Source organism: Streptodolium elevatio (assembly GCF_040649515.1).
In the GTDB taxonomy this organism is placed as follows: Bacteria; Actinomycetota; Actinomycetes; order Streptomycetales; family Streptomycetaceae; genus Yinghuangia; species Yinghuangia elevatio.
In genome coordinates, this window is record NZ_JBEZFP010000030.1 from 1 (window position 1) to 57,671 (window position 57,671).

The following is a 57,671-nucleotide window of genomic DNA, read 5'->3' on the forward strand; positions in this document are numbered from 1 at the left end:
CTCGGGGCGCCCCCCGCGGTATCCGGCGGGTGGCCCCCCGCGCCGCCGCGGGGGCCCGCGGGATCCGATCGGATCCCGCGGGCCCCGCCCGGGTGTCTCTGCCTGCCGTACGGTCCGCCGAACGCTCGCCGGACGGGCGCCCGGCGCCGGTCAGCTGCGCTCGGTCAGCTGCGCATCAGATCCGCAGCGGTCAGATGCGCTCGATGATCGTGCCGGACGCGTTGGCGCCGCCCGCGCACATGGTCACCAGCGCGGTGCTGCCGCCGGTGCGCTCCAGCTCGTGCAGCGCGGTGGTCAGCAGCCGGGCGCCGGTCGAGCCGACCGGGTGGCCGAGGGCGATGGCGCCGCCGTTGACGTTGAGCCGGTCCGGGTCCGCGCCCTGCACCTGCGCCCAGGACAGGACGACGGACGCGAACGCCTCGTTGACCTCGTAGAGGTCGATGTCGGACAGCTTCATGCCGGACCGCTTGAGCAGGCGCTCGGTGGCGTCGTTCGGGCCGTCCAGGTGGAAGTACGGGTCGGAGCCGACCAGGCACTGCGCGACGATCCGGGCGCGCGGGCGCAGGCCCAGCTCGCGGGCCTTGTCCTCGTCCATGAGCATGACCGCGGCGGCGCCGTCGGAGATCTGCGACGAGTTGCCCGCGGTGTGGATGCCGTCCGGGACCACCGGCTTGAGGTTCGCCAGCTTCTCGACGGTGGTCTCGCGCAGGCCCTGGTCGGTGGTGACGGTGCGGGTCTCGCCGGTCGGCTTGCCCTCCTCGTCCAGCACCGGCGCCTCGACCGCGACGACCTGCGAGTCGAAGCGGCCCTCGTCCCACGCGCGCTTGGCGTTGGCCTGCGAGCGGGCGCCCAGCGCGTCGACGTCGGCGCGCGTGATGCCGCGGTTCTTGGCGATGCGCTCGGCGGCGGTGAACTGGTCGGGCAGGTCGATCGACCAGTCGTCGGGCTTCGACTTCTGGCCCGGCTTCTGGGTGTGGCCGAGCGGGTTGCGGCTCATCGACTCGATGCCGCACGCGACGCCGACCTCGATGGCACCGGCCGCGATCAGGCCCGCGACCAGGTGGACCGACTGCTGCGCCGAACCGCACTGGCAGTCGATGGTGGTGCCGCCGGTGCGCTGGGGGAGGCCCGCGTACAGCCACGCGTGGCGCACGATGTCGCCGGACTGCTCGCCGGCCTGCGTGACACAGCCGCCGATCGCCTGGTCGACGAGCTGGGGGTCGATGCCGGACCGCTCGACGACCGCGAGCTGCGCCTTGCTCAGCAGCTGGAGCGGGTGCAGCCCGGCGAGATGGCCGTTGCGCTTGCCGATGGGGGTGCGTACGGCCTCGACGATGACGGGGTTGCCCACGCTGCGCTCCTTCGCGTTGTCGCCAGGTCTTCGGTGCCATGACCGGGGTTCTATGACTTGGTCAAGGATATGCCAGCTCACGGTACGGCGAGCGGGCCGCCTGGACAAGCCCCATGGATGTAACTCTTGGTGTTCGTGTGATACGCGGTGACCAGTGTTGATGGAACTGACCGTGGGTCACGAGTGGCGTATGTCCGCTCTGCGATTACGCTTCGTAGCGTGAACGACGACGGGGCTCGCGGGGGGTCGCAGGCGCATTCCAGGCCCGCGGACCGCCGTTCGCAAATCCTGCGGCACGCGTGCGCGCTGTTCGCCCGCCAGGGGTACGGCGCCACGACGGTCCGTCAGATCGCGGACGCCGCACAGCTGTTGTCGGGAAGCCTGTACCACCACTTTCCGTCCAAAGAGGCGATGCTGCTCGACATCCTCGAGGACTTCTTCGCCGGCGCGCTGCAGCGGCATCGCGCGACACTGGCCGCGACCGATGATCCGATCGTCGCTCTGCGTGGCCTGATCCGCGGCAGCCTGACGGTCGTCGCGGAGCACCCCGAGGCGTCGATCGTGGTGGTGGCCGAGTGCCGTCGGCTGGCCCAGACGGAACGCTTCCGCTGGCTGTCCGAGCGCACCGCGCAGACCAGCGCGATGTGGCGGTCGGTGATGGCGGACGGGGTACGCGCGGGTGTGCTGCGCCCGGACCTGCGCCCGGAGGTCACCGCACACCTCGTGCAGACCGGCGTGTGGGCGATGGCGCAGTGGTACCGCGGCGGCGGGCGGTACGACCCGGACGAGGCGTCCGGCCTGCTGGTCGACCTCTTCGTCCGCGGCATCGCCAAGCCCGGCACCTATCGGTCGCGCCCGCTCGGCCCGATCCTCGGCAACGCCCGCCCGGCGACCCCGGCGGTCGGCATCGGCCCGGACGACAACGAGGCACCGCGCGCCCGGCTGGCGCGGCTGCTCCCGGAGGGCGCCGGCGCACGCATGCGCATCGGCTATGCGGCCGGGCTGCTCTTCGCGCAGCAGGGCTACACGGTCACCACCACGCGGCAGATCGCGGATCTCGCCGGAGTGCCGGTGGGCAGCCTCGCGCACCACATCGGCAGCAAGGAACGCCTGCTCGCGCACATGCTGACCGGCTTCTTCCAGGAACTGCTGGCGGCCTTCGACAAGGACGCCGTCGCCCGGCCGGCGCCGACCCGGCGGCTCGAGGGGCTGGTCGCCCGGACCGTGGAGGCCCTGGCCGGGCACGGGGTCGCCTCGGTGATCCTGCTCAACGAGCGCGGGACCGAGGAGGTGCCGCAGTCGGAGCTGTACCGGCTGCTGGGCGCGGTCGAGGGCGTGTGGACGCGGGCGCTGGTGGACGGAATGCGCTCGGCGGAGTTCCGGACAGACCTCGACCCGGGGTTCGTGCAGCGGGTGGTGCGTACCGCGATCTCGACGAGCAGCGGGGCGTACCGCGGACTCGGCGTGCACGACGTGGCGGGGCTGTACCAGGAGATCGTGCTCGGCGGCATGGGTGCCCGGCGCGCCTGACCGGCGTCCTCGCCGACCGGCCGACCGGCCGACCGGCCGACGGGCTGACGGGCTGACCGGTTGACGGGCCGCGCGTGCGCGGGAATGCGAACGGGCGGTACGCACGGCCGGGTTCGGCCGTGCGTACCGCCCGTCGGCGGTCATCCGATGCTGCGTGCGACGTCGCGTGCGACGCGGCGCGTGTCAGCCGAGCTGTGCCTCGGACTCCAGGGTGACGCCCACCGCGTTGAGCACCGCGGCGATCTTGATCGCCTCCTGGACCGTCTCGCGCGGCACGCCCTCCTTGCGGAGCACCTGCTCGTGCGACTCCAGGCACCGGCCGCAGCCGTTGATCGCGGAGACCGCGAGCGACCACAGCTCGAAGTCGGTCTTCGGCGCGCCCGGGTTGGCCATGACGTTCATGCGGAGGCCGGCACGGAGGTTGCCGTACTCGGGGTCCCCGATGAGGTGCATGGACCGGTAGTACACGTTGTTCATCGCCATGATGGCCGCGGCGGCCTTGGCGGCGTTGAACGCCTCCTCGGAGAGGTGGCTCTTCGCCTCCGGCTCCAGCTCACGCAGCACCTTCGGGCTGCGCGAGGCGATCGCGCAGGCCAGCACGGTGCCCCAGAGCGTCTGCTCGGGAAGCTTGGAGTTGCCGACGACCGAGCCCAGGTTGAGCTTCAGGTCCTTGGCGAACTCCGGCAGTTCGGCCTTCAGGACGTCCAGACCCATGGGTCAGCCCGCCATCAGCGCGGCGGCGTCGAGCGTCTCGCCGCCCTTCTGCCAGTTGCAGGGGCACAGCTCGTCGGTCTGCAGCGCGTCGAGGACCCGCAGGACCTCGTCGGGGTTGCGGCCCACGGAACCCGCGGTGACCATCACGAACTGGATCTCGTTGTTCGGGTCCACGATGAAGACCGCGCGGTCCGCGACACCGTCGGCGTTCAGCACGCCGCAGGCCTCGGCCAGCTCGCGCTTGAGGTCGCTCAGCATCGGGAACGGCAGGTCGGTCAGGTCCGGGTGGTCCTTACGCCAGGCCAGGTGGACGAACTCCGAGTCGGTGGAGACGCCGAGGACCTGCGCGTCGCGGTCCGCGAACTCCTCGTTGAGACGGCCGAACGCGGCGATCTCGGTCGGACAGACGAAGGTGAAGTCCTTCGGCCAGAAGAACACGACCCGCCACTTGCCGTCGTACGACTTGTGCGTGATCTGCTCGAACGCCTTGTCCGCATCGATCGACACGACGCCGGTCAGGTCGTACTCGGGGAACTGGTTACCGACAGTAAGCACTGGGTCTCCTCCGCGATGGTGCCCGGGGCAGCCGTGCGGGCCCCGGTCGGACGTACTCGATCAAGGTGCCACACGCGGCATTGATCAGGGAAATAGCCAAGTCAACAACCGTTGATAGCCAACCCTTATCAGTGAGCGGCTCGTCGGGCCGACGCCGACCGCGCGGCCTCGTGCCCCGAGGGCACGCCGCACCGGCCGTCGAGAGTACGCCTGGGCGCGGCGGTTGCATACTCGTCGTGGTGAAGCCGGTCGGGGGAGAGGGCGTCAATGCGCCCCGAATTCAACCGGCGTCCTGATCTGAAGTCCGCAATCACAAAATTCCCCGAAGGTGTTGGAAGGTCGGCGGTGGACGAGGCAGATCCGGAATTACCGCGCGCCGCGTTGAGCGCCCTCGGTCCGGCACGTCGGGGAGGCTGTGTGCGAGCTGTTCCGGGCGCCCAGCGGGGCCGCAACACCGAGGTCAGCCGGGGGATGGCACGAAGTCCGCCCGGTCGGTCGGTGAATCCGGCAGGCCGTTGCGGCCGTAAGGTTGACGAAGAAGTCATATCGGCAGCGACTAATCGTCCGCAAAATCCCGACAAATAACCGGGCTGCCGCTCGGCCCGGCTCCCCGTGTCGGGTGTCATAAACTGTTGCCGATCATTTGCCAAGGAGTAGTCATCAGTACGCGCACCCCCACAGTGGCCCAGCTCAGGGCCTTCGCGGCGGTCGCCGACACGCTGCACTTCCGCGACGCGGCGGTGGTGGTCGGGACCAGCCAGCCGGCTCTGTCCAGCGCGGTGGCGGCGCTCGAGGAGACGCTCGGGGCGCAGCTCGTGGAACGCACCACGCGGCGCGTCCTGCTGACCTCGGCCGGCGAGAGGGTCGCCCGGCATGCACGGAGAGTGCTCGACGCGCTGGACGACCTGGTCGACGAGGCGGAGTCCGCACGGCGACCGTTCACCGGGCCGCTGCACCTCGGGGTGATCCCGACGGTGGCCCCGTACACGCTGCCGACACTGCTGCGCCTGGTGCGCGACGACTACCCCGAACTCGATCTGTACGTGCACGAGGAGCAGACCCACTCGCTCCTCGACGGCCTTGCCTCCGGACGCCTGGACCTGCTTCTGCTCGCGCTCCCCGCGGGGGCCTCCGGCGTCGACGAGATTCCGCTGTACGACGAGGACTTCACCCTCGTCGTCCCCGAGGGCAACGCGCTGGCCGGACGCTCCGACGTGCCGCGCTCGGCCCTGCGCGACCTCGACATGCTGCTCCTCGACGAAGGCCACTGCCTGCGCGACCAGGCGCTCGACGTGTGCCGCGAGGTCGGCGCAGCGGAGGCGGGTGCGACGCGTGCCACGAGCCTGCCCACGCTCGTGCAGCTCGTCGCGGGCGGGCTGGGCGTCACGCTCCTGCCGGAGACGGCGATCACCGTGGAGACGCGCCCCGGCTCGCAGTTGGCCGTCGCGCACTTTGCGGCGCCCGCCCCCTCCCGCCGCGTCGGACTGGTGATGCGCGCGAGCACCGGACGGGCGGCGGAGTTCGGGCAGTTGGCGGAGTCGCTGCGCGGGGCGCTGGCCCGACTGCCGGTCCGCATCGTCGGGTGAGCCTCCCGGCACGGGACGCCGAACGGGCCGTTCCGCGGTGGGAACGGCCCGTTCGTACGGATGGCGCTACCGCTTGCCGGCGCCAGAGGTGACGACGAACCAGACGGGCGAATCGGAGACGTGCACCGTGGCGTCGGCGGCGTTCGGGCTCGGGGACACGGCGGCCGGGGTGAGCGTGACGTTCACGGCGGTGTCGGGGTAGCCGTCGTCCATGAGACGCGGGTACCTCGCCCAGAAGTCGGCGAGCCGGACCACGTCGGCGTTCTTCGCGATGTCCAGCACCTGCGTGGCCGTGGGCACGGTCGGGGCGGGTCGGACGCGGTCGGGTTCGACGTCGAGCGAGAACACGAAGTCGCCGCGCACGAATTGCGCCGAGAAGTTCGACGGCCCGGTCGGCGCGCCGGCCTCGTCGTACCCGCCCGACCTGCGTACGAGGACACCCGTGCCGTCGGCAAGCGTCGTGGAAAGGCAGTCGCCCGCACGGACCTTGACGCCGTCGGGCGGCGGGCACGTCGTCGGGTACGACGCCTCCCGGTCGACCCCCGGCGGGATCGGCGTGCCCATGAACGTGAGCCGGAGCACTCCCTGCGGCGTCGTGAGCGCGTAGCCGTTGAGGGACCGGTAGGTCAGTGCGATGTCGCCCCAACCGGCGGGCAACACGGACGTGAAGATCTCCGCGGCCTTCTGCTTGAACGCGTACTGGACCTGGCGCTGGTCGTCGTCGAGCTCCGGCTCGCCTTCGACGGGGTCGCCCGCCACGACGGGGAACGCCGCCGTCGGCGCCTCCAGCGGCGAGTCCGCGGGCCAGGCCCGCGGGTGCAGGGGCATCGACGCCTGGTACGTCGCGGCCGCCCCCGTCGCGTCGTTCCACCACGGCGCCACCACGACGGCGGGTGTGAGCACGGCCGCGGCGGCGACGACCGAGATCGCGCCGGTACGCACACGTGCCAGTGCCAGCGAGCGCCTGCCCGCCTTGAGCGCGTGCGGGGTGAGGTCGGGCGTGGGGCCGAGGTCGTCGACGGCCTCGATGAGGAGAAGTCGGATTTGTTCGTCCTGCTGCATGGTGGTCCTCCGCATCCGGGCGCGGCGGGGCCCGGGAACCGGTTGACGGAACGTCAGAAGTCGTGCGGGGACGGCTCGGTGGCCGCCAGCATGTGTTCGGGCAGGAGTTCGCGCAGCCGCGCGAGCGCGCGCGACGACTGGCTCTTGACGTTGCCTTCGCTGCAACCGAGCAGCTCGGCCGTCGTCTCGATGCTCAGGTCCTCCCAGTAGCGCAGCACCACGACGGCACGGGCCTTCGGGGCGAGTTGCGCCAGTGCGTCGAGGATGGTGAGCCGCACCTCCGGGCGGTCCGGCGGGGTCGGCGGGTCGATGCGTTCGTGCAGTTCGCGCTCGTGGCGCGAACGGCGTTGCTCGTTCAGATGGATGCGCACCATCACGGCCCGGGCGTAGGCGTCGACGCTGTCCGCGCGCTGCGCGTGCCGCCAGTGCCGGAACAGCCGGGCCAGTGTCGACTGCGCGAGGTCCTGGGCCCGGTCGCGGTCGCCGCACAGCAGGTACGCGGTGCGGAAGAGGCGGTCCTGTCTTGCGTGGACGTACTCGGTGAAGTCCCGCTGTCGGTCCATGCGTCCCCCTGTCTGCTCTCACCCGGGTAGGAGCCGACAAGTCGGGGGAAGGTTGCAGTCCGCGCCGAGGCCGTCCGGTCCGTGCGGCCTGGCCGATGCGGCCGGCCGAGGCGGCGCGGCAGGCGGCCTCAGCCCGGGATCAGCGCCGCGTCGCGGCGTCCAGCGCGCCCGCCATCCGGCCGGTGATCTCGTCGAGGATGCCGCGCGACGTCGCGATGTTGAGCCGCACGAACCCCTCGCCCACGTCGCCGAACCGCCGCCCGTCGTACAGCGCGACGCGGCCCTTCTCCAGGAAGAACGAGGCGGGGTCGGCCAGTCCGAGGGCACGGCAGTCCAGCCACGCGAGGTACGTGCCCTCCGGCATGCGGTGCGTGAGCTGCGGCATGCGCGTGGCGACCGCGTCGGCCAGCGCCCGGCGGTTGGCGTCCAGGTAGGAGATGGTGTCCGCGAGCCACGGGCCACCGTGGTCGTACGCCGCGATCTGCGCCGCGATCCCGAGCGTCGTCACCCCGCTGCGCGCGATGAACGGCAGCGCCCACCATGTGGCGGCCGTCCCCGCGTCGCCGAGCACCACCTGCGCGCACTTGAGCCCGGCGAGGTTCCACGCCTTCGACGCCGAGGTCACGGTGACGCTGTGCGCGGCGGCGGACGGGTGGATGGAGGCGTACGGGATGTGCGTCTCGCCCGGCATCACCAGCGGGGCGTGGATCTCGTCGGAGATCACCCGCGCGCCGTGGAAGTCCACGATCCCGGCCAGCTCCAGCAGCTCCGGACGGGTGAACACGCGGCCCACCGGGTTGTACGGGTTGCACAGCAGCACCGTGCGCGCTCCGCCCGCGAGCGCCCGCCCGATGGCGTCGATGTCCAGGATCGGCCGGTCGCCCGGCACCTCGGCGGTGGTCAGCGGCACCGGCACGAGCGGCCGTCCGGAGCGCTCGACGATCTCGAAGAACGGCGGGTACGCCGGGACCGGGACCACCACGCCCGTGCCGCTCGGCGAGAACGCCTCCAGGGCCAGTTCGATGCCGCGCACGACGTCGGGCACCAGGCCGACGCGGGAGGGGTCGACGTGCCAGCCCCACATGCGGGCCGCGAAGGCCGCGAACGCCTCCGGCAGCCCGGTCCCCGCGTCGTCGTCCGGGTAGCCGAAGTCCTCGCGGCCGACCGCGTCGAGCAGGGCCTCGCGGATCGGGGCGGCCACCGCGAAGTCCATCTCGGCCACCCAGGCGGCCAGCACGTCGTCCTCGACGGCCCGCCACTTGACCGTCCGGCGGCGCCTCAGCGCGGATATGTCCACATCGTCGTGCATAGGCATAGTCTGCATGCCGCGGGTCGCCCGGGTCGCGGCCGGTGGGCCGGAAAGCGCCCTTTCGGTCAGGCCGTCCTCGGCAGCAGGTCCCAGCCGTCCGGCAGGTCGGGCAGCGGCCACGCGGGGTCCGGGCGGAAGTCCTCCCAGCCGTCGCAGAACGGCGGGCCCCAGGCCTTGACCACGTCGACGGCTCGGCGGCCGCTCGCGTAGATGGCGTCCACATCGGCGTCGGTGAAGCGCCCGGCCTCGCGGGACGCGGCCAACTCGTCCTCGTCCTTGTAGTGCCAGCGGCGGTCCGGTGTCACCCACACGTCGAGGACCAGGTCCTCGGTGTCCACCCCGCCGGACCAGCGCTCGCGGGGGCGTTCGAGGTTGACGTACCAGCCGTTCAGACGCCGGTCCTGGCCCCAGAACAGCCACACCGACCACGGTTCGTCGGGCCGGGCGAGCATGAGCACGCCGCCGCCGAACCACTCCTGGACGGCCGGCACGAGGCCGAGCCGGAAGCGGTTGCCGAGCGGGGCGGTGCGCACGTCCGAGCCGTCCGGGAGCACCGGCTTGACGCGCCGGGTGCCGCCGGCGAGCCAGACCGCGAGCTGGTCGGGGTCGTCTCGTACGACTGTCACCGGGCGGCAGTCGAGGACCCGCCCGTTCCTGAGATAGCGCCAGAGGATCTGGTCGCCGGGGGCCCACGCCGCCGACGCCGGACCGCGCTGCGCGTCGTCGGCCTCCGTCATGCCCGGATGTTACGGCGTGCGCGGGCGGGTCGGAGCCGTTCCGCCAACCGTTCACTTTGGGTTTTGCCTGCCTTTGAGCCTTTGCCGGGCGGAAAATTCACCCGGGTGTGCGCGTGGGCGACGCGGCCGGGTCGGACGCGGGGGCGGGAAGGAGGACGCGGAAGGCCGCCCCGGGGCCGGAATCGGCGGTGACGGTGCCGTCGTGCGCCTGGACGAGCGCGGCGACGATGGCGAGGCCGAGCCCCGAGCCGCCGCCGTTGCCCCGGCTGCGCGAGGAGTCCACCCGGTAGAAGCGCTCGAAGACGCGCTTGGCGTCCGTTTCCGACAGGCCGTCGCCGTGGTCGCGGACCTCGAACAGCGCGGTCCCGTCGGGCAGCAGCCCCACGGTGAGGTCGACGGCCGTGCCGTCGGGGGTGTGGCGCAGGGCGTTGGCCACGAGGTTCGCGACGACCTGCCGCAGGCGCGGCTCGTCGCCGAGGACCTCGGTCGGCCGGGCGGGCCGGCCGTCCGGCCCGGTGAGCGACACCGGCCGGTCCGGGGCCAGGCTGCGGATGTCGTCGAGTGCGTCGGCGGCGAGCATGCGCAGGTCGACCGGATCGCGGCGGAGCGGGCGCTGCTCGTCCAGGCGGGCCAACTGGAGGAGGTCCTCGACGAGGCCGCCCATGCGGGCCGCCTCGTCCTCGATCCGGCGCATCATGCGGGCGACTTCGTGCGGTTCGCGGAGGCCGCCGAGCCGGTGGAGTTCGGCGAACCCGCGCACGCTGGACAGCGGGGTGCGCAGTTCGTGGCCCGCATCGGCGACGAACCGCAGCATGCGGGCCTCCGACCGGGCCCGCGCCTCGAACGCGGTCTCGATCTGCGCCAGCATGCCGTTCAGGGCGGCGGACAAGCGTCCGATCTCCGTGCCGGGCGCGGCCGCCGGCACGCGGTGCGACAGGTCGCCCGCGGCAATGGCCGCCGCGGTCAGCTCGATCCGACGCAGCGGACGCAGCCCGGCGCGCACCGCGAACCACCCGGCGGACGCGAGCACGACGAGGCAGCCGGCTCCCAGCCCCAGGCAGACGTTGCGCATACGCCGCACCGCGGCGTCCACGTCGCGCAGCGTCTGCGCCGCGACCACCGTTCCGGTGCCGTCGTCCAGCGGTACGGCGACCACCCGGTACCGGCCGTCGCCGCCCGGTGCGGCCCCGGTGGTGAACGCCTTGCGGTCCCGGCCGGCCACCTCCGACCGGCCCAGCACCGGCAGGCGGGGCCCTGCCTCGTCCTCGGCGCCGGGCGCCCGGACGTGGCGGACGACCGCGCCGTCCAGGGTGAGGTACGTCGCCACAATCCGGCTCGGCAGCCCGTTCGGCGTGCGCAGCCGCCTCTCCGGTATCTCCGGTATCTCCGACGGCGACGCGGAGGGCGACAGGGAGGGAGCCGCCGCGCCCGGCTCCATCGGCCGGAGCGCCAACACATGGGCCGCCTGCCGCAGTTGGCGGTCCACCTGGTCGGTCAGACAGCGGTCGAGCACGCCGAGCAGTACCGTCTGCGTGACCACGAGCGCGACCGTGACCAGCGTCATCGCGATCGCGACGACGCGGGCACGAAGCGACAGCCGTCCCGGCCGCCCGGCCCGGCCACGCGTGTCGGCCCGGATCGGGTCCGGAACACCGGTGCCACCGGCCGCCGTTGCCACTCCTCAGCCCGGACCGGGGTCGGCGGGCGGCTTGCGCAGGACGTACCCCACCCCGCGGACAGTGTGGATCAGCCGCGGCCGGCCGCCGTCCATCTTGCGGCGCAGGTAGCTGATGTACGACTCGACGATGCTCATGTCGCCGCCGAAGTCGTAGCGCCACACGTGGTCGAGGATCTGCGCCTTGGACACGACCCGCCCGGCGTTGACCATCAGGTAGCGCAGCAGCTTGAACTCGGTCGGCGACAGCGACACCGGCCGTCCGCCGCGCAGCACCTCATGACCTTCGGGGTCGAGTTCGAGGTCGCCGACGACAAGGCGGCCGTCCGCGGTGCCGGCGTCGGCGCCACTGCGCCGGAGGACGGCCTGAATGCGGGCGATGAGCTCGGTGAGGCTGAACGGCTTGGTGACGTAGTCGTCGCCGCCGAGACTGAGACCGGTCACCTTGTCGCCCACCCCGTCGCGGGCGCTCAGGAACAGGACGGGCGGGCGGGCGCTGCCGGCCCGGAGCCGGCGTACCACCTCGAAGCCGTCGATGTCCGGCAGCATCACGTCGAGCACCACCAGGTCGGGGCGGCGCGCGGCGACCGCGGCCACCGCCTCCGTGCCGCACGCCGCCGAGTCCACACTGAACCCGGCGAACCGCAGGCTCTCGGCGAGTAGTTCGCGGATGTTGGGCTCGTCGTCGACGACCAGCAGATGGGTGCGGGGGGACTCCTGGTGCGCGCCCGCCGGTCCGGCCGCGCCGAGCGGCCCCGCCGGGGCACCTGCGGGTGTGCCCGCGGACGGACCCGCGCGCGTTGCGGGCACCACCGTCAGCCCCGTCCGATCGCCCCGGCGCCCGGAGCGCCCGCGGTCCCGGACCCCTCGACGACCGTGGTGGCGGACAGGAGCCCGTCGTCGCCGGTCGTGCCGCGGACCACGACGGCGTCACCCGGGTGCAGGTCGGCGGGGGCACCCTGCTCGCTGACCGTGATGGCGGTCGTCTGATCGGTCTTCACCTTGACGACCTTGCCGGACGAATCTGAGAGGTAGATGAATTCGCCGTCGACCAGCTTGACGGTGCCAACGGCTGTGCCGGCCCCGGCGGCGCCCTGCTGTCCGGCCTGCCCCTGTTGCGCCCCGGGGGCCTGCTGTCCGCCCGGTGCCTGCTGGCCCTGCTGAGCCTGCTGCCCGGTCTGGCCTTGCTGCCCTTGCCCTTGGCGTCCGCCTGCCGCGCCCCCGGCGGCCGCGCCCGCACCCGCGGCGCCGGTACGTCCGCCCGGTGCCGCGGCACTGCCCCCGTCGTCGTCCCGCTCTTGCTGGACCTTGACCCCGGCCGCGAACCCGGCCGTCAGCAGCAGCGCACCGGCCAACGCCAGCGACAGCACCGGCAGCCTGGCCCGCGGCGGCGCGGTGAGTTCGTCGTCGACCGAACGCGCCCCGAGCGGTTCCGCGAGCACGGCCTCGGCGTCGGTACGGACCGCGGGGATCTCGCGGGTGTCGTCCGCGGACACGCCGTTATGGCCGCCCCCGACACCGTCCTGGATGCCGTTCTGGATGTCGTTCTCGATGCCGCTCTGGATGCCGCTCTGGATGGCGTCGTCGCCACCACCGTCGGCGACCCCGTGCCTGCCCCGCGCGACGCGGGCCGATGCTTCGTGTGTGCTGTCCATGCCGGTTCGAACCTCCTCAGTTGCCGGCCGCCCGCGCCCGGACCGGACGCAGGCGACTCACTCGTGCCGGAGCGCCTCGATCGGGCGCAGGGACGCGGCCCGCGCCGCGGGGTAACCGCCGAAGAAGAGCCCCAGAGCCACCGACACCCCGAACGCCGCGAAGACCGACGACGGCACGACGGCCGGCTCGATGCCGACGACCGTGAACCGTGCCGAGAACAGCCCCGCGGCCACGCCGAGCGCGCCGCCGAGGACGGACAGGAGGGTCGACTCGGCGAGGAACTGCCCGAGGATCGCGCCGCGCGGGGCGCCGATGGCCTTGCGGATGCCGATCTCGCGCGTCCGCTCGGCGACGGTCACGAGCATGATGTTCGTGATGCCGATGCCGCCGACCAGCAGCGAGATCGCCGCGACGGCCCCCAGCAGCACCGTGAAGGTGCGGTTCGTCTCGTCGTTGGCGCTCAGCAGCGACGCCTGGTTCACGATGCGGTAGTCGGTCTGTGCCGAACTGGTGATCTTGTGGCGGGCGTCCAGGATCGCGGTGATCTCCGCCTCGGCCTCGTCGGTGGCCCCGGACGAGGTGGCCTGCACGGTGATCTGGCTGAGCGATCCGTAGCCGGCCAGGCTCGCCCGCAACGTGCTGACCGGCAGCACGATCGTGTCGTCGGTGTCCTGGCCGGCCCCGCCCTTGGTGGCGAGCACGCCGACCACCCGGAACGGGATGCCGGAGAGCAGCACGTCCTTGCCGACCGGGTCCTCCGGGCCGAACACGTTCTCGACGGTGGTGCCGCCGAGGACCACGACCTTGCGGGAGTTGTCGACGTCCGCGGCGGTGAGCGCGGTCCCGCGGGCCACCTCGTGGTTCGTCGTGGCGAACCAGTCGGGCGTGGTGCCCACGACGGAGTTGACCGTGGTCGTCTGCCCGGCGTACACCACCGACCCCGTCGTGTTCTGCACCGGCGCCGCGGACTTCACATGCGGAGCCCGTACGGGGTCCACCAGCGCCCTGGCGTCGTCCAGCGTGAGGTCCTTGAGCTCGCTGCCGCGCCCGGCCGCGCCGAAGCGGCCGCCTCCGGCGGTGTGGCTCACGGTGATCAGGTTCGTGCCCAGGCTCTCGATCGACGCCTGCACCGATTTGGACGAGCCGTTGCCGACCGCGACGAGCAGGATCACCGCGCCGACGCCGATGAGCACGCCGAGCATGGTCAGCCCGGTGCGCACCTTGTTGGCGAGCAGTCCCAGGAACGCGAACCGCCCGATCTCCCACGGGTTCACGCGCCCACCGCCCGGAACGCCGCCCGCCGCGTGCCACGGCGGGCGCCGTCCTGGCGGCGGTCCTCCGCGACCAGCCCGTCGACCAGCCGGACGACCCGCTTGGCGCGTTCCGCGACCTCGTCCTCGTGTGTGATGAGCACGATCGTCCGGCCGGTCGCGTTGAGCCGGGCGATGATGTCGAGGACTTCCTCGGTGCTGCGGCTGTCGAGGTTCCCGGTCGGCTCGTCCGCCAGCAGCAGCGCGGGAGCGGTGACGAGCGCACGCGCGACGGCCACCCGCTGCTGCTGACCGCCGGACAGTTCGTTCGGCCGGTGGTGGGTACGCTCGCCCAGACCGACCAGGGCCAGCGCGGCGAGCGCACGGCGGCGGCGCTCGCGCGCCCGGACGCCCGCGTAGGCGAGCGGGAGTTCGACGTTCGCGAGTGCGGTGGTGCGCGGGATCAGGTTGAACGACTGGAAGACGAAGCCGATCCGGCGGTTGCGCACCAGGGACAGCTGGTGTTCGTCCAGGCCGCCCACGTCCGTCCCGTCGAGCAGGTAGCGGCCGCCGCTCGGCGTGTCCAGGCAGCCGAGGATGTTCATCAGGGTGGACTTGCCCGAACCCGAACTCCCCATCACCGCCACGAAGTCGCCCTGGTCCACGGCGAGGTCGACGCCGCGCAGGGCGTGTACGGCGGCGTCGCCCCGCCCGTACACCTTGGCGACCTGCCGGATGTCGATGACCGGTGCCGGGGCGCTCATCGGCCCGCTCCGCCGGGCACCGCGCCGCCGGGCACGATGCCCCCGGGCATGCCCGGGGCGCCGCCCGCACCGCCGGTGCCGCCGACTCCGCCGCCGACCTGGCCACCCGCCGCGCCGCCGGTGCTACGGGTGTTGCCGCCGCTCGACCCGGTGCCGGGGGTCACCGTCGCCACGACGACCTCCTCGCCCTCGGCGAGGCCGGAGAGAATCTGCGTGGTCTGGTCCCCGACCACGCCGACGGAGACAGTGCGGCGTTGCTGCGATCCCGCGGCCACCACCGCGACCGAAGCCGTCGTGCCGGTGCCGGTCACCGCGGCGGAGGGGACGTTGAGGGCGTTGTCGGCCTGCGCCACGACCACCTGGACGTTGGCGGTCTGCCCGGTCTTCAGCGTGCTGACGTCGCCTTCGAGCGCGACGACGGCGCTGTACTTCACGGAGCCGGACGAAGACCCGCTGTCCGGCAGCGGGTTGACGCTCAGCACCTTGGCGTTCCGCTTGACCGCGGTGTCGACGTTCATGGCGACGGTCGCGGGTTGGCCGGCCTTGACCTTGGCGGCGTCGGCCTCGGGGAACGACACCTTGATCTGCATGCCGGTCGGGTTGGCGAGTACGACGAACCCGCTCGCGGCCGAGCCGGTCGACGTCGTGGTCCCGGCCCCGCCGCCGGACGTACCGCCCGCGGCGGCCGACCCGCCCGACGAACCCGACGAGCCGGACGAGCCGCCCGCCGAGGCGGTGTCGCCGACCTTGCCGGCGACGGAAGCCACGATGCCGTCCGTCGGTGCCTTGAGGACGCAGCCGGCCAACGCCCTTTGTGTATCGGCCAGTTTATTCTGCGCCTGGACGAGGGCGGCCTGCGCCTGGGCGACCTGCGCGGCATCGACCGTGGTGGTCGTGCTCGGCGTCGGCGTCGCGGCGACGGCGGTCAGGGCTTTCGCCTGGACCGTGGACGTGGGGGAAGCCGTGGCGGTGGCGGTCGGCGAGGGAGCGGACGCCGATGGGGCGCCGGTCGTCGCCGCGGTGCCCGAGCCGCCGGAGGTGCCCGAGCCGCCGGATCCCGTTCCTCCCGAGCCGCCCGTCGTTGTCGATCCGCTGGAATTGGCGTTGCCCGCACCGGAGTTGCCGGAGGTACCGGAGCCGCCCGTACCGCTGCCGCCGGTACCCGCGTTCCCGGCGCCCGCGTTGCCGCCGGGGTTCAGCGTGACGGTCGTGCCCTTCTTCGCCTTGTCGAGGTTCTGCTCGGCGACGTCGAGGGCGAGTTCGGCCTCGGTGACGTCCTCCTGGGCCGCCGTGGGATCGATCTCGGCCAGGACCTGTCCCGCGGTGACCTTGTCGCCCACCTTGACGTCCACCTTGGTCACCGTGCCGGTGGAGGTGAACGAGACACCCGTGTCCGAGGGCGAACTCAGCGATCCGGACGCCGAGACCGTGGCCATCACGGTGCCCTTGGCCACCTTCGTCGTCTGCGTTCGCGCGGAGTTCGAGGAACTCCCTCCGTTGTCGTCGAACTGGGCGTAGGCGACTCCGGCGCCCGCCGCCAGGGCCACCACCAGGGCCGCGTTGACCATCACGGTCTTGGGTCGTCGCACAACCTTCATGGCCGGAGAGCCTGGACCGTTCGGGTGTCGGGCGGCTGGGAGATACCTGGGGGTTTCCTGGGAGCGTCGGCGTGCGGCGCCTCCGTCGAACCGGCACGAATCACCCCGTCACCGGCGTTCTCCGAGCGCGCGGCGTCCACGGTTCCCAGCGGATCACCAGGCAGTTGCGGGTTTGCCGCCATGCACGCGCGATTGGGTGGGACGCAATTGTCCACGCCCCGGAAGGATTCCCGTGATGCTCCGGCACGCCCACCGCACACGTATGTCGGCGGCAGTCCTGTGCACAGTGGCGGCGATGACCGTGCTGACCGCGTGCGGAGGCGGCGGTACGTCCGGCAAGGCGGCTCCCGAAGTCGTGGTCGGCGCGTCGGACGGCAGCGGAACCGGGTCCGACGCGTACCGCGACTGCCTCGCGGCCAACGGCGTCGAGCTGCCCTCCGGAGGCCCCCAGGGCGGGCACGGCAGCGACTCGCCGCGCTCCGGTTTCCCCACCGCGCGACCGACCGACGGACCGAGCGGCAGGCCGACCGACAGGCCGTCCGGGCGTCCTTCGGGAGCACCCGGCGACCGCGCCAACCCGCGTGCCACCGATCCCGCATGGCAGAAGGCCGAGCAGGCATGCGCCGCACTGCGCCCGAGCCGCGCACCGGGCGAAGGCGGCCCGGGCAACGGCGGTCCAGGCGAACCCGGTTCGTCCGACGCACCGAACGCGGGCGGTACGCCGGGCGCCGCGGCCCCGAGCGCCGCCGCGGAGGCGTCCGTCTCGGCCGCACAGGCCTTCACCGGCTGCATGAAGGACCACAACGTGGAGGTCCCGGCCGGGGGAGCCACCGCCCTCGACCGTACGAAGCCGGAGGTCGCCGCGGCACTGACGGTGTGTGAGGCGCTGCTGCCGACGGGCGGATGAGGGCCCGCCGTGGTCCCGCGGAGCAGCCCTACGGCCGCGTCATGCGCAGCACGTCCAGCGCCTCGTCGAGCTGCGCCTCGGTGAGCCGCCCGGCCTTCACGTGCCCGCGCTCGACGACGACCTGCCGGATCGTCTTCCGCTCGGCCAGCGACTGCTTGGCGATCCGGGCCGCCTCCTCGTACCCGAGGTACTTGTTGAGCGGCGTCACCACCGACGGCGAACTCTCCGCGTACTCGCGCAGGCGCTCGACGTCGGCGGTGATGCCGTCCACCGTGCGGTCCGCAAGCACCCGCGAGACCGACGCGATCAGACGGATGGACTCCAGCACGTTGCGGCCGATGACCGGCAGCATGACGTTGAGCTCGAAGTTGCCCGCGGCGCCGCCGAACGCCACCGCGGCGTCGTTGCCGATCACCTGCGCGACGACCTGGCCGACCGCCTCCGGGACCACGGGGTTGACCTTGCCGGGCATGATCGAGCTGCCGGGCTGCAGGTCCGGCAGGCTGATCTCGGCGAGTCCGGTACGCGGCCCCGAGCCCATCCAGCGCAGGTCGTTCGCGATCTTGTTGAGTCCGACCGCGATGGTCCGCAGCTGGCCGGACAGTTCGACCAGCGCGTCGCGCGCCCCCTGCGCCTCGAAGTGGTCCCGGGCCTCGGTGAACGGCAGGCTCGTGTCCGACGCGAGCGCCTGGATCACCCGGGCGGAGAAACCGCGCGGGGTGTTGATGCCGGTGCCCACGGCCGTTCCGCCGAGCGGGAGTTCGGCGACGCGCGGCAGGGTCGACTCCAGGCGCTCGACGCCGTAGCGCACCTGCGCCGCGTACCCGCCGAACTCCTGGCCCAGCGTGACCGGGGTGGCGTCCATCAGGTGCGTGCGGCCGGACTTCACCACGTCGGCGAACTCGGCGGCCTTGCGGCCCAGCGCGCTCGACAGGTGCACCAGCGCGGGGACCAGGTCGTGCGTCACCGCCGCGGTCGCCGCCACGTGGATGGACGACGGGAAGACGTCGTTCGACGACTGCGACGCGTTCACGTGGTCGTTGGGGTGCACGTCGCGGCCGAGGCGTTCGGCGGCGAGCGTGGCCAGCACCTCGTTCATGTTCATGTTCGAGGACGTGCCCGAGCCCGTCTGGAACACGTCGACCGGGAACTGGTCGTCCCAGCGCCCGGCGACGACCTCGGCGGCGGCCTCCTCGATCGCCGCCGCGATGTCCTTGTCGAGTACGCCGAGTTCCGCGTTCACCCGGGCGGCCGCCGACTTGATGCGCGCGAGGGCCGCGACGTGCGCGTGTTCGAGGGTGCCGCCGGAGATCGGGAAGTTCTCGACCGCCCGCTGCGTCTGGGCCCGCCACTTGGCGTGCGCGGGTACGCGTACCTCGCCCATCGAGTCGTGCTCGACGCGGAAGCCGTCGCCCGGCCCCTCGCCCTGGTCGGCGCCCTGGCCCTTGCTCATCGTCGTGCCTCCCAAGTGCGGTCCCTACCCGCGGCAACTCCCGACGGGACCAGGCTGTTCCCGGCTGCCGCTGCCGCTGCCGCTGCCGCTGCCGGGCTGTCGCTGCCCGGGCCGGTCAGGACAGGAGCAGGATGTGCAGTGTGCGCGGACCGTGCACGCCCTCGACGCGGTTCAGTTCGATGTCGCTGGTCGCCGACGGGCCGCTGATCCAGGTCTGCGGGCGGTGCGGGTCGAGCCGGGCGATCGCCTCGGGCACGGTGCCGACGATCTGGTCCGCGCGCACCACGCACAGGTGGTAGTCGGGCAGCAGCGTCAGTACGCGTCGGCCCTGGTCCGGCCCGGCGTCCAGGACGATCGTGCCGGTCTCGGCGATCGCGAGCGCGCACCCGGTGGCCACACCCGCCTCCGCGTCGAGCTGATCGGTCGTCAGCGGCGGGTCGTCATAGACCAGTTCCACCCCGGTCGCGGCGAGCCAGCCCAGCCGCTTGCCGGGCGGCACCACGAGCCGTGCCACCCCCGCCTCGGTCAGCAGCGACACCGCCGTGTCGACCAGCGTGCGGGCGTTCGCGCGCACCACGTGCGCCCGGTAGTCGCCGGCGCGCTCGGCGAACAGCCCGATGAGGTCGGTGCCTTCGTCGCGCGTACGGCGGTACGTGCGGTCCACCACGGCCCGCGGCGGCCGCCCGTCGCCCGACAACGATCCGCGGATCCGCGCCAGGATCTCGGCCTTGGCCTCGGACGGCAGCCCGGGGTAGGTGTGCGGCAGCCCCGGGTGCGCCAGGTCGGTGTGCGGCAGTCCGGGCGGGTCGGTGAGGTCCACGTGCTGCAATGCGGTGTGCGACAGGAGCGTCGCGGGATCGTCCGCCGCGGGGTCCGGCCGCGCGGGATCGGTCGGCGCCGTCATTGCTCCTCCAGCAAAGCTTCGGGCGGGCCGGCCGAGGCCGGGTCGCCCTCGGTCAGGCCGCCGTCCGTGCGCTTGAACCACGAACGGAACGACTCGGGCGGCGCGGCGGGGGCGTCGCGGCTCGCCGTCCAGCCGGCCAGCGGTCCGGCCAGCAGCCGGGGCACCTTGCCGATGTGCCCTTTCCGGCCGATGAAGTGCCTGCTGAACGACGCCGCGTGCTGGGCCAGTCCGAGCCGCCAAGGCTGCCCGAAGGCCCACTCCGCGGCCTTCATCGCGGCCGTCTCGCCGCGCTGCGCGGGGCCGCGTCCCAGGTCGGTCAGCTGCGCCCGCTGGCGTGTCAGGATCGCCGGGATGTCGATGCGTACCGGGCACGCCTCGAAGCACGCGCCGCACAGCGTCGAGGCGTACGGCAGCGACGCGGTCTGCTCGTCCACCTCGTGCTGGTTGATCCCGCGCAACTGCGGGGTGAGGATCGCGCCGATCGGGCCGGGGTAGACCGAGCCGTACGCGTGCCCGCCCACCCGCTCGTAGACCGGGCACACGTTGAGGCACGCCGAGCAGCGGATGCAGCGCAGCGCCTGCCGCCCCTCCGGGTCGGCCAGGACGTCGGTGCGCCCGTTGTCGAGCAGGATCAGGTGGAACACGCGCGGCCCGTCGCCCTCGGTGACGCCGGTCCACATCGACGTGTACGGGTTCATGCGCTCGCCGGTCGACGAACGCGGCAGCAACTGGAGGAACACCTCCATGTCCTGCCACGTCGGCAGCAGCTTCTCGATGCCCATCACCGTCACCAGTACGTCGGGCAGCGTCAGGCACATGCGGCCGTTGCCCTCCGACTCGACCACGCACACCGTGCCCGTCTCGGCCACCGCGAAGTTGGCCCCGCTGACCGCGACCTTCGCCCGCAGGAACTTCTCGCGCAGATGCCGCCGCGAGGCCTCGGCGAGATCCGCCGGGCGGTCGGACAGGTTCTCCGGAGCCGGCCGCCCCGCGTTCCCCATCTCGTCGCGGAAGATGTCGCGGATCTCGCGGCGGTTGCGGTGGATCGCCGGGACCAGGATGTGCGACGGCAGGTCATGGCCCAACTGCACGATCAGCTCGGCGAGATCGGTCTCCCACGCGTGGATCCCGGCGGCGGCGAGGGCGTTGTTGAGGCCGATCTCCTGGGTCGCCATCGACTTGATCTTCACGACCTCGTCGGTGCCGTGGCCGCGGGCGATGTCCACGACGATCGCGTTCGCCTCCGCGGCGTCGCGGGCCCAGTGCACGGTGCCGCCCGCGGCGGTGACGGCCGCCTCCAACTGCTCCAGGTAGCGCGGGAGATGGGCCAGCACGTCGTCCTTGATCGCGGCGCCCGCCAGACGCAGCTTCTCCCAGTCGGGGACCTCGTCGACCACCGCGGCACGCCGCGCTCGGATGGTGTGCGTGGCATTGCGCATGTTGGCACGCAGTTGGGGGTTCGCGAGGGCGGCGTGCGCGGCCTCGGGGAAGGGCGGCATGCCGAGGAAGGTCGGCTCGGGGCGTACCGTCGTCATCGCGGGGCACCTTCCGCGGGTGCGTCGGCCTCGAAGAGGCCCGTGGTCGGATGCACCGGGTCGAGGGACGGCAGCGTCGGGTACGCCAAGTCGCCCGAGGGGAACGCCTCCAGGTCCGGGTGCGGACCGGTCGACGCGAGGATGTCCGCGAGGTGCATCACCTTCACACCGGTGTGCTGACGCGACATCACCCCGCCGATGTGCATGAGGCACGAGTTGTCGCCCGCGCACAGGACCTGCGCCCCGGTCTCCATGACCGCGGTCACCTTGTCGCGGCCCATGGCCGTGGACGTCTCGGCGTTCTTCAGCGCGAACGTGCCGCCGAAACCGCAGCATTCGTCGGAGCGCGGCAGTTCGGCCAGCCGCAGTCCGCGGACCTTGCGCAGCAGCCGGAGCGGCCGGTCACCGACGCCGATCATGCGCGCCGAGTGGCAGGTCGGGTGGTAGGTGACGCTGTGCGGGAAGTACGCGCCGACGTCCTCGACGCCGAGCACGTCGACCAGGAACTCGGTGAACTCGTACACGCGCGGGGCGACCGCGGCCACCCGCGTACGGAACGCCTCGGCGCCCTTGCCTCGGGCGCCCTCCGCGAGCACGGGGTGGTAGTCGCGCACCATCGCGGCGCACGAGCCCGACGGGGTGACCACCGCGTCGTACGGCTCGAACGTCTCGGCGAACGAGCGGGCGAGCGCCCGGGCGTCGCGCCGGTAGCCGGAGTTGAAGTGCATCTGGCCGCAACACGTTTGGGCGTACGGGAACTCCACCTCGTGGCCGAGCCGGCGCAGCAGCCGCACAACGGACTTCCCGGTCTCCGGAAAGGCCGTGTCGTTGACGCAGGTGATGAAAAGGGCGATCCGCACGAGTCACCTCCTTGATCGACTCTAAGGGCGGTCGCGGCGCCTCGCCCGGTCATCGCCGCCCGGTCATCGTGACCGGATGCCCGTTCGACACCGTTCCACGCCGTAGGGTCTGGCCATGACGTGGAGGACGGCGCTCACCCGCCGCATGCCCGCGACCCGGCGGGCCCGGGTCCTGACCGCCGTAGGGCTGGTGCTCGTCGTCCTGGCGCTCGCGGCGATCGTGACGACGTCGGGCGGCGGCGGGGCCGCGCCCGTGCGCAGCGGCCAGCAACGGGTCGAGGTCGCCGCGGGCCCCGGGTCGCCGGACCGCATAGGCCTGGACACGACCGTGTACTACCCCGATACGGGTGCACCCGCGCCCGCCGTGCTGCTCGGCCACGGGTTCGGCGGCAACAAGTCCACCGTGCGCGCCGAGGCCGAGGGCCTGGCGCGGCGCGGGTACGTGGTCATGACGTGGTCCGCGCGGGGCTTCGGGGCGTCCGGCGGCCGTATCGCGCTCGACCAGCCGGACTACGAGGTGGCGGACGCGCGGGCGCTGGTCGACTGGCTGGCGGGACGTCCCGAGGTGCTGCTCGACCGACCGGGTGACCCGCGGGTCGGTGCGGCGGGCGTGTCGTACGGGGGAGCGCTGGCGCTGCTGCTCGCGGCGTACGACCCGCGCGTGGACGCCGTCGCGCCGCAGTGGACCTGGAACGACCTGGGCGAGTCGCTGCTCCCGAACGCCGCCGGCACGGGGCCCGCCACCGGCGTCTTCAAGAAGATGTGGGCCGGGGTCTTCTTCTCCTCGGGGGCGTCCGCGGCCGGCGGGCTGGGCACCGACGGGCCGGGCGCGCCCGGGGGACAGCCGCCCGGCGCCCCCGCCGACCCGGCCGACGCCGCGGAGTCGGTGTGCGGGCGCTTCACCGCCGAGGTGTGCGCGGTGTACGAGGAGGTCGCGCGCACCGGACGCCCCAGCGACCGGGCCGTGGAACTGCTGCGGCGGGCCAGTCCGGCGAGCGTCGCGGACCGGCTTCGGGTGCCCGCTCTGCTGATCCAGGGCCAGAACGACTCGCTCTTCCCGCTCGCCGAGGCCGACCGGACCGCCCGCGCGGTGTCGGCCAACGGGTTCCCGGTGGAGGTCGTGTGGACGGCGGGCGGCCACGACGGCGGTCCGCAGCAGAGCGTGCTGGTCCGGGACAAGACGGTCGCGTGGTTCGACAAGTGGCTCGCCTCCGACGAGGGCGCGCGGGCCACCGAGGCGCGGCGGCAGGGCGGCGGGGGAGCGCCGGTGCCGGCGGGGCCGTTCTCGGTCACCCGGCTGGGCGGCGTCGACACCTCGACGCGCGAGCAGGTCATCCGGGTCGCCGAGGGCCCGCGCTATCCCGGTACGGACGGCAGCACCCACCTGGCGCTGCCGCTGGCGGGGCCGGAGCAGACCGTCGTCAACCCGCCCGGCGGATCGCCGCCGTCGATGTCGACGCTGCCCGGTCTCGGACTCCTCGGTGCGTTGGGCCAGTCGGGTGACGCCTCGGCGCTGGGGCAGCTCTCGCTCGACATGCCGGGGCAGAGCGCGTTCTTCATGACCCAGCCGCTGGACCGTACGCTGCGGATCACCGGCGGGTCGACGGTGCGCGTGCGGGTTTCGGGAGCGGCCGACATCGTGCTGTTCGCCAAGCTCTACGACGTGGACCCGGGCGGCGGCGCGGTGCTGCCGTACCAACTCGCGGCGCCGGTGCGGGTCGTCGGGGCGGCGGACGGGCGCGAGGTGGAGATCCGGCTGCCGGAGGTCGACCGCGAGATCGACGCCGGGCACCGGCTGCGGCTGGTGCTCACCACCACCGACCTGGGGTACGCGACGCCGGCCGAGCCCGCCGCGTACCGGATCGCCGTCGTCGGCCCGCTGACCGTTCCCTCGGTGCCGGGCATCAAGCTCCCGCCGCCGGGCTACCCGTGGTGGACGTGGGGCCTGCCGGCCATCGCCGCGGCACTCGCCGTGGTGCTGGTGGTGACCGGGAAGCGCCGTCTCAAGGAACGTGCCCCGATCGCCGCGCTCGCCGAAGTGCCGCTGCGGATCCAGGGCCTGACGAAGCGTTACAAGGGCGGCAAGCTCGCCGTCGACGGCCTCTCCTGCACCGTCGAGCGCGGCCAGGTGCTGGGCCTGCTCGGGCCGAACGGCGCGGGGAAGACCACGGCGCTGCGCATGCTCATGGGGCTGATCCACCCGGACGACGGCGAGATCCGCATCTTCGGGCACATCGTGACGCCGGGGGCGCCGGTGCTGTCCCGGCTCGGGTCGTTCGTCGAGGGGCCCGGTTTCCTGCCGCACCTGTCCGGCCGCGACAACCTGTCGCTGTACTGGAAGGCGACCGGACGCCCGGCGCAGGACGCGCACTTCGAGGAGGCTCTCGAGATCGCGGGGCTGGGGGAGGCGCTGGACCGCAAGGTCCGCACGTACTCGCAGGGCATGCGGCAGCGTCTCGCCATCGCGCAGGCCATGCTCGGCCTGCCGGACCTGCTGGTGCTCGACGAGCCGACCAACGGGCTCGACCCGCCGCAGATCCGCGCGATGCGCGACGTGCTGATCAGGTACGCCGCGAACGGCCGCACGGTCGTGGTCTCCAGCCATCTGCTCGCCGAGGTCGAGCAGACCTGCACGCACGTGGTCGTGATGCACCGTGGTCGGCTCGTCGCGTCGGGCCCGGTGGAGGAGATCACCGGGGACGGGAACACGCTCGCGGTCGGGACGCCCGTACCGGACCGCGCGGTCGAGGTGCTCTCGGGGATGTCCGGGGTGGCCTCCGCGGTGCCGGAGGGCGAGGGCGTGCTCGTGCACCTCGCGGGCGCCGAGCCGTCGGCGGTCGTCGCCGAACTGGTGGGCGCCGGGGTCGCGGTGGACCGGGTGACCGCGAAACGCCGCCTGGAGGACGCGTTCCTCACGCTGATCGGAGAACAGCAGTGACCGCCGAGACCACGCCGGTTCCCCGGGGGACCGAGGACGCCGCGCCGTCCCGGGCGCACGGCTACCGGCCGCGGCACACCCTGCCGTTCCGGGTCGAGGCGCTGCGGCAGTTGCGGCGGCGGCGCACGCTGGTGATGCTCGGCCTGCTCGCGCTGCTGCCCTGGATCCTGGTCATCGCGTTCAAGGTGGGCGGTGATCCGGAGCGGGACACCGTGCCGACGCTGGTCGACGTGGCGACGCGCAGCGCGCTCAATCTGACGGCGTTCGCGCTGTTCGTGTCGACGGGCTTCCTGCTGGTGGTCGCGGTGGCGCTGTTCTGCGGCGACACCGTTGCCAGTGAGGCGAGTTGGTCGTCGCTGCGCTATCTGCTCGCGGCACCGGTGCCGAGGGCGCGGCTGCTGCGGGTGAAGCTCGCGGTGTCGCTGGCGTACAGCGGGCTCGCGCTGTTGCTGCTGCCGGCCATGGCATTGCTGGCCGGTGTGGTGGCGTTCGGGTGGGGGCCGCTGGAGATCCCGATCGGCGGTTCGTTGTCCGGCGGCGAGGCGATGCGGCGCATGGCGGTGGTCGTCGCGTACGGCATGGTGTCGCAACTCGTCGTCGCCGCTGTCGCGTTCTGGCTGTCGACGGTGACCGACGCTCCGTTGGGCGCGGTGGGCGGCGCGGTCGGCCTGGTGGTCGTCTCGAACATTGTGGACGCAGTGACCGCACTCGGCGCGTGGCGCGAAATCCTGCCCACACACTGGCAGTTCGCGTGGGTCGATGCCCTCCAGGCGGACATGGAGTGGGAGGGCATGATCAAGGGGTCGGCGGTTTCGGTCGGCTATGCCCTGGTCTTCATTGCGCTGGCTTTCCGCCATTTCGAGCGCAAAGACATCGTTTCCTAGGATTCCCGGGATTTGCCGGTCGGGATTTCGCCTGGTTCGGACCTGTTCAGATCTTGCCTACCAGCAGGTAGGTTTCCTCCGCACGTGTTCCTGTTACCCCTGGTACATCCCATCAAGGTGTGACGAAGGCGAGGGAACATGTACTTGTCCGGAAATTCTCGGCGCAGATCCGTGCGGCGCGCCACGGTGGGAGCCGCCACCGCGATGCTCGTGGCGATCGGCGGACTCGGCGTCCTGACCGGCTCCCCGGCCGGCGCCGCGACCACGCCGACACCGTTGCGCGCCGACCTGGAGGCGATCCGGGCCGCGGAGGCGCAGCAGTTGTACGGCAGTCCGGCGATCCGACCGGTCGACCAGCGCAAGACGTCGCTGATCTCCATCGGCGACAGCGAGATCTCCGGCGAGGGCGTCGGGACGTACGAGGCGCCCACCGACGGCCCGACGAACTGGTGCCACCGCTCGCCGCAGGCGGCCATCCACCGCACGGGCATCGCGGCGGACGTGACGTACAACGTGGCCTGCTCGGGGGCGTCGAGCCAGAACATCCGCATCGGCGGCACGAAGCAGTACGCCGACGAACTCGTGCAGTCCGACAGCCTCGCGATCAAGGCGCGCAACACCCGGCTGAAGCTGGTCCTGCTGGTCGTCGGGGGCAACGACGACCTCCAGTTCGGCCCGACGATGACCGACTGCGTCACGCGCCGGGTGTTCTTCCAGGGCGAGTGCCACGGCACGTACCAGCCGCAGTGGAAGGCCCGCGTCGAGGCGCTGCGGCCCAAGGTCGAGCAGGACGTGCGCGACCTGCGCACCGTCATGACCGACGCGGGATACGTCAGTTCCGAGTACAAGCTGGTGGTCATGGGCTACCCGTCGCCGATGAGCCCCGACGTCGAGGACAACCCGAACTTCCCCGGCTGGTACGCGGGTGGCTGCCTCGGCTACCTGCGCGACCAGGCGTGGGGCCGCAACGAGGCGGTGCCGATGTTCGCCGAGGCGTCGCGGCAGGCCGCCGCGAACACCGGGGCGATCTACCTCGACAACAGCCGCCTGTTCCACGGCCACGAGGTGTGCACCGACAACACGTGGGTGCGCGGGCTGTGGTTCGCCAACCTGGACCTGTTCGACGAGAACACCACCCGGCAGTCCTTCCACCCCAACGAGCGCGGCCACATCGCGTTCGCATCCTGCCTGACACAGCTGTACAACTCGGGCTACCAGACCGCGAGTTGCGTGGATCCGGCAAGCACCGGCAACACCGTGCTCACCGAGGGGGTCAAGGACTTCCGGCAGTTGCGGAACGAGGGCACGGGGCTGTGCGCCGACTCGTACGGCTACTCGTCGCGCAACTACACGCCGCTGCAACTGTGGCCGTGCCAGAGCGGTCGCAACCAGGGCTTCTGGTACGACGCGGCGAACCAGTCCGTGCACGTCGAACTGAGCCACGACCGCTGCCTCGACCCGGAAGGCGGTGCCCGGGCCGCCGGTACGCCGGTGGTCCTGTGGAACTGCAACGGCGGCCAGAACCAGCGCTTCGTGCAGACCGGCGGGACCCTGCGGCCGGCCGACGCCCAGACGCTGTGCGTCACTCCGGCGGGCACCGACCCCACCCTGGGGGCCCGGCTCGTGCTCGCGGCCTGCGACGGCTCGGCCGCACAGCGGTTCGCCGCCGAGCCGCACCAGGCCGCGGTGTTCACCGAACTCAAGGCGGGCAACACCGGCAAGTGCCTTGACGTGGACGGTGGTTCGATGAGCAACGGAACGGGCGTCCTGGCCTGGGACTGCGCGGGCAGCGCCAACCAGAAGTGGTTCGTGAACGCCGCGAGCGGCCAGGTCCACAGCCTCAAGGACCCCACCTACTGCCTCGACAACCGCGGGACCACCGCGGCCGGTTCGGGGCTCGGCATCTGGTCCTGCAAGGACGGCGTCGGCGCGTACCGCGACAACCTGCGGTTCGACTCCGTCTCCGGGCAACTCGTCGGCCGCGTCTCGGGATTGCGGATCACCGCCCCGACCGGCGGCAATGGGCCGGTGACGCAGGCGGCGTCGAACGGATCGGCGGCGCAGACCTGGAACGCGGGGGCGGCGGCGCCGCTGGGATACAGCTCCATCCCGTACGACGCCTACTGACGGTCGCGGGCGCAACCGACCCGATCGCGCGGGCCTCCGCTCCGGTGTGGCAGCCGGAGCGGAGGCCCGCTGGCACGATGGGCAGTGCTCGGCCGCCGAACGTGCCGAGCCGCCGAACGTGCCGAGCCGCCAAAAAAGTGCTGAGCCGTCGAAAGCGCTGAGCCGTCGAACTCGTCCTGGGGGACCTGTGTCCGATACACCGCAGCACGAAGGCCCGGACGACCTGGGGCCGGCCGTACCGCCTTCGTCCGCGGTCCCGCCGCCGCCGAAACCTGGATACGCCCCGAGCGCGCAGCCGACGGGCGCGCCGCCGTCGGCACCGTCTCCGGCCGGCGGCCGCTCCAACACGATGCTCTTCGTCGGGACCGCGGCCGGGCTCGTCATCGCCATCGTGATGACCCTCGTCGTCCTGCTCGGCGACGACGAGGACTCGTCGTCCGACAGCGCCGGTTCGGCGAGCTCCAGCGCGCCGGCGAAGCCTTCGGCGTCACCCGGTGACTCCCCAACCGCGACCTCGTCACCCTCCCGTACCCCCACCGCGACCCCGTCGGCCACCGCCACCGACGGCCCCACCGCGTCCGTCCCGCCGACCGGCGGGTTCCAGAACTCGCCCGTCCTGGCGGCCGCCCGGGTGCGCGGCCGCCTGATCGTCGGCACGAAGGGCGACACCCCCGGCCTCTCCTTCCAGGACCCGGCGACCGGGCGGCACTCGGGCTTCGAGATCGAACTCGCCCTGGCCGTCGCCGAGGACCTCGGGTTCGACGAGGACGGCGTGGAGTTCCGCAACGTCCCGTCGGCGGCGCGCGAAACCGCCCTCGCGAGCGGCGGCATCGACCTCTACATCGGCACGTACTCGATCACCGCCCTGCGCAAGCAGACCGTGGCCTTCGCCGGTCCGTACTACGTGGCCGGGCTCACCGCCCTCGTCCGTGCGGGCGAGCCGACGATCACCGGCATGGACAGCTCCCTCGCCGGACGCACCGTGTGCTCCGTCACCGGCTCCACGCCGCTCCAGGTCGTCCAGACGAACGTGCCGCAGGCCCAGGTGTCCGGGCGTACGAGCTACGCCCAGTGCCTCGAGGACCTCCAGGCGTCACGCGTCGACGCGGTCGTCACCGACGACGCGATCCTGCGCGGCTACGCCGCTGTGCGGCCGTCCGAACTCAAAGTCGTGGGAACCCCGTTCGGCGTCGAGAAGTACGGCATCGGGATGAACCACGACGATGCCGCCCTCCGCTCGGCGGTCAACGACGCGCTGGAGAAGGCCGCCACCGACGGCACCTGGTCCGCCGCCTACACCGAACACCTCGACCCCACCCGGACCAGCTTCCCGGCCCCGCCGCCGCTGGACCGCTACTGACCGCCGCACCCGGGACGCGCGACGCCCCCGCCCGGAGAGGGCGGGGGCGTCGCGCGAAGCGGTGGGAGATCAGGACCGGCGGACCGGGATGTTGGTGATCACCGCCGAAGTCACGTCCGCGAAAAAGTCGTTGCCCTTGTCGTCGACGACGATGAAGGCGGGGAAGTCCTCGACCTCGATCTTCCAGACGGCTTCCATGCCCAGTTCCGGGTACTCGATGACCTCGACGGACTTGATGCAGTCCTGGGCGAGGCGCGCGGCGGGGCCGCCGATGGAACCGAGGTAGAAGCCCCCGTGCTTGCCGCAGGCGTCGGTGACCTGCTGGGAGCGGTTGCCCTTGGCGAGCATGACGAACGAGCCGCCCGCGGCCTGGAACTGCTCGACGTAGGAGTCCATGCGGCCGGCGGTGGTGGGGCCGAAGGAGCCGGACGCGTAGCCCTCGGGGGTCTTGGCGGGGCCCGCGTAGTAGACGGCGTGGTCGCGCAGGTACTGCGGCATCGGCTCGCCGGCGTCCAGGCGCTCCTTGATCTTGGCGTGCGCGATGTCGCGGGCCACGACGACCGGGCCGGACAGCGAAAGGCGGGTCTTGACCGGGTACTTCGACAGCTCGGCGCGGATGTCGCTCATCGGCCGGTTGAGGTCGATGTGGACCACGTCGTCGGAGAGGTCCTCGTGCGTGGTGTCCGGCAGGTACTTGGCCGGGTCGTTCTCCAACTGCTCCAGGAAGACGCCCTCGGCGGTGATCTTGGCGAGCGCCTGGCGGTCGGCGCTGCACGAGACGGCGATGGCGACCGGCAGCGAGGCGCCGTGGCGGGGCAGGCGGATGACGCGCACGTCGTGGCAGAAGTACTTGCCGCCGAACTGCGCGCCGATGCCCATGTCCTGGGTCAGCTTGAGGATCTCCGCCTCCAGCTCGACGTCGCGGAACCCGTTGCCGAGCGGGGAGCCGGTCGTGGGCAGCGTGTCGAGGTAGCGGGCCGACGCGTACTTCGCGGTCTTGAGGGCGAACTCGGCGCTGGTGCCGCCGATGACGACCGCGAGGTGGTACGGCGGGCAGGCCGCGGTGCCCAGCGAGCGGATCTTGCCGTCCAGGAACTTCAGCATCGCGGCCGGGTTCAGGATGGCCTTGGTCTCCTGGTACAGGTACGACTTGTTGGCGCTGCCGCCGCCCTTGGCCATGAACAGGAACTTGTACGCCTCGCCCGCGGTCGCGTACAGCTCCACCTGCGCCGGCAGGTTGTTGCCGGTGTTCTTCTCGTCCCACATCGTCAGCGGGGCCATCTGCGAGTAGCGCAGGTTGAGCTCGGTGTACGCGTTGCGGATGCCGAGCGACAGGTGCTCCTCGTCACGGCCGTCCGTCAGCACGTGCTGGCCGCGCTTGCCCATCACGATCGCGGTGCCGGTGTCCTGGCACATCGGCAGGACGCCGCCCGCCGCGATGTTGGCGTTCTTGAGCAGGTCGAGGGCCACGAAGCGGTCGTTGGGGGAGGCCTCGGGGTCGTCCAGGATCCGGGCGACCTGGGCCAGGTGCCCCGGCCGCAGCAGGTGGGCGATGTCCCGCATCGCCTCGCGGGCGAGGAGCGTCATCGCCTCCGGCTCGACCTGCAGGAAGCGGCGCCCGCCGGCTTCGAACGTCGAGACACCCTCGCTGGTCACCAGCCGGTACGGCGTGGTGTCCTCGCCCAACGGGAGCAGGTCCGTGTACTCGTTACTGTCGGCGGGGGGCATGGCCATCCTCGGTCGGCGGTGTCGGGGCGTCCTCCAGCGTAGAACGCCGGGGCACCCCCGACGGATGTGAGGTCGCGCTCACTCCCCGCCCACGCCTCCGAGAGGGTGGCACGCCGGCCACCACGACGCGGCGCGCTCGTGGAGGAGCTGCGGCCTGACAGTCGCGGACGGGCCCTTCATCTGAGGCGCGGCCCGACGGGGCGGGGGCCGGTTGCTCAGGGGCGGCCGGCGGGGACGACGGTTATGCGGATTGTTGCTGTGGCGTATTGGCCCTGGCTGTCGCGGATCGTGTAGCGGAATACGTCGGTGCCGGTGAGCAGCGGGGTCCACGTTGTGTACGTGCACGCCCCCGAGACCCGGTCGCAGGTGATCCGGCCGTACAGGCCCCAGGCGACCGGCGAACCGATGATGCGCAGGCCGTCGCCGCGGTCGTTGGCCAGCAGGTTCAGCGACACGCTGCCGCCTGCCCGGGCCGTCGCGCTGTCGTCGACGGCCATCGCGGCGACCGGTCCCGGCGGTGTCGTCGGTCCCGTGGGCTGCGTCGGGAGCCGAGTGGTCGGCTGCGCGGTCGACCCGGTGGTCAGGGTCGGGCTCGGCGGTGCCGTTGTCGTGGGGGCCGGCGACGTGGCCGGCGCGGTCGCGGGAGCACCGGTCGCCGGTCCCTCGGTCGTGGGCGTAGTGGACGGCGCGGTGTCGCCCGGGGGCGGTAGGGCGGGCGGGGTCGCGGCGCCGGGCCGGGTGGGGTCGGGGCGGGTGGGGTCGGGGCGGCCGGAGGAGGCGGGGTCGGGCGGCTGCTTCGGCGGCGCGCCCGGGTCTGCGGCCGTCGTCGTGGCGTTCGGCGGGGACTGCGCCGCGGGCTGTGTCGGCCCGGGCGGCGGCACCGGTACGGCGGGTTCGGCGATCAGGTCGGCCCGCTTCTCCGGAGTCTTCGCGGGCCCGGAGCCGTCGGGCACGATGGCCGCGACGGCGATCACCGCGGCGGCGGCCGCGGCGACCATGCTGCCGAATACCGCCTTGCGGGCCACCGATGTCCCGGCCTTGCCGAGGGCCTTGGGGAGGCCCGTCCCGGCCGGCGGGCCGCCCGGAGCCGGGGCCGCGGGTGCCGGGCCGAGCCCGGGCCCGGCCGAGGCCCCGACCGAGCTACCGGCCGGTCCCGCGCCCGCCGGTCCCGCGCCGACAGTTCCCGAGCCGGCTGCCGTCCCCGTGCCGACGGCCCCTGCTCCGGCAGTCCCCGCGCCCGTCGATCCCGCACCGGCCGCCGACGCCGTACCGGCGACGGCGGCTCCGCCCGCGAGTGCCTCCGCCGACAGCGCGGTGGCCGCCGTACCGCCGAGGATCGCGGGGAGCAGCAGCACCCGCAGGTGCGCGTTGGTGGCGGCTAGTTCCGCGCACAGGCGCGTACAGGTCGGGCAGTCGGCCAGGTGGTCGTCGACCGCGCGCCGGTCGCGGATGCGCAGGGTGCCGCGCACGTATCCGCCGAGGCGTTCGCCGTGGGTCCGGCAGCGCTCCGGCAGGCGGCCTATGTGCGCCTTCAGGAACGCCTCGCTCAGCCCCTCGCGCGCCCGGACCGCGAGCTGCGAGACCGCGTTGGGCGTCATGCCGAGCAGCCGGGCTATGTGCCGCGGCTTCTCGCCCTCGACCTCGGTGTGCCACAGGATCGCCTGCCAGCGGTCCGGCAGCGAGCCGAACGCCTGCTTGACCATGAGCAGGTCGGGGAGCGCGTCCTCGGTCCGCGGCGCGGACCCGCCCAGGGTGTCGAGCGTCGCCTCGTCGGTCGGCACCACCGTGCGCCGGGCCCGGGTCCGGTCCGCGTGGCTGTGGCGCATCGTCGTGCACAGGTACGCCCGGAAGGACTCGCGCGGCCCGCCGCCGCGCCGCAACTGCGCCAGCACTTCGACGAATGCGTCGGACACCAGGTCCTCGGCGGCGTCGGCGTCCGGTTCGAGCCGCCGTGCGTGGCGCAGGGCCGCGCCGTGGTGCCGGTTGTGCAGGACCGCGAACGCGGCGTCCGCATCCGGCCCGCCGCCGCGGGCACGCTGCGCCAGTTCGGCGTCGGACGCCGGGTGCTCGGCCGCCGTGCGGTTCGTCTCCCCGTCCATGCCGCGACAGCTTGCCATGGACGCGAACAGCTGTACTACGGTGCGGCGGTTCCGGTTTTCACCGGTGCCGCGACCCCTGCCGCGCGCACCGGTTCCGGGGCGATCTCCGGTGCCGGGGAAGGCTGTTCGCGCGTCATCCGCATGCCGAGGACGACACCCGCCCCGACCAGCGCACTACCCGCCAGTTGCGCGGGGCGTACCTCGCCGGTGCCGAGCACCAGCGCCGACAGCGCCGCGGAGACCGGCACCAGGCCGGAGAACAGTCCGGCCCGCTCGGCACCGAGCGTTCCGAGCGCGGTGTACCAGAGCAGGAACGCCGCGACGGTCGCGATCAGCCCGATGAACACCAGCGCGGAGGCCTCGGCGAGGGTCGGCACGCGCAGCATTCCGGTGCCGTCCGAGAACCAGCCGATCGCGAACGACTGGGGCACCGCGAGCGCGGTCGAGTACGCCGCCACCCGCAGCGCCCCGAGCCGCGGCAGCAGCGGAACCGCGAGCAGCGAGAAGGCGATCTCGCAGACCAGCACGCCGAGCGCCATGAGCAGTCCGGTGGCCGAGGCGTCGCCGAAGCCCTCGACGGCGACCGCGCCCGCGACCACGAGGACCGATCCGGCCACGATGCGCGCGCCGGGCCGGCGCCGGGCCATCAGCGGCGCGATCACCGCGAGTGCGATCGGGGAGCAGCCCAGGATGCTGCCGACCGTCGCGGGATCGGCGTGCTCCAGCGAGCCGATCAGCAGCTGGTTGAACAGGGTCTGGCCGAGCAGGGCGAGCAGGAACAGGAGGAGCCACGCGCGCGCCCCGACGCGCACGCGTGGCGGCTTGCGGAGCCGGAGGACGGCGTACATCGCGACGGCGGCGAGGGTGTACCGCAGGCCCTGGCCGCCGCCGACCGGGTAGGCGACCAGGGCGGCCGAGACGCCGGCCGCCGTGCCGACGAGGACCTGGGAGAGAGCTGCGAAAGATGCGCCGACGGACGGCGCCTGAGCGGATGGCCTCATGAGCCGCTACGTTAGGAGCCAGGTGGATCGGAAGGCAGAACCACCGATGTGCCCTGGGAGGGGACCACTTAGAGGGGACACGCTCATGGGAGACCTGCTGGTCGGGATCGACCGGGCCCGGGGTGCGGTCGGCGCGCAGATCACCGCGGGCCTGCGCGACGCGGTGCGCACCGGGCGTCTGGCGCCGGGCGACCGGCTGCCGTCGAGCCGCGCGCTCGCCACCGATCTCGGGGTGTCGCGCGGCATGGTCGTGGAGGCCTACGAACAACTTGTCGCCGAGGGCTATCTGACGAGCCGTCACGGCTCCGGCACGCGCGTCGCCGACATCCCCGAGAGCCGCGCACCGGGCGGCCCCGACGAGCCGCGCGACGCCAACGACATCTCCGTGCTGCCCTACGACCTGAAGCCCGGCACCTCGGACATGTCCGCCTTCCCGCGCGCGGCGTGGCTCGCCGCGACCCGGCATGCGCTCGCGACCGTGCCGCACAGCAGGCTGTCGTACGGCGACCCGGGCGGCGTCCCCGAACTGCGCACCGCGCTCGCCGCGTACCTCGGCCGGGTGCGCGCCGCCAACGCCGCGCCGGACCGCATCGTCGTGGTCGGCGGGGTCGCGCAGGGCATCGCCCTCATGGTCCAGGCCCTCGCCGCGCGCGGCCACACGCTGCTGGCCGTCGAGGACCCGTCCAGCGCGACCCAGCGCGGCCTGCTGCGCAGCAACGGCCTGCCCATCGTCGGCGTGCCGGTGGACGGCGAGGGCATCGACGTGGCGGCACTCGCGCGTACCGGCGCCCGGGCCGTGCTGGTCACGCCCGCGCACCAGTACCCCACCGGTGTGGTGCTCTCCCCGGAACGCCGCGCCCAGCTCACCGGCTGGGCACGCGACGTCGACGGCCTCATCGTCGAGGACGACTACGACGCCGAGTTCCGCTACGACCGCGACCCGGTCGGCTGCCTCCAAGGTCTCGACCCGGACCGCGTCGTCCACCTCGGCTCGACCAGCAAGGCCCTCGCCCCCGGCATGCGGCTCGGCTGGGCGGTGGTGCCGCACACCTGGCTGGAACAGGTGCGTGAACTCAAGCAGTACGCCGACCTCGGCTCCGCGGTGATCAACCAGTTCGCCTTCGTTCAGCTGCTGGAGAGCGGCGGCTACGACCGGCACCTGCGCGCGATGCGGCTGCGCTACCGGGGCCGCCGCGACGCGGTGGCCGACGCGTTCGCCGAGTTCCTGCCGAAGGCGCAGGTCAACGGCATCCGGGCGGGCCTGCACCTGTACGTCGAACTGCCGCCCGGCAGCCGCGAGGACGCCGTGGTCGCCGCCGCCGCGGCCCGCGGCGTGCGCGTCGAACCGGTCGGCCCGATGCGCGAGCCCGGCCCCGACGCACCCCCCGCGCTGGTCCTCGGATACGCGTCGCTCGGCGAGGACCGCCTGCGTGAAGCGGTGTCGCGGCTCGCGGACGCCTGCCGGGAGGCATCGGGCGACTGATGGGGGCGTGCCTGGCGCGGCCCTCGCGGCTAAGGTCGTGCCGTGGATCAGCCTCCGGAGAATGCCGAGTCCGTCGCACCCCCGCAGCCGGCGGGGCCGCCGCCCATGCCCCCGGCACCGAGAGCACCTTCGTCGCTGCCCACCGCGCCGGTCTCGGCCGCCGACATCCGTGCGTCGGACGCCGACCGCGACCGGGTCGCACAGGTGCTGCGCACCGCCTTCGAAGAGGGCCGCCTCACGATCGAGGAGCACTCCGAGCGCATCGAGGCGCTGTACGGCGCCAAGACCATGGGCGAGTTGGAGCCGCTGACCTTCGACCTGCCGACCGGTGCCGCGCGCCCGAACCTCGGCAAGGCGTCCTCGTCGTCACCCGGCCGCCCCGCGCCGGTGTCCTACCGGCCCGCCCAGGTCGGCTCCGCCCCCGCGGAATCGCCTTCGCTGGTCGCGGTGTTCGGCAGCGCGGAGCGCAGGGGGCCGGGGCGCATCGGCGCCCGCCTGCGGGCCGCGGCGGTGTTCGGCGGCGTGGAGATCGACCTGTCCGACGCGACGTTCGAGACCCCGGTGCTGGTGATCAACGTGGCTACGGTTTTCGGCGGCATCGACGTACGCGTGCCCGAGGGCGTCACCGTACGCGGCCACGGCGCGGGCATCTTCGGCGGATTCTCCGTGCAGCAGCAGGTGGCCGAGGACCCGGACGCGCCCGTCGTCATCGTGCGCGGGGCGGCGATCTTCGGCGGCGTCGACGTCCGGCCGAAGAAGGCCAAGAGGCGCCCGCTTGACCGGAAACGTCACGAGGACGACGACTGACGGCGGAATCCCGCCATTTCGTGGACGTTTCAAGGGTGTTGCTTTCCCGTCAGTTGTCGTGATGCGCGGCATGTACCGGGATTTGGACGGGTAGGCGCATGGTGGGACGTACGACACGCCTACCCTGCGAGGAGATCAAACGTGCCCGAACCGAGCGATCTGACCTCCAGCCTCCAGGACGTCGCCGCACCTGCCGAGCGCTCGTCCACCTGGATCCCTCCGGCGACCGGTGCCTGCCGGTCCGAGCTCCAACTGTTCGTCGACATACCCGAAGAACCCGCCGTCGCACGGATCGCGCGGGAAGAGGACGCCAAGCGCATATGCGCGCGTTGTGCGGTCCTCATTGAGTGCCGTGCCGAGGCACTCGCCGCGAGTGACGCCGAACCCGCAGGAGTGCGCGGCGGGTTGACCCTGGAAGAACGCCAGGCCATCGCGCGCCGCCGACGCCGCAGAGGCGGCCGGCGAGCCACCGGCCGCTGACCACCCGCCGCGTCAAGGTCCGCGTCGCGCGGTCTCCCGCTTCGCCGCCTCGCCCACCAGATGGTCGTGCGGAGTGTCCGTCGTCAGCCGAGCCAGCCGCTGCAACAGCTCGGTCAACTCCGCGTTCTGCTCGGGGGAAAGGTCCGCGATCACATCACCGAGCAATTCGCGGCGCGCATCCACGAGCCGCTCGACCACCGCGCCGCCGTCGGGGGTGAGTTCGAGGCGTCCTTGTACGTCGGTACGCGCCTGCCCCGCGGCGATCAGCTCCGCGGCGTACTTGCGCACCGAGTCGAGCGGCTCGTGGATCTTCCTGGCCAACTCCGTGTCGAGCACCGGCCCGAAGCGGTCGAGCTGCACGAGGCCGAACGCGCACGGCACCGAGACGTCCACGCCGGCCCGGTCGATCATGCGCTCGTACCGCGTCCAGCCGTTCTCGCGGTGCACCAGCTGCGTCATCGCGCGCTCGACCTCCTCGACCGACGTCCGCGCGGTCGGCCGGTAGGGGTCGAGCGCGTCGGTCCCCTCGGTGGTCCTGCGCAGCGGGATCTCCTTGAGCATCAGGCTCAGCAGGAACGCCAGGATCACCACGACGGAGGCGATCAAGAACACGTCCTGAAGCGCGTTCGCGTACGCGTGCACGAACCCCTGGTGCGTCGCGGGCGGGAGCGCCTTGAGGGCGTCCGGGCTCGATCCGACCGTCTCGGGATCGACACCCGGCGGCAACTGCAACCCGGTCGCGTCGGCCAGGTTGTCGGTGAGCCGCGAGTTGAAGACCGACCCGAAGATCGCCACCCCGAAGGACCCGCCGATGGACCGGAAGAACGTCGCCCCCGACGTCGCCACCCCGAGGTCCTTGTAGTCCACCGAGTTCTGCACCGCGAGCACGATCACCTGCATGACCAGGCCGAGTCCCAGGCCGAACACCAGCATGTAGAGGCTCGACGCGGCTGTCGTGGTGTACTCGTCCATGCGCGACAGCAGGAACATGCCCACCGCCATCACCGCGGTCCCCACGATGGGGAAGATCTTGTAGTGCCCCCAGCGGGTGATCAGCTGCCCGCTGCCGATCGAGGTGACCAGCAGGCCAAGCATCATGGGCAGCAGCCGCAGACCCGACTCGGTGGCCGACGTACCGTTGACCACCTGCATGAACAGCGGCAGGAAGCTCAGCGCGCCCATCATGGCGAAGCCGACCACGAAGCCGATCGCCGACGTCGTGCTGAAGATCGGCTGCCGGAACAGGTGCAGCGGCAACACCGGTTCGGCGGCCTTGCGTTCCACCATGATGAACGCGCCCAGCAGCACCACGGCCGCCGCACCGAGCCCGAAGATCTCCGCCGACACCCACGGGTACATCGAGCCGCCGAAGGTGCTGAGCAGCACGAGGCAGGTCGTCGCGCCGGCGAGCAGCACGATGCCCCAGTAGTCGATCGTGGGCCGCTTGCGCACCTCGTGCGTGTGCAGCGCGAACGCGACGACCACCAGCGCGATCGCGCCGATGGGCAGGTTGATGTAGAAGACCCAGCGCCACGACAGGTTGTCCACGAAGAACCCGCCGAGCAGCGGCCCGGCCACACTCGTCACGCCGAACACCGCGCCGAACAACCCGGTGTACCGCCCGCGTTCGCGCGGCGGCACGACGTCGCCGATGATCGCCTGCGACAGCACCATGAGCCCGCCGCCGCCGAGGCCCTGGATGCCGCGGAACGCGATCAGCTCGGGCATGTTCTGCGCGATGCCGCACAGCGCCGACCCGATCAGGAAGATCACGATCGACGCCTGGAACAACCGCTTGCGCCCGACCAGGTCGCCGAGCTTGCCCCACAACGGCGTACTCACCGTCGAGGCGAGCAGATAGGCGGTCACCACCCATGACAGATGGTCGAGCCCGCCCAGGTCCCCGACGATCGTGGGCAGCGCCGTCGACACGATCGTCTGGTCCAGCGCGGCCACCAACATGCCGAGCATCAGCCCGGTGAAGATCAGCCAGAGCTTCTGCTCCTGCGGCGCGGACGCGGGAGCGTCAGCGGTCTTCACGGGCGCGCTCATCCGCGGCTCCTCGGGTGATCGACTCGGGTGATCGACTGGTGATCGACTGGTGATCGACTGGGTGATCGACGACGCTGCCGCAGGCCTATACCCCGAAAAGCCAGAAAAACCGATGAGCATCCCCAAATCGCCGCACCCGAACGGCCCCGAACCCACTCGACGGGCAAAAAGGTCGGTCCGCCCCCGACTCCGCGGGGACGGACCGACCCATGTGATTACCGGCTACCTGCCGACCGCCTACCTGCCGACTGCCTACCGGCTACCTGTCGACTGCGTGCCGACCAACTGCCCGCCGACCTACCGCGCCCGGTCGAAGTCGATCGCGCTGTAGGCGCGCAGCTTCGCCAGCCGGTGCTGGCTGTCGATGTTCCGGATCGTGCCGCTCTTCGAGCGCATCACCAGCGACGAGGTCAGCGCCGTGCTCGACCGGTACCGCACGCCGCGCAGCAGCTCGCCGTCCGTGATGCCGGTGGCCACGAAGAAGACGTTGTCGCCCGACACCAGGTCGTCCGTCAGCAGCACACGGTCCAGGTCGTGTCCCGCGTCGAGCGCCTTCTGGCGCTCCGCCTCGTCCTTCGGCCACAGGCGTCCCTGGATCACACCGCCCATGCACTTTATGGCGGCCGCGGCGATGATGCCCTCGGGCGTCCCGCCGATGCCCAGCAGCAGGTCGACGCCCGTGCCGTCCTTCGCCGCCATGATGGCGCCGGCGACGTCGCCGTCGGTGATGAACTTGATGCGCGCGCCGGCCTCGCGGATCTCCTTGACGATCGACTCGTGGCGCGGCCGGTCGAGGATGCAGACCGTGACGTCCTCGGGCGCCGAGTTCTTCGCCTTCGCCACGCGGCGGATGTTCTCGCCGACCGGTGCCGTGAGGTCGACGACGTCCGCCGCCTCCGGGCCGGTGACGAGCTTCTCCATGTAGAACACGGCCGAGGGGTCGTACATCGAGCCGCGCTCCGCGACCGCCATGACGGCGACCGCGTTGTTCATGCCCTTGGCGGTGAGGGTCGTGCCGTCGACCGGGTCGACGGCGACATCGCACTCGGGGCCCGAGCCGTCGCCGACCCGCTCCCCGTTGAAGAGCATCGGCGCGTCGTCCTTCTCGCCTTCGCCGATCACCACGACGCCGTTCATCGACACCGTGCCGATGAGCGTGCGCATGGCCTTGACCGCGGCACCGTCGGCGCCGTTCTTGTCACCTCGTCCCACCCAGCGCCCGGCGGCCATCGCGGCGGCCTCGGTGACACGGACGAGTTCGAGTGCGAGGTTCCGGTCGGGAGCCTCCGGGTCGACCACGAGCTGCGGCGGTACGGACTGGTCCGTCATATTGGCGGGCCTTTCCTGTCGGGGAATCTCGCTCCGAGACCACGAGGGGTGCCCTGATCCCCGGTGGCCGTGCTCGTCCTCCTGGATGCGGGCTGCAACTGCAACAAGGAAGACGCGGCCCCGGGCCCGGACGGATTCCAACGGGATTGCCCCGATGTTATCGGCCCGACCGTGTATCGGTGCAGGTAGGCCGTGGATACCGTCCCGGTCCCGCGGTCCCGGCACCGCAATCCGACCCTCGCCGGCGAGGGTCCTCGCGCATCAGAGCCCCGTCATCACGACGCCGGTGGCCTTCACCCCGACCCACACCGACAGGCCCTCGCCGACCCCCAGCTCCGCGGCGGCCCGCGCGGTCACCTCCGCCACCACGTCCGGGCCGTTCGTGCCGCGCACCGTCACCCGCAACCGCGTCCCGGTGCCCGTCACTTCCGAGACGACCCCGTGCCACCGATTGCGTGCGCTGCCGCCCGGCGGGTCGCGGTACAGCGTCACGTGGTCGGGATGCACGGTCACCAGGACCGGGCCGGTCGGCACCGGGTCGGCGCCGACCAGCGTGTGACCGCCGGGGAGGAGCACCCCCTCCGGACGGCCGTCCCCCTCGTACGCGTTCAGCCCCAGCATCCGGGCGACCCACGCGGACCTCGGCGCGCGCGTCACCTCCACCGCCGCCGCGTCCTGGACCACCGAACCTGCCTCCACGACGAGCATGCGGTCGGCGAGGCTCAGCGCGTCGACGGGGTCGTGCGTCACGATCAGGCACGCGCCGTCGTACGGCCCCAAGTGCCCTCGCAGTGTGTGGCGCACCGACGCCCTCGTCTCCACGTCCAACGCGGCCAGCGGCTCGTCCAGCAGCAACAGGCGCGGCTCGGGGGCGAGCGCCCGGGCGAGTGCGACGCGTTGCTGCTGCCCGCCGGACATCTGCCCCGGCCGCCGGGCCGCGAGATCACCGAGGCCCAACCGCTCGAGCCAGTCGTGCGCGGTGTCCCGCATCTGATGGCGGCTCAGGCCGCGCCCGCGCAGACCGTACGCCACGTTCCGCGCCGCGCTGAGATGCGGGAACAGCGCGCCGTCCTGCGGCACATAGCCGATCCGCCGCCGGTGCGGCGGGAGTCCGCCCACGTCCGCGCCGTCGATCGCGACCGCGGCACGCGCCGGGCCGGGCAGGCCGGCCAGCGCCCGCAGCAGGGTGGACTTCCCCGCGCCGTTCGGCCCGACGACCGCCACGACCTCGCCTGCCGCGACGGTGAGTTCAGCGGCGATCAGCCCGTCCGTACGCGCCGTCAGCGCGGCCGTCGCCACGGACTCGGTCACGTCGGGCGTCCCGCCCTTCCGAGGCGTACCCGCACTCACGCCCGCCCCCCGTTCCGTCCGCGAGACGGCGACAACCACCGGCCGCGCAGCGCGACGAGGACGACGACCGACACCACGAGCAGGAGCAGGCTGACCGCGACCGCGGTGTCCGGGTCGTCCTGGAGCATCAGGTAGACCGCCAGCGGGAGCGTCTGGGTCTCGCCGGGCAGATTGCCCGCGAAGGTGATCGTCGCGCCGAACTCCCCGAGAGCGCGCGCCCAGGCGAGGGCCGCGCCGGCGGCGAGCCCCGGGGCGATCAACGGCAGGGTCACCGTCGCGAACACGCGCAGCGGGCCCGCCCCCAACGTCGCGGCCGTCTCCTCGTACCGCCGGTCGAGCCCGGCGATCGCCCCCTCGACCGACAGCACCAGGAAAGGCAGCGCGACGAACGCGCCCGCGAGCATCGCCCCGGTCATCGAGAAGGTGAGCTGTACGCCCATCGACTCCAGCCACGGACCGAGCAGTCCCCGGCGCCCGAAGGCGAGCAGCAGCGCGACGCCGCCCACGACCGGCGGCAGTACGAGCGGCAGGAGCACCAGCGCCCGCAGCAGCGACTTGCCCGGGAAGTCGACGCGCGCGAACAGCCAGGCGAGCGGTACGCCGAGCACCAGGCTGATCCCCAGCGCGCCGAACGAGCACTGCAACGAGAGGCGCAGCGCCGTGCGTACCGCGGGATCACCGAGCCGTTCCGGCACCGACTGCCACGGCGCGCGCCAGAGCAGGCCGACCAACGGAAGCACCACGAAAGCGAGTCCGGCGGTCGCCGGGACCCACAACAGCAGAGGTACTCGAGTCCGCGGCGTCCGCGGCACCGGCCCGGAACCCGAACCGTCTCGCGAACCGCGCCCGTCCCGCGGTTTCGGCCCGTCCCGCACTACCGGCCCGGCTCCGACCTTCGCCGCCTCACCCGGCCGCCCGGACCCCGCAGGCCCGGCAAGCGGGTCCGCGTCGGACCCGCTTGCCGAACCCTGCCCGGCGGTGCCCCGTCGTCTGCGGATCACGGGGCCGCGAAACCGTACTTCTTCAGGATCTCCTGGGCCTCCGGCGTCAGGAGCCACTGCGTGAACGCCGCGGCCGGGCCCTGCTGCCTGCTGTCCTTGATCACAGCGACAGGGTAGGCCGCGACCACGTTGGACTCGTCCGGGATGTCGACCGACGCGACCGCGTCGCCCGCGGACTTCACGTCCGTCGTGTAGACGATGCCGGCGTCGGCCTCGCCCATCCGCACCCGGGTCAGCACCGCCTTGACGTCCGTCTCCTCGGACTTCGGCTTGACCGTGACACCCGCCTTGCCCAGCGACTCGCGCGCATAGCGGCCGACCGGCACGGTCGGGCCCGCCAGGACGACCGTCAGGTCGGTCCGCGCGAGGTCGGCGAGCGTCTTGATGTTCTTCGGGTTGCCCGGCGCGACCACGATCGTCAGCTTGTTCTTCGCGAACAGCGTCGGGCTGTTCACCTCGCCGGCGAGCCCGTCCATCGTCTTCGTGTCCGCGGTCGCGACGACGTCCGCCGGCGCGCCCTGCTTCACCTGGGCCGCGAGCTCCTGCGATCCCGCGAACGAGAACCTGACGTCCTGGTCCTTGTTTTTCTTGGTGTACGCCTCTTTCGCCTCGTTGAACGCACCGGTCAAGGACGCGGCCGCGAGCACCGTGATGCTCGACGGCGGCTTCGCGGAACCGGGGCTGCCGGGCCCCTGCGGCCCGCCGGACGTACCGCCGCCCCCGTTGCCCTGGCCGGCCTTGTCGTCCTGATCGTCCTTGTCGTCGCTGCCGCAGCCCGCCAGCAGCAGCACGGTCGTGGCCGCGACGGCTATCGGTGCGGATGCGCGGCGAAGGGTTCTCACGTCGTCAACTCCACGGTCACGTTGGTCGATTTGACCGAGGCGACCGCCTCCACGCCGGGCGCGAGGCCCAGCTCTTCGACGGCTTCCCTGGTCAGCAGGGAGACCACCCGGTGCGGTCCCGCCTGGATCTCCACCTGCGCCGCGACGTCGCCGAGGATGACCTTGGTGACGATGCCGGGAAAGGAATTGCGGGCCGAAGAGGCACGCGGATGCTCGTTGGCACCCGGGGACGACTCCTCGGCGAGGGCGACCGCGAACGCGGCGAGCGCCGCGCCTTCGACGACCCGGTGGCCGTGCTCGTCGCGGGACGTCGACAGACGTCCCGAGTCGGCCCAGCGGCGGGCGGTGTCCGGGCTCACGCCGAGAAGCTGCGCGACCCGGCCCATGCGGTAGGTGGGCATGAGCGGGACACTACTCCATTCATGATTTGCATATGCAAGGCTTTGGATCTCACGACCTTGCATATGCGATAGGCGAGGGGTCGGTGCCGGAGCACCGGGCGTTATGGGGGACCATGGTGCCGTGGCAAAGAAGCGCGGGCTCGAGACCGTCCGGGACATGGTGTTCTCCCTTGGAGTCGTCGGCATCGTCGTGGTCGCCCTGTTGATTTTCGGACGGCACAGCGAGCGGGACCCGGTCCGGCCGATCGACTATTCGCTGAAGTTCCAGCAGGCCAGCCAGGTGGCCCCGTACCCGCTGCTCGCCCCGCAGGGGCTGCCCGACCAGTGGCGCGCGACGTCCGCCGACTACGACAGCCGCAACCCCACCCGCGTCACCTGGCACATCGGGTTCATCAACCCGAACGAGCAGTACGCCGCGGTAGAGCAGGTCAACGGCCCGTCGGGTCCGTTCGTCCAGGACAAGGGCAAGAAGGGCAAGCCGGTCGGCGTCCACGACGTCGCGGGCGTGCCGTGGAAGTCGTACGACGGCCCCAAGTACCGCTCCCTCGTCCACGAGCAGGGCGGCGTGACCACGATGGTCACCGGGACCGCGACCTTCGAGGACCTCGCGCAGCTCGCCGCCGCGCTGCGTCCGGCCACCGCGGGCGGGGCGCAGGCAGCCGTCGCGTCCTGAGGCACGGCTCCGCTCCGACTCGGCCCGCGCGTTCCGCTCGTGCTGCCCGTCTCGCTCAGCGTCCCCGCACAGCCCTTTCACGCCGCTCTCCGGCGCGGTGCGCTGACGGGCAGTCAGGGTTGGGTGGTCCGGCATCGAGAGTTCATCACGGTGTCGCCCGAATGTCTTGATCGCGATGTCAGCCTTCGCCGGTGGACGTCTCGTACTTCTGCGGAACACTCGCCGAGCTGAGCGCCGAGCGGCTCTACCGCCTGCTCGCGCTGCGCAGCCAGGTCTTCGTGGTCGCCCGGCAGCGTGCGCGCCACGAACCCGACGGGCTCGACATCGAGCCCGAGACCCTGCACGTGTGGGGCGAGCGCGACGGCGTACCGATCGCCACGCTCCGCCTGACCGAGGAGCCGGACGGCATCCTGCGCCTCGGCCGCCTGTGCACCGCGACCGCCGACCGCCGCAAGGGCTACGCCACCACCCTCGTCGAGCACGCCGTCGTCCTCGCCGAAGGCCGGCCGATCGTCGCCGACGTGTTCGTCCGGGTCGCGCCGTGGTTCCTGCAACGCGGCTTCACCGCCCTGGGCGGCCGCTCCGTCGTCGACGGCGAACCGCACATGCACCTGTGCTTCACCCCGGGCCAACAGGTGCCGGCCTACCCCGAGTCCCGCAATGCGACGACGCAGCAGGCCGCGGCGGCCGTACCGCAATCCGTGGACGCCGGCGGGCAGCCGTACGTCCCGGCCTGGGTCGCCCTGTGAGCCTCGCCCGGGTGCGGGCCCGAGGCTCAAGCCGCTGGCGGCCGGTGGACGCGCGCCCCGGCGAGGGATGGGAGGTGCTTCCGCGCCTGCGCTGGGTCGTCCTGGGCGGCGTGGCCGCACTCGTCATGCTGGTCGTGACGATCGTGGTCGCCCTGCACGGCTGACCCGGACCGGATCAACCACGCCGGACCGGGGCCGAGCCGACCGGGCCCGCGTCGAACCGGACACGCGTTGAACCGGACACGCCTGCCCGCTCAGTCCTCGGCCGCGTCCTCGGCCTGTGCCTTCATGACCGCGTCGAGGCGCGCCCGCGCGCCGTCGAGCCACTGCCGGCACACGTTCGCCAGCTTCTCGCCGCGCTCCCACAGCGCAAGCGACTCCTCCAGTGAGATGCCGCCGGTCTCCAGCCGCCGGACGACCTCGACCAGCTCGTCGCGGGCCTGCTCGTACCCGAGGGACTCCTCGCCGGAGTCGACCGCGGCGTCCACACTCTTCTTGGCCATGACGCCCAGCCTATGCGCCGCTACCGACGCGCCGGAGTGACGCCGATCAGCGCGCCGCCGTCCGCTCCGAACGGACGCAGGACGCGGACCGACACGCCGTACGCCCGCTCCGGCCCCGGGTCCCCGGTGCCCAGCACCGACCCGCCGAACGGGACCCCGTAGTGCTCCGGATCGGGCGACCCGTCCGGCTTCACGACCCGCGTCGAGTAGGGCTCGCGGGCCGGCACCACCGTGCCGCCGTCCCGGAAGCGGTCGACCGGACGTCCGTCCAAGTACTCCGCACCCGCTGCCCAACCCCGCGAGTCGCTGAACTCGGCCCGCCCGTCCAGAGCCGGGAAGTCCTGGCACCACTTGCCCTGCGTGTGGCATGCGGTGAACGGCTTGGTCGCCTCCGCCGAGAACGCCGCGTTGGACGACTGCGCGCGGTTCTCGATGTTCTTGAGCGGGTTGCGGGCGATCGAGTAGTTGGCGCCCGCCTCGCCGCTCCAGCGCAGCGGATCCACGTGCGCGTCCACCAGCAGCACCTGCCCCTTGGGCCCGTGGCTCGGCGGCGCGTCGAGATTGAACCGCACGCCGTTGTTCTGGTACTCGGCGTCCCGCAGCCACACCAGCAGCCCCGGCACGTTGTAGGGCACGCGCGCGATCCGCGTCCCCCCGGAGCCGCTTCCACTCGCGGCCCCGCTCTTGACCGTCGTGTACGCGTAGTTCAGCCCCTCGTCGAAGCCGACCGGCGCCCGCCACTCCAGCAGGTAGTACTGCTCGCGCTCCACCGATCCGGACGTGCGCGACCAACCCGCCCCACGCGTGATCGTCGACGTGCCGAGTACCGCGCGCCAACCCGCGTCGCCGTTCTCCACGTCGTCGGACCACACCGTCACGCCGTCCGCGATCAACGCGAAGTCGTCGGCGAACCAGCCGCGTTCGGTGAACGCGGCGTCCGTCATCGTGGACAGCCGCACCTGGACGGTCTGCCCCGAGTACGCCGTCAGGTCCACACGGTCGTGCCGCCAGCCGCCGCTACTGCCGGTCAGACCGCTCGTCTTGCGGAACTCCGCGAGGTTGCGGTTGGGGTCGGGGTAGTCGGGCGGCGTCGAGACCAGGTTCCCGGACTCGTCGTGCACCGCGAGCTGCGTCCACGTCGTGCCGCCGTCCGTCGAGGCCTCGACGAAGCCGTAGTCCCAGTCCTCTTCGATGACGTAGTCGTTCCACATCCACAGCGCCGCGTCGCGGGCACCGGCCGGGACGGACAGCTCGTGCACGATGGACGTGTCCGCCCACTCCTGGTCGCGTCCGGAGTACCACATGTTCCCGCCGGAGTGCGGTGTCCCGATGCGGACCGTCTCCGGCGGCAGGTCGACGCGTACCGAATCGGGCATGCCCCGACGGGGTTTCGCCGCGGCGCCGACGGCCAGGACCTGCTTCGCGTCGCCGACCCGCACGACCTTGGGGTCGGTCCACCCCAGCACGTACTTCGACCACGCGCCCATGTGGGCGGGCATCGCCTGGAACAGGGGACCGGAGTGCGAACCGGACGACATCAGGTCCCAGAAGTCGACGTCGGTGTCGCCGCCGCTGAAGTTGTCGTACAGGTCGGGGAGTCCGAGGTCGTGGCCGAACTCGTGGGCGAAGACGCCGACTCCGGAGTCCTCCGGCTGCACGATGTAGTTCGCCACCCGCAGGTCCGTGCCCGGCACCGGGTGTCCGCGCAGCACGTTGCTCGCGTGCGCCCAGATCGCGTACGTCCCCTCCGCACCGCCGCCCGCCGACTTGTCGCGGCCCGCGTGCACCAGCACCAGATGGTCGACGACTCCGTCGGGCTCGCGCAGATTGCCGTCGTGATCGGCGTCGCCGAGGTCCTCGCGGTCGTAGTCGGACCATGGGAAGTCGGGCCGCGCCGCCGCCAGGGCGTCGACCGCGTCTACAACGAACTGGCGTACGCCGCGCCGGTTGTCGGGGTGGCCGGTGTTGTCCTGCATGATCGCGCCGCACTTGCCGGCGCCGTACCAGGCCTCGGAGTGCGGCACGGTCACCCACCCAGCGGCCTCACCGCCCACGCTGTAGGCGCCCTGGGACATCTCGCGGTACATGTTGCGCATCGTCAGGCCGGTCAGGTCGACGCCGGGGCGGCCGTCCGGGCCGGTCAGATCGGGGCGTACGCGCTCGGTGAGGCCGCGCTCGGAGTACAGCATCGCGTTGTAGTGCGCGGGCGAGAAGTCCGGCACCCACAGGGTGTTGTTGTCGTCCGTGCCCGCCGGGTCGGGCAGCAGGTTGTGCTTCGGACCGTTCATGACGGTGCCGGGCGGTTCGGTGACGCAGGTGGGATCCGCCACGCTCTTGGGCCTGGCGAAGCCGGAGAAGTCGTCGTTCGCCTGGTCGTTGAACTCGACCAGGATGGTGAGCAACTGCGCCTCGTTGGTGGACGGTCGGCCCGCGCGCCGGTCGCGCTCCTCGCGCAGCGCGCGCGGACTGCGGCCGGCCGCGGACGCCTCGGCCTCCGCGGCGGCGAGCGCGCGGGCGGCGACCGGGTTGCCGTCGGCGAACTTCCGGTCCACGTCGTGTGTGTGGCGGAGATGCGTGTTGTCGGGGTGTGTGTCGTCGGGGCGCGTGTCGCGCGGCGTGGGACCGGCCTGCCCGCCGACCTGCCCACCGGCCTGCCCGCCGACCTGCCCGCCGGGCTGCGCGGCCGGGGTGTTCGCTGCGTCGGGGAGCGAGTCGGGCGGCAGATCGTCGCGCGCGGCAACGTAGTTGATGTAGTCGTCCGCGGCCGAGGGCTGCCAGACGGCCTGGCTCGCGGATGCCGCCGCCCGGGTGCTGTGCGGCGCGGGGGCCGCGGCGGCGACGGTGGCCACCGCGATCAGCGGCAGCGCGGCGCGTACGACGGCTCTGCGGACGGTGAACAGCCCGGCACGGCGCATGGCAGCCCCTACGGATCGGAGTCCAGAGCCCGAACGTAAGCGCGCCTCGGGGCCGAAAGGGGCACCGCGCCGAGAGCCCGTCCGTGATCCACCCGAACGGACGACAACTAGTCGGACAAATGGTTGGACGCGGGGTCGGACGACCACCCCGGCAGGGCCGGGGGGTCGATGCGATTATCCGGCAACTCCCGTTGTGACGAAGGGAAATGGCAGGGATTCGTCCGTTCGGGTGGGTGTCCTGTTCGGCGCTACCCAACGCCGTCGCCGGTGCCGCATGCTCGGCGTCAAGCCGGTGTTCGACCCGGCGTCCACGACGAGGCGCTCTGGAGGCAGGCTTGCCGGACATCCCGGAAGACCGTTCGTACACGAAGGACCACGAGTGGGCGCAGCAGGCCCAGGCGGGGCGCTGGCGCATCGGCCTCACCGACTTCGCGCAGCGCCAGCTCGGCGACGTCGTCTACGTGGAACTCCCGGCAACGGGAGTCAAGTTGGACGCGAACGAGCCGCTGGGCAGCGTCGAGTCCGTCAAGGCGGTCTCGGAGATCTACATGCCGCTGGGCGGCACCGTCACGGCCGTGAACGACACGCTCGCCGACAGCCCGGAGCAGGTCAACGAGGACCCGTACGGCGACGGCTGGCTCATCGAGTGCACGCCCTCCGGTGCCGTGAACGAGGACGGACTCCTGACCGCCGCCGAGTACGCCGAGTACGTCCGCCGGGAGTCCGAGGAGTAGCCGCCCGGCCAAGACGGGGCGGCGGACCTCGGCCCAGGAGTGGGGCCCGGCCCAGGAGTGGCTGCCGGGGCCTCACTCCCCGGCGACCACCACGCTCAGGCGGCCCGACGCGAGCCGGGCGGTCAGCTTCTCGCCCGGCTCGACCTCGTCCGGGCTGCGGACCGCCTGGCCGTTCTCCTTCTGCAGTACGGCGTACCCGCGCTCCAGCGTCGCCGCCGGGGACAGCGCGACGACGCGCGCCCGGGTGTGCTCCAGGTCCGTCGCCGCGTGGTCCAGCCGGTGCCGCAGCGTCCGCCGCGAGCGGTCGACCAGGGCCTCGACCTCCTCCTCGCGCACCTCGACCATGCCGTACGGATGCGCGAGCACCGGGCGGCTGCGCACCGACGCAAGCCCGTGCTCCTCGCGCTCGACGCGCATCGCGATGGTGTGGCGCGCACGGTCGCGGAGCTGGTGCACGCGCGCCATCTCCTCGCCGACGTCCGGGACGACCTTCTTCGCGGCGTCGGTCGGGGTCGACGCGCGCAGGTCGGCGACCAGGTCGAGCAGCGGGGTGTCGGGCTCGTGGCCGATCGCGCTGACGACGGGGGTGGCGCAGCGGAAGACCGTACGCACCAACTGCTCGTCGGAGAAGGGCAGCAGGTCCTCGACACTGCCGCCACCGCGGGCCACGACGATGACGTCGACGGACGGATCGGCGTCCAGTTCCTCGACCGCGGTGACGACCTGCGACACGGCGTGCGCCCCCTGGACCGCGACGTTGCGCACCACGAAGCGGACGGCCGGCCACCGCCGCCGCGCGTTCTCCAGCACGTCGCGCTCGGCCGCGCTCGCCCGGCCGCAGACCAGCCCGACGCGGTGCGGCAGGAACGGCAGGGGCTTCTTGTGCCGCGGGTCGAACAGGCCTTCGGTGGTGAGCGTCCGCTTCAGCTGTTCGATGCGGGCCAGCAGCTCGCCGATGCCGACCGGCCGGATCTCCGTCGCGCGCAGGGAGAGCGTGCCGCGCCCCTTGTACCACTCGGGCTTCGCGTACACGACCACGCGCGCGCCCTCCGAGACCACCTCGCTCACCGCGTCGAAAACGCGGCGGAAACAGGTCACCGAGATCGACACGTCGGCCGACGGGTCGCGGAGCGTGAGGAACACGACACCCGCTCCGGGACGGCGGCTCAGCTGGGTGATCTGGCCCTCGACCCAGACGGATCCGAGTCGGTCGATCCAACCCCCGATGAGGCGCGAGATCTCCGATACGGGGATAGGGGATTCCGCAGAGGTGGTCAGCGCCATGCGGCCACATTACGGGTCGGGACCGACACTTTGGGTGGACGGGGCCGCTCGGCCGCCGACCGGAGCGCAGGCACCCCCGTACCATGGACGGCATGACTGAGGTCGCTCCGCAAACCCGCCGCGTCCTGCTCGCCGCCCCCCGTGGGTACTGCGCGGGCGTGGACCGGGCCATCGTCACCGTCGAGAAGGCCCTGGAGCTCTACGGGCCGCCGGTCTATGTCCGCCACGAGATCGTGCACAACAAGTACGTCGTCGAGACGCTCCGCAAGCGCGGTGCGATCTTCGTCGACGAGGCGTACGAGGTGCCCGAGGACGCCACGGTGATCTTCTCGGCGCACGGAGTGGCCCCGGTCGTGCACGAGCAGGCCGCCGAGCGCCGCCTCAAGACCATCGACGCGACCTGCCCGCTGGTCACCAAGGTCCACAAGGAAGCCGTGCGCTACGCCGAGGACGGCTACAACATCCTCCTCATCGGCCACGAGGGCCACGAAGAGGTCGTCGGCACGATGGGCGAGGCACCCGAGAGCATCACGCTCGTCGACGGCCCGAAGGACGTCGCGAACATCGAGGTGAGCGACCCGTCCAAGGTGGTGTGGCTGTCGCAGACCACGCTGTCGGTCGACGAGGCCATGGCCACGGTCGGCGCGCTGAAGGAGAAGTTCCCGCTGCTGGAGAGCCCGCCCAGCGACGACATCTGCTATGCGACGCAGAACCGCCAGATCGCGGTCAAGCAGATCGCCGCGGAGGCGGACCTGATCATCGTGGTCGGCTCGAAGAACTCTTCGAACTCGGTGCGGCTGGTCGAGGTCGCGCTGGAGGCCGGTGCGGGCGCGTCGTACCTGGTCGACGGGGCCGACGAGATCGACGCGGCGTGGCTGGACGGGGTCGGCACGATCGGCGTGACGAGCGGGGCCTCGGTGCCCGAGGTGCTGGTCGACGGTGTTCTGGAGTGGCTGGCCGGGCAGGGCTTCGACGACGTGCGCGTGCACACCGCGATGGAGGAGCGCCTGGCGTTCTCGCTGCCGCAGGAGCTCCGCCGCGACCTGAAGGCGGCCGGGCAGCAGGCCTGACCGTTTCTGGCTCCCTTGGCCTGGCTCCCTTGGCCTGGCCCCTGGGGCGTGAACCCGGATCTTGAGTCCTCGCCCCGAGAGTTGGGGGAGGACGGACCGCCAACTGCACAAAGATTCCGCGGACTTCACAGGCCCGCGTGAACGCAGGCGCCGACGAACCCGGCGTCGGCGGTCACGCGGGCCTTTTGTTCATGACCACCGCCGCTTCCGGTACGCGGTGTTGCCGCGCCCGCGAAGCCCGCTACGGCCTTCTCGGTCCTCCCGGCGCTTGCGGACCGCCGCCGGCGGACCGCCGTCGCGTCGCCTCGCGGTCCGCCCGGAAGCGGACGAGGGCGATCGCCGCGGCCAGGGCCGTCCCGCTCCACAACACGCCGGCCTTGAAGGTCAGCGCCGTGAACATGTCCAGCATGGTCCGGACCACGAAGCCCTCGCCGTTGTCGCTCGGGAAGAAAAGACTGAGCGCCAGTATGGTCAGCGCGAACGCGAGCGGCGGCGCGATCACCGCCGCCGCCAGGTCGCGCATCCGCGTCTTGGCCGCGACCACCGCGCAAGTCGCGAGGAAGACCACGGCGAACGGCGCACCCAGGGTGCCGGTGAGCATGCGGTCGAGCACGCCGCCGACCAGGGTGACCCCGGACGCCACGACCAGCGCACCTGGCGCGGTCAGCCCCGTGGCGGCGGCCGGGCGACGGCGTTGCGCGGGGCGGCCGTTGCCCGGGCCCGGCCTGCCACCGGGGCCGCCGGGGCTCTGACGTACGCGCCCCCGACCGCTGGTCACCGACGGAGCGGCGGGCGGGGACGCGGGGGGCTCGGACGCCGCCGGTCCACCCCACCCGGGCTCCGCCGGCCGCGACTGCGGCTGCGCCGAACGCGCTGTCTGGCCCGCATGCGGGGGCTGAGGAGGTTGCGACGGTTGAGGCGGCCGGCCCGCGCCGGCTCCCGGCGCATCGGCTCGGTCGGGGTGTCCGGGCGGTCCTTGGCCGGCTGCCCCTGGCCCGGGAGTGCCGGGTTCGGGTGACTCCCCGCTTGACGGTCGTCGTCGGCGCACCGGCTCACCCCGCCCAGGCGCGGGTACGGGACGCCGCCCCTGCGGGGGACGCCCGGCCGCCGATGGGCGGGGTGCTCGGCTGCGCTGTTCCACAAAGCCACGGTATGTGGTGAACCACGGACAAAGGGGTGAAGAACACGCGCATCCTCAGCTGATCCGAACGGAGCCACCCGGGTGGCCGGTGTGGCCGGGCCCCTCGTCGCCAGGGCCGTCGGCGGACTCGCCGGGGAGCCGCGGCAGGGTCGGCGACGAGGGTGACGAACGTGCCGACGCCTTCGATGACAACTGCGCCGACGATTGCGCCGACGACTGCGCCGACGACTGTGGGACCGACTGCCCGGAAGACAGCGGGGACCACGCATACGCCCTGCCGTCGAACGGCGGCAGCGAACGCAGCCGGTTCCCCTCCGCCGCGGAGGCGACCAGCTCCGGAGCGGACAACGCCCGCCCCGTCTGCTCGACCCGCGACGGTACCGCGAGGTCGTCCTCGACCATGCGCAGGTCGCGCATCCGCCGCGCGCCGACGAGCACACGCGCCTCCCGCGAACCCGCCGTGCGGTTGTCCGCACCGACCGCGCCGGTCAGCGACCGTCCGCCGTCGGTGCCGACCGAAGCCGGCTCGCGGATCGGATCCCCCGCGATGCGGAACCGGTGGTCGGCAAGCTCCAGGAACGGCGCGCTGCCGCGCGCGAGTGCGTCGGCGGACAGCACCCGGAAGCGCTCGCTCATCTGCCCTGCCCCTGCGCACGCCCCGCGGGCGTGACCGCGTCCGGCGCGGCGTTGTGTTCCGCCTCCAGGCACGCGATCCGCGCACTCGACTGCGCCCGCGCCCCCGGTACGCCCGGCGCGTCGCCCAGCGCGAGCCCGCTGAGCAGCAGCAACACAGCTGTGACGTCCATATGTTCATCCTTACGGCTCAGCGCCGCCCCCACCCCCACGGCACGCCGATGCCCTCCTCGCGTGACCTACGCCGCCCAGCCGTACGTGCCCGGTGGGGGCGGTGTACGGCGCCGATAGAATGGCACCGGCGTACTCTGTTCCGGCGCGCCCGGGCGGGTCCCCGCGCCCACCCCACCAGCCACGCCCACCAGCCACCTCACCAAACACCAGGGAAGCCACGTTGTCGCTCACCATCGGAATCGTCGGTCTGCCCAACGTCGGCAAGTCCACCCTGTTCAACGCCCTCACCAAGAACAACGTGCTCGCGGCGAACTACCCGTTCGCGACGATCGAGCCCAACGTGGGCGTGGTGGGCGTTCCCGACGAGCGGCTGGGCAAGCTCGCCGAGATCTTCGCCTCGCAGAAGGTGCTCCCCGCCACCGTCGACTTCGTCGACATCGCGGGTATCGTGCGCGGCGCCTCGGAGGGTGAGGGTCTGGGCAACAAGTTCCTCGCCAACATCCGCGAGTCGGACGCGATCTGCCAGGTCATCCGGGTCTTCACCGACCCGGACGTGGTCCATGTCGACGGCAAGGTCTCGCCGAAGGACGACATGGAGACCATCAACACCGAGCTGATCCTCGCCGACCTCCAGACCATCGAGAAGGTGCTGCCGCGCCTGCAGAAGGAGTCGCGGCTCAAGAAAGAGTCGGCGGTCGCCGCGCAGGCGGTCGAAGAGGCCCAGAAGGTGCTGGAGAGCGGCCAGACCGTGTTCGCCGCCGGCCTCGACTCCGCCCCGCTGCGTGAACTGCACCTGCTGACCGCGAAGCCGTTCCTCTATGTCTTCAACGTCGACGAAGAGGAACTGGTCAACGAGGAGCTCAAGGCCGACCTGCGGGCGCTCGTCGCGCCCGCCGAGGCCATCTTCCTGGACGCCAAGATCGAGTCCGAGCTGATCGAACTCCCCGACGACGAGGCCCTCGAACTCCTGCAGAGCCTCGGCCAGGAGGAGTCCGGCCTGTCCCTCCTCGCCCGCGTCGGCTTCGCCACGCTCGGCCTGCAGACGTACCTCACGGCCGGCCCCAAGGAAGCCCGCGCCTGGACGATCAAGAAGGGCGCCACCGCCCCCGAGGCCGCCGGTGTCATCCACACCGACTTCCAGCGCGGGTTCATCAAGGCCGAGGTGATCGCCTTCGACGACCTCGTCGAGACCGGCTCCCGCACCGAGGCCCGCGCCAAGGGCAAGGCCCGCATGGAAGGCAAGGACTACGTCATGCAGGACGGCGACGTCGTCGAGTTCCGCTTCAACGTCTGAGCGGCCGGCACGTGGGAGCGGCCGAGCGTTCGACCCGGCGCGGGTTCTGATCCGGGCTCGTCGCGGCCTGACATTGCCGTGACAAGTACAGGACCGGAAGGACGTATTACCGTTTCGCGTCGGACCGATGGTGTTCGTCTCTTGGGAAAATCCGATCCTGCTAGCATCTCGCCGCATGGTGACGGAGAACCGGCCGAGCGGCTGGTATAAGGATCCCTCGGGGCAGCCGAACACGCTGCGTTGGTGGAACGGTTCGTCGTGGACCGACGACTTCCGCCTCCAGTCCGACTTCCTTGGGTCCTCGAACACGGGGGACGAGGCGCAGTCGAACGCCCAGAACTCCGCTGCACAGGCGCCGCCCGCCGGGCCGCAGCCGCCGTACACGGTGCACGACGAAGTGGCCGCGCAGCCGACCGTGGCCGCGTCGGCGTCGGTTCAGCCGCCCTGGCCCGGGGCCGACCGTCCCATCCCGCAGCCGATCGCATCCGTGCAGTTCGAGGCCGTCGAGCCGGACCGGCGCAAGCGGTTCGTCATCATGGCCGTCGTGGCGGCCGTCCTCGCGGTGGGCACCGGACTCGGCGGATACTTCCTGGGCCAGGGCGACGACGACAAGGCGACCACGACCGCCGGGCCGTCGCCGACCACGTCGGCCACCGTCGCCGCGCCCGCCGATGTCACCAGTCCCGACGGGTTCGCCGGCAGCGCGCTGGCCGGCGGCAAGCCGATCCCCGGGGCGCAGGCGATCACCGGGCCCAAGGAGATTGCGAAGTTCTCCGTTCCCGCCGGGTGGACACCGCAGGTCAACCCCAAGGCCACAAGCGAAGAGAGCCGCTTCGTTCTCGCGCCGTACGAGTGCACCGGGAGGGCCGCCAACACCTGCACCCGGGGTACTGTCGTGCATAATCTCCGCCTGTTGAGCGGCGGTTGGTCCGACCTCAAGTCGCTCACCCTGGGCATGGGCGGGGAACTGCTCGCCGTCCAAGGCGGTACCCCCGAGGTCGCGGCCAAGCCGCTGAAGCAGCAGGCGATCACGTTCCAGGGAAACGACGCGTACCTTGCGCTGTGGGACCTGCCGAACCTGGTCGGGAAGACCGCGCCGAGCAGTTACTGCGGCGTCCTCTCGGTGCGGATCGGCACCACGGAAGAGGTCGCGGTGTTCCAGATGTGCCTGGACCGTACCGCCGAGGCGCCCGCCGTCTCGCTCATGGACGAGATCGCCAACTCGATCCAGATGCAGAAGAAATAGGCCCCGCCGCGGCGGTGAACCGGACCGCCGCCGGCACTTGAACCGAAGCGCAAGTCGCAAGAGGAGGGACACGGTCCGTGTCTGGGACGGGGGACCGCCGTGGCCGCCGCAGGGCCCGTGAGGGCCGAGTTCGCCGCGCCAACAAGCGCGAGCGCAGGAACCGAATAGCGCACCGCGCGTATCTGGACTGCGCCACTGTCGCGGGCCCGCTGAACCCGGCTCCGGACGGCCCTTACACGGTCGCCTTCCGCGCGGTCGCCCGTCCGTGGACCAAGTTCACGCTGCACGTGCTTGTGCTCGTCAACGTCGTCGCGGGCCTTGCCTTCGTGGGCTGGCTGCTGCTGCCCGAGCACGTTCCCGGAGCCGGCATCACCTGGGTCCAGGGATGGAAGCTCACAGTGGCGCGCATCGCGTTCTGCGCGGTGATCATCGTGGAACTCACCCGGCTTGTCCAGACCGTCTCGGTGTGGATTTTCGCCTCCCGGGCGAAGGACCCGCTGCCGGTCGAGCCCGAGAGCGGGCTGCGCGTCGCCGTGCTCACGACCATCGTCCCGGCCAAGGAGCCGATCGAGATCGTGGAGCGCACGCTCGTCGCGATGAAGGAGATCGAGTACGACGGCCAGGTCGACGTCTGGATCCTCGACGAGGGCGACGACCCCGAGGTGAAGGCCATGGCCGCCCGCATCGGCGTGCACCACTTCAGCCGCAAGGGCAGGCCCGAATACAACCGCCTGGAAGGCGAGTTCCGCGCCAAGACCAAGTCGGGCAACCACAACTCCTGGCGCGCCGAGCACGAGCACAACTACGACGTCGTCGCGCAGATGGACCCCGACCATGTGCCGCTGACGTGCTTCCTGGAACGCACCCTCGGCTACTTCCGGGATCCCGACGTCGCGTTCGTCGTCGCACCGCAGGTGTACGGCAACATGTACGACAACTGGGTCGCCCACGGCGCGGGCGTCCAGCAGTTCATGTTCAGCGGCGTCGTGGAACGCGGCGGGAACGGCCTCGACGCCCCTCTGCTGATCGGCACCAACCACCTCTACCGGCCCACGGCCTGGCGGCAGATCGGTGGTTACCAGGACTCGATCATCGAGGACCACCTCACCAGCATGCGGGTCCAGGGCACCGACAACCCGGCGACCGGAAACCGCTGGAAGGGCGTCTACACGCCCGACGTGCTGGCGATCGGCGAGGGCCCGACGTCCTGGACGGACTACTTCAACCAGCAGAAGCGCTGGGCATACGGCATCTGGGAGATACTCCTGGACCGCAAGATGCGCTCCGGGATCCGCCTGAGCCTGCGGCAGCGCATCCTGTACGGCTTCGTGCAGTTCTACTACCCCAGCGTCGCGGTCACGAGC

General features: G+C 72.2%; 47 protein-coding genes and 1 pseudogene (1 of these 48 running past the window's edge). 17 read left to right on the forward strand and 31 right to left on the reverse strand.

What is annotated here, in order from left to right:
• Positions 1-190: 190 nt before the first annotated feature.
• Positions 191-1,351, reverse strand: coding sequence for a steroid 3-ketoacyl-CoA thiolase (locus AB0C36_RS14220; protein ID WP_358353504.1), 1,161 nt, complete (start codon positions 1,349-1,351; stop codon positions 191-193).
• 219 nt (positions 1,352-1,570) lie between these two features.
• On the opposite strand from AB0C36_RS14220, the gene AB0C36_RS14225 reads away from it, so the two are divergent.
• Complete coding sequence (locus AB0C36_RS14225; RefSeq protein ID WP_358353506.1) at positions 1,571-2,881, forward strand: TetR/AcrR family transcriptional regulator; 1,311 nt, start codon at positions 1,571-1,573, stop codon at positions 2,879-2,881.
• A 183-nt stretch (positions 2,882-3,064) separates the two neighbouring features.
• Here AB0C36_RS14225 and ahpD read toward each other — a convergent pair whose 3' ends face one another.
• Both ahpD and AB0C36_RS14235 read right to left on the reverse strand, forming a co-directional pair.
• On the reverse strand, positions 3,065-3,595 hold the full coding sequence (gene ahpD / locus AB0C36_RS14230) for an alkylhydroperoxidase, AhpD family (RefSeq protein WP_358353508.1): 531 nt from the start codon (positions 3,593-3,595) through the stop codon (positions 3,065-3,067).
• A gap of 3 nt (positions 3,596-3,598) precedes the next feature.
• Complete coding sequence (locus AB0C36_RS14235) at positions 3,599-4,150, reverse strand: peroxiredoxin (RefSeq protein ID WP_358353510.1); 552 nt, start codon at positions 4,148-4,150, stop codon at positions 3,599-3,601.
• A 680-nt stretch (positions 4,151-4,830) separates the two neighbouring features.
• On the opposite strand from AB0C36_RS14235, the gene AB0C36_RS14240 reads away from it, so the two are divergent.
• Positions 4,831-5,736 (forward strand): hydrogen peroxide-inducible genes activator, encoded by a 906-nt coding sequence (locus tag AB0C36_RS14240; RefSeq protein WP_358353512.1) that lies wholly within the window; start codon positions 4,831-4,833, stop codon positions 5,734-5,736.
• A gap of 66 nt (positions 5,737-5,802) precedes the next feature.
• On the opposite strand, the gene AB0C36_RS14245 is transcribed toward AB0C36_RS14240, so the two are convergent.
• The 10 genes from AB0C36_RS14245 to AB0C36_RS14290 all read right to left on the reverse strand — a co-directional run bounded on the left by AB0C36_RS14245 (position 5,803) and on the right by AB0C36_RS14290 (position 16,350).
• Complete coding sequence (locus AB0C36_RS14245; protein WP_358353514.1) at positions 5,803-6,798, reverse strand: hypothetical protein; 996 nt, start codon at positions 6,796-6,798, stop codon at positions 5,803-5,805.
• 53 nt (positions 6,799-6,851) lie between these two features.
• Positions 6,852-7,361, reverse strand: a complete 510-nt coding sequence (locus tag AB0C36_RS14250) for a SigE family RNA polymerase sigma factor (RefSeq protein ID WP_358353516.1) — start codon at positions 7,359-7,361, stop codon at positions 6,852-6,854.
• A gap of 139 nt (positions 7,362-7,500) precedes the next feature.
• Positions 7,501-8,670, reverse strand: coding sequence for a MalY/PatB family protein (locus AB0C36_RS14255; protein ID WP_358353518.1), 1,170 nt, complete (start codon positions 8,668-8,670; stop codon positions 7,501-7,503).
• A gap of 65 nt (positions 8,671-8,735) precedes the next feature.
• Positions 8,736-9,407, reverse strand: a complete 672-nt coding sequence (locus AB0C36_RS14260; protein WP_358353520.1) for a ribonuclease FAU-1 family protein — start codon at positions 9,405-9,407, stop codon at positions 8,736-8,738.
• 97 nt (positions 9,408-9,504) lie between these two features.
• Complete coding sequence (locus tag AB0C36_RS14265; RefSeq protein ID WP_358353522.1) at positions 9,505-10,971, reverse strand: sensor histidine kinase; 1,467 nt, start codon at positions 10,969-10,971, stop codon at positions 9,505-9,507.
• 117 nt (positions 10,972-11,088) lie between these two features.
• Entirely contained in the window at positions 11,089-11,781 is a 693-nt protein-coding gene (locus AB0C36_RS14270; RefSeq protein ID WP_358353619.1) for a response regulator transcription factor, read from the reverse strand.
• 116 nt (positions 11,782-11,897) lie between these two features.
• Positions 11,898-12,737, reverse strand: coding sequence for a hypothetical protein (locus AB0C36_RS14275; protein WP_358353524.1), 840 nt, complete (start codon positions 12,735-12,737; stop codon positions 11,898-11,900).
• A 57-nt stretch (positions 12,738-12,794) separates the two neighbouring features.
• Positions 12,795-14,012, reverse strand: a complete 1,218-nt coding sequence (locus tag AB0C36_RS14280; RefSeq protein ID WP_358353526.1) for an ABC transporter permease — start codon at positions 14,010-14,012, stop codon at positions 12,795-12,797.
• Positions 14,009-14,752 carry an ABC transporter ATP-binding protein gene (locus AB0C36_RS14285; RefSeq protein WP_358353528.1) on the reverse strand — a complete coding sequence of 248 codons (744 nt, stop codon included), beginning with the start codon at positions 14,750-14,752 and terminating at the stop codon, positions 14,009-14,011. Before AB0C36_RS14285 ends, AB0C36_RS14280 begins: the two co-directional genes overlap by 4 nt.
• Positions 14,749-16,350, reverse strand: a complete 1,602-nt coding sequence (locus AB0C36_RS14290) for an efflux RND transporter periplasmic adaptor subunit (RefSeq protein WP_358353530.1) — start codon at positions 16,348-16,350, stop codon at positions 14,749-14,751. The genes AB0C36_RS14285 and AB0C36_RS14290 overlap by 4 nt, the downstream gene beginning before the upstream one ends.
• 295 nt (positions 16,351-16,645) lie before the next feature.
• On the opposite strand from AB0C36_RS14290, the gene AB0C36_RS14295 reads away from it, so the two are divergent.
• Positions 16,646-17,257 carry a hypothetical protein gene (locus AB0C36_RS14295; protein ID WP_358353532.1) on the forward strand — a complete coding sequence of 204 codons (612 nt, stop codon included), beginning with the start codon at positions 16,646-16,648 and terminating at the stop codon, positions 17,255-17,257.
• Between the two features lie 28 nt (positions 17,258-17,285).
• Here AB0C36_RS14295 and AB0C36_RS14300 read toward each other — a convergent pair whose 3' ends face one another.
• The 4 genes from AB0C36_RS14300 to AB0C36_RS14315 all read right to left on the reverse strand — a co-directional run bounded on the left by AB0C36_RS14300 (position 17,286) and on the right by AB0C36_RS14315 (position 22,009).
• Positions 17,286-18,710, reverse strand: a complete 1,425-nt coding sequence (locus AB0C36_RS14300) for a class II fumarate hydratase (protein WP_358353534.1) — start codon at positions 18,708-18,710, stop codon at positions 17,286-17,288.
• A 115-nt stretch (positions 18,711-18,825) separates the two neighbouring features.
• On the reverse strand, positions 18,826-19,614 hold the full coding sequence (locus AB0C36_RS14305; protein ID WP_358353536.1) for a LutC/YkgG family protein: 789 nt from the start codon (positions 19,612-19,614) through the stop codon (positions 18,826-18,828).
• The gene (locus tag AB0C36_RS14310; RefSeq protein WP_358353538.1) at positions 19,611-21,149 is read right to left on the reverse strand and encodes a LutB/LldF family L-lactate oxidation iron-sulfur protein; all 1,539 of its coding nucleotides are present in this window, start codon (positions 21,147-21,149) and stop codon (positions 19,611-19,613) included. Before AB0C36_RS14310 ends, AB0C36_RS14305 begins: the two co-directional genes overlap by 4 nt.
• The gene (locus tag AB0C36_RS14315; RefSeq protein ID WP_358353540.1) at positions 21,146-22,009 is read right to left on the reverse strand and encodes a (Fe-S)-binding protein; all 864 of its coding nucleotides are present in this window, start codon (positions 22,007-22,009) and stop codon (positions 21,146-21,148) included. Before AB0C36_RS14315 ends, AB0C36_RS14310 begins: the two co-directional genes overlap by 4 nt.
• Positions 22,010-22,124: 115 nt before the next feature.
• Between AB0C36_RS14315 and AB0C36_RS14320 the strand changes: the two genes are divergently transcribed.
• The 4 genes from AB0C36_RS14320 (at position 22,125) to AB0C36_RS14335 (ending at position 29,318) form a co-directional block, all read left to right on the forward strand.
• On the forward strand, positions 22,125-24,947 hold the full coding sequence (locus AB0C36_RS14320) for an alpha/beta fold hydrolase (protein ID WP_358353542.1): 2,823 nt from the start codon (positions 22,125-22,127) through the stop codon (positions 24,945-24,947).
• Positions 24,944-25,831: a DUF2705 family protein gene (locus AB0C36_RS14325; protein ID WP_358353544.1), complete on the forward strand. Its 888-nt coding sequence runs from the start codon at positions 24,944-24,946 to the stop codon at positions 25,829-25,831. The genes AB0C36_RS14320 and AB0C36_RS14325 overlap by 4 nt, the downstream gene beginning before the upstream one ends.
• A gap of 138 nt (positions 25,832-25,969) precedes the next feature.
• Positions 25,970-27,958 carry a ricin-type beta-trefoil lectin domain protein gene (locus AB0C36_RS14330; RefSeq protein ID WP_358353546.1) on the forward strand — a complete coding sequence of 663 codons (1,989 nt, stop codon included), beginning with the start codon at positions 25,970-25,972 and terminating at the stop codon, positions 27,956-27,958.
• 187 nt (positions 27,959-28,145) lie between these two features.
• Positions 28,146-29,318 carry a glutamate ABC transporter substrate-binding protein gene (locus AB0C36_RS14335; protein WP_358353548.1) on the forward strand — a complete coding sequence of 391 codons (1,173 nt, stop codon included), beginning with the start codon at positions 28,146-28,148 and terminating at the stop codon, positions 29,316-29,318.
• A gap of 69 nt (positions 29,319-29,387) precedes the next feature.
• Here the strand turns inward: AB0C36_RS14335 and AB0C36_RS14340 are convergent, their stop codons facing one another.
• The 3 genes from AB0C36_RS14340 to AB0C36_RS14350 form a co-directional block, all read right to left on the reverse strand.
• Positions 29,388-31,046 (reverse strand): fumarate hydratase, encoded by a 1,659-nt coding sequence (locus AB0C36_RS14340; protein ID WP_358353549.1) that lies wholly within the window; start codon positions 31,044-31,046, stop codon positions 29,388-29,390.
• 215 nt (positions 31,047-31,261) lie between these two features.
• Positions 31,262-33,145 (reverse strand): sigma-70 family RNA polymerase sigma factor, encoded by a 1,884-nt coding sequence (locus AB0C36_RS14345; RefSeq protein WP_358353551.1) that lies wholly within the window; start codon positions 33,143-33,145, stop codon positions 31,262-31,264.
• Positions 33,146-33,180: 35 nt separating this feature from the next.
• Positions 33,181-34,146: a DMT family transporter gene (locus AB0C36_RS14350; RefSeq protein WP_358353553.1), complete on the reverse strand. Its 966-nt coding sequence runs from the start codon at positions 34,144-34,146 to the stop codon at positions 33,181-33,183.
• 85 nt (positions 34,147-34,231) lie between these two features.
• Here AB0C36_RS14350 and pdxR point away from each other — a divergent pair, with 85 nt between their 5' ends.
• The 3 genes from pdxR (at position 34,232) to AB0C36_RS14365 (ending at position 36,916) form a co-directional block, all read left to right on the forward strand.
• The gene (pdxR, locus tag AB0C36_RS14355) at positions 34,232-35,629 is read left to right on the forward strand and encodes a MocR-like pyridoxine biosynthesis transcription factor PdxR (RefSeq protein WP_358353555.1); all 1,398 of its coding nucleotides are present in this window, start codon (positions 34,232-34,234) and stop codon (positions 35,627-35,629) included.
• A 42-nt stretch (positions 35,630-35,671) separates the two neighbouring features.
• Positions 35,672-36,436 (forward strand): DUF1707 SHOCT-like domain-containing protein, encoded by a 765-nt coding sequence (locus tag AB0C36_RS14360; protein ID WP_358353557.1) that lies wholly within the window; start codon positions 35,672-35,674, stop codon positions 36,434-36,436.
• 141 nt (positions 36,437-36,577) lie between these two features.
• Positions 36,578-36,916 (forward strand): WhiB family transcriptional regulator, encoded by a 339-nt coding sequence (locus tag AB0C36_RS14365; protein ID WP_358353559.1) that lies wholly within the window; start codon positions 36,578-36,580, stop codon positions 36,914-36,916.
• A 12-nt stretch (positions 36,917-36,928) separates the two neighbouring features.
• On the opposite strand, the gene AB0C36_RS14370 is transcribed toward AB0C36_RS14365, so the two are convergent.
• The 5 genes and pseudogenes from AB0C36_RS14370 to AB0C36_RS14390 all read right to left on the reverse strand — a co-directional run bounded on the left by AB0C36_RS14370 (position 36,929) and on the right by AB0C36_RS14390 (position 43,891).
• Positions 36,929-38,968: a DHA2 family efflux MFS transporter permease subunit gene (locus tag AB0C36_RS14370; RefSeq protein WP_358353561.1), complete on the reverse strand. Its 2,040-nt coding sequence runs from the start codon at positions 38,966-38,968 to the stop codon at positions 36,929-36,931.
• Positions 38,969-39,265: 297 nt separating this feature from the next.
• Positions 39,266-40,297 carry a class II fructose-bisphosphatase gene (gene glpX / locus AB0C36_RS14375; protein WP_358353563.1) on the reverse strand — a complete coding sequence of 344 codons (1,032 nt, stop codon included), beginning with the start codon at positions 40,295-40,297 and terminating at the stop codon, positions 39,266-39,268.
• 261 nt (positions 40,298-40,558) lie between these two features.
• A pseudogene (locus AB0C36_RS14380) lies at positions 40,559-42,459 on the reverse strand (ABC transporter permease).
• Between the two features lie 185 nt (positions 42,460-42,644).
• Complete coding sequence (gene modA / locus AB0C36_RS14385; RefSeq protein ID WP_358353565.1) at positions 42,645-43,490, reverse strand: molybdate ABC transporter substrate-binding protein; 846 nt, start codon at positions 43,488-43,490, stop codon at positions 42,645-42,647.
• Complete coding sequence (locus AB0C36_RS14390; RefSeq protein ID WP_358353567.1) at positions 43,487-43,891, reverse strand: TOBE domain-containing protein; 405 nt, start codon at positions 43,889-43,891, stop codon at positions 43,487-43,489. Before AB0C36_RS14390 ends, modA begins: the two co-directional genes overlap by 4 nt.
• A 121-nt stretch (positions 43,892-44,012) precedes the next feature.
• On the opposite strand from AB0C36_RS14390, the gene AB0C36_RS14395 reads away from it, so the two are divergent.
• Positions 44,013-44,564, forward strand: a complete 552-nt coding sequence (locus AB0C36_RS14395) for a DUF4245 domain-containing protein (RefSeq protein ID WP_358353568.1) — start codon at positions 44,013-44,015, stop codon at positions 44,562-44,564.
• Positions 44,565-44,755: 191 nt separating this feature from the next.
• Complete coding sequence (locus AB0C36_RS14400) at positions 44,756-45,313, forward strand: GNAT family N-acetyltransferase (RefSeq protein ID WP_358353570.1); 558 nt, start codon at positions 44,756-44,758, stop codon at positions 45,311-45,313.
• Between the two features lie 254 nt (positions 45,314-45,567).
• On the opposite strand, the gene AB0C36_RS14405 is transcribed toward AB0C36_RS14400, so the two are convergent.
• Positions 45,568-45,816, reverse strand: a complete 249-nt coding sequence (locus tag AB0C36_RS14405; RefSeq protein WP_358353572.1) for an exodeoxyribonuclease VII small subunit — start codon at positions 45,814-45,816, stop codon at positions 45,568-45,570.
• 20 nt (positions 45,817-45,836) lie between these two features.
• Entirely contained in the window at positions 45,837-48,731 is a 2,895-nt protein-coding gene (locus AB0C36_RS14410) for an immune inhibitor A domain-containing protein (protein ID WP_358353574.1), read from the reverse strand.
• Between the two features lie 335 nt (positions 48,732-49,066).
• Here AB0C36_RS14410 and gcvH point away from each other — a divergent pair, with 335 nt between their 5' ends.
• Positions 49,067-49,465: a glycine cleavage system protein GcvH gene (gcvH, locus tag AB0C36_RS14415; protein WP_358353576.1), complete on the forward strand. Its 399-nt coding sequence runs from the start codon at positions 49,067-49,069 to the stop codon at positions 49,463-49,465.
• A 72-nt stretch (positions 49,466-49,537) separates the two neighbouring features.
• Here the strand turns inward: gcvH and xseA are convergent, their stop codons facing one another.
• The gene (gene xseA / locus AB0C36_RS14420; protein ID WP_358353578.1) at positions 49,538-50,749 is read right to left on the reverse strand and encodes an exodeoxyribonuclease VII large subunit; all 1,212 of its coding nucleotides are present in this window, start codon (positions 50,747-50,749) and stop codon (positions 49,538-49,540) included.
• An 83-nt stretch (positions 50,750-50,832) separates the two neighbouring features.
• Here xseA and AB0C36_RS14425 point away from each other — a divergent pair, with 83 nt between their 5' ends.
• Entirely contained in the window at positions 50,833-51,819 is a 987-nt protein-coding gene (locus tag AB0C36_RS14425) for a 4-hydroxy-3-methylbut-2-enyl diphosphate reductase (RefSeq protein WP_435839043.1), read from the forward strand.
• A 241-nt stretch (positions 51,820-52,060) separates the two neighbouring features.
• Here AB0C36_RS14425 and AB0C36_RS14430 read toward each other — a convergent pair whose 3' ends face one another.
• From AB0C36_RS14430 to AB0C36_RS14440, 3 genes are all read right to left on the reverse strand, one after another.
• Positions 52,061-52,597, reverse strand: a complete 537-nt coding sequence (locus tag AB0C36_RS14430) for a DUF6542 domain-containing protein (protein ID WP_358353582.1) — start codon at positions 52,595-52,597, stop codon at positions 52,061-52,063.
• A gap of 417 nt (positions 52,598-53,014) precedes the next feature.
• On the reverse strand, positions 53,015-53,596 hold the full coding sequence (locus AB0C36_RS14435) for a hypothetical protein (protein ID WP_358353584.1): 582 nt from the start codon (positions 53,594-53,596) through the stop codon (positions 53,015-53,017).
• Positions 53,593-53,766, reverse strand: coding sequence for a hypothetical protein (locus AB0C36_RS14440; RefSeq protein ID WP_358353586.1), 174 nt, complete (start codon positions 53,764-53,766; stop codon positions 53,593-53,595). The genes AB0C36_RS14435 and AB0C36_RS14440 overlap by 4 nt, the downstream gene beginning before the upstream one ends.
• Before the next feature lie 221 nt (positions 53,767-53,987).
• Here AB0C36_RS14440 and ychF point away from each other — a divergent pair, with 221 nt between their 5' ends.
• From ychF to AB0C36_RS14455, 3 genes are all read left to right on the forward strand, one after another.
• On the forward strand, positions 53,988-55,061 hold the full coding sequence (gene ychF, locus AB0C36_RS14445; protein ID WP_358353588.1) for a redox-regulated ATPase YchF: 1,074 nt from the start codon (positions 53,988-53,990) through the stop codon (positions 55,059-55,061).
• 175 nt (positions 55,062-55,236) lie between these two features.
• Entirely contained in the window at positions 55,237-56,307 is a 1,071-nt protein-coding gene (locus AB0C36_RS14450; protein WP_358353590.1) for a DUF2510 domain-containing protein, read from the forward strand.
• 77 nt (positions 56,308-56,384) lie between these two features.
• Positions 56,385-57,671 carry the 5' portion of a glycosyltransferase family 2 protein gene (locus tag AB0C36_RS14455; protein ID WP_358353592.1) on the forward strand. The gene runs 840 nt beyond the window's last position, so only the first 1,287 of its 2,127 coding nucleotides appear in the window; it begins with the start codon at positions 56,385-56,387; the stop codon falls past the right edge of the window.

Excerpts from the sequence above, each read along its gene's own strand:
- AB0C36_RS14345 (WP_358353551.1), bottom strand. The coding sequence starts at position 33,145 with ATGGACGGGGAGACGAACCGCACGGCGGCCGAGCACCCGGCGTCCGAC.
- AB0C36_RS14295 (WP_358353532.1), top strand. The coding sequence starts at position 16,646 with ATGACCGTGCTGACCGCGTGCGGAGGCGGCGGTACGTCCGGCAAGGCG.
- AB0C36_RS14330 (WP_358353546.1), top strand. The coding sequence starts at position 25,970 with ATGTACTTGTCCGGAAATTCTCGGCGCAGATCCGTGCGGCGCGCCACG.
- AB0C36_RS14250 (WP_358353516.1), bottom strand. The coding sequence starts at position 7,361 with ATGGACCGACAGCGGGACTTCACCGAGTACGTCCACGCAAGACAGGAC.
- AB0C36_RS14425 (WP_435839043.1), top strand. The coding sequence starts at position 50,833 with ATGGACGGCATGACTGAGGTCGCTCCGCAAACCCGCCGCGTCCTGCTC.
- ahpD (WP_358353508.1), bottom strand. The coding sequence starts at position 3,595 with ATGGGTCTGGACGTCCTGAAGGCCGAACTGCCGGAGTTCGCCAAGGAC.
- AB0C36_RS14320 (WP_358353542.1), top strand. The coding sequence starts at position 22,125 with ATGACGTGGAGGACGGCGCTCACCCGCCGCATGCCCGCGACCCGGCGG.
- AB0C36_RS14405 (WP_358353572.1), bottom strand. The coding sequence starts at position 45,816 with ATGGCCAAGAAGAGTGTGGACGCCGCGGTCGACTCCGGCGAGGAGTCC.
- AB0C36_RS14310 (WP_358353538.1), bottom strand. The coding sequence starts at position 21,149 with ATGACGACGGTACGCCCCGAGCCGACCTTCCTCGGCATGCCGCCCTTC.
- AB0C36_RS14245 (WP_358353514.1), bottom strand. The coding sequence starts at position 6,798 with ATGCAGCAGGACGAACAAATCCGACTTCTCCTCATCGAGGCCGTCGAC.
- AB0C36_RS14255 (WP_358353518.1), bottom strand. The coding sequence starts at position 8,670 with ATGCACGACGATGTGGACATATCCGCGCTGAGGCGCCGCCGGACGGTC.
- AB0C36_RS14410 (WP_358353574.1), bottom strand. The coding sequence starts at position 48,731 with ATGCGCCGTGCCGGGCTGTTCACCGTCCGCAGAGCCGTCGTACGCGCC.
- AB0C36_RS14440 (WP_358353586.1), bottom strand. The coding sequence starts at position 53,766 with ATGGACGTCACAGCTGTGTTGCTGCTGCTCAGCGGGCTCGCGCTGGGC.
- AB0C36_RS14290 (WP_358353530.1), bottom strand. The coding sequence starts at position 16,350 with ATGAAGGTTGTGCGACGACCCAAGACCGTGATGGTCAACGCGGCCCTG.
- AB0C36_RS14340 (WP_358353549.1), bottom strand. The coding sequence starts at position 31,046 with ATGCCCCCCGCCGACAGTAACGAGTACACGGACCTGCTCCCGTTGGGC.
- AB0C36_RS14275 (WP_358353524.1), bottom strand. The coding sequence starts at position 12,737 with ATGGACAGCACACACGAAGCATCGGCCCGCGTCGCGCGGGGCAGGCAC.
- AB0C36_RS14435 (WP_358353584.1), bottom strand. The coding sequence starts at position 53,596 with ATGAGCGAGCGCTTCCGGGTGCTGTCCGCCGACGCACTCGCGCGCGGC.
- AB0C36_RS14260 (WP_358353520.1), bottom strand. The coding sequence starts at position 9,407 with ATGACGGAGGCCGACGACGCGCAGCGCGGTCCGGCGTCGGCGGCGTGG.
- AB0C36_RS14285 (WP_358353528.1), bottom strand. The coding sequence starts at position 14,752 with ATGAGCGCCCCGGCACCGGTCATCGACATCCGGCAGGTCGCCAAGGTG.
- AB0C36_RS14350 (WP_358353553.1), bottom strand. The coding sequence starts at position 34,146 with ATGAGGCCATCCGCTCAGGCGCCGTCCGTCGGCGCATCTTTCGCAGCT.
- AB0C36_RS14305 (WP_358353536.1), bottom strand. The coding sequence starts at position 19,614 with ATGACGGCGCCGACCGATCCCGCGCGGCCGGACCCCGCGGCGGACGAT.
- AB0C36_RS14265 (WP_358353522.1), bottom strand. The coding sequence starts at position 10,971 with ATGACGCTGGTCACGGTCGCGCTCGTGGTCACGCAGACGGTACTGCTC.
- xseA (WP_358353578.1), bottom strand. The coding sequence starts at position 50,749 with ATGGCGCTGACCACCTCTGCGGAATCCCCTATCCCCGTATCGGAGATC.
- AB0C36_RS14450 (WP_358353590.1), top strand. The coding sequence starts at position 55,237 with ATGGTGACGGAGAACCGGCCGAGCGGCTGGTATAAGGATCCCTCGGGG.
- AB0C36_RS14300 (WP_358353534.1), bottom strand. The coding sequence starts at position 18,710 with ATGAGCAAGGGCCAGGGCGCCGACCAGGGCGAGGGGCCGGGCGACGGC.
- AB0C36_RS14390 (WP_358353567.1), bottom strand. The coding sequence starts at position 43,891 with ATGCCCACCTACCGCATGGGCCGGGTCGCGCAGCTTCTCGGCGTGAGC.
- AB0C36_RS14370 (WP_358353561.1), bottom strand. The coding sequence starts at position 38,968 with ATGAGCGCGCCCGTGAAGACCGCTGACGCTCCCGCGTCCGCGCCGCAG.
- pdxR (WP_358353555.1), top strand. The coding sequence starts at position 34,232 with ATGGGAGACCTGCTGGTCGGGATCGACCGGGCCCGGGGTGCGGTCGGC.
- glpX (WP_358353563.1), bottom strand. The coding sequence starts at position 40,297 with ATGACGGACCAGTCCGTACCGCCGCAGCTCGTGGTCGACCCGGAGGCT.